Annotated in this window: 36 protein-coding genes (1 of these 36 only partly in view); 30 read left to right on the forward strand and 6 right to left on the reverse strand. The window is 71.9% G+C overall.

From position 1 onward, the window contains the following. On the reverse strand, positions 1-70 hold the beginning of the coding sequence (locus tag BCD48_RS33170; protein ID WP_071052331.1) for a PucR family transcriptional regulator. It extends 1,334 nt beyond the left edge of the window; the window shows 70 of its 1,404 coding nt (coding positions 1-70); the start codon lies at positions 68-70; its stop codon lies beyond the left edge, outside the window. 296 nt (positions 71-366) lie between these two features. Between BCD48_RS33170 and BCD48_RS33175 the strand changes: the two genes are divergently transcribed. Continuing rightward, complete coding sequence (locus tag BCD48_RS33175; protein WP_083419574.1) at positions 367-1,434, forward strand: TerC family protein; 1,068 nt, start codon at positions 367-369, stop codon at positions 1,432-1,434. A gap of 136 nt (positions 1,435-1,570) precedes the next feature. Here BCD48_RS33175 and BCD48_RS33180 read toward each other — a convergent pair whose 3' ends face one another. Next, positions 1,571-2,287, reverse strand: a complete 717-nt coding sequence (locus tag BCD48_RS33180) for a hypothetical protein (RefSeq protein WP_083419575.1) — start codon at positions 2,285-2,287, stop codon at positions 1,571-1,573. An 84-nt stretch (positions 2,288-2,371) separates the two neighbouring features. Between BCD48_RS33180 and coaE the strand changes: the two genes are divergently transcribed. From coaE to BCD48_RS33220, 8 genes are all read left to right on the forward strand, one after another. Continuing rightward, positions 2,372-2,965: a dephospho-CoA kinase gene (gene coaE, locus BCD48_RS33185; RefSeq protein WP_071052365.1), complete on the forward strand. Its 594-nt coding sequence runs from the start codon at positions 2,372-2,374 to the stop codon at positions 2,963-2,965. Between the two features lie 67 nt (positions 2,966-3,032). Continuing rightward, positions 3,033-3,785 carry a class I SAM-dependent methyltransferase gene (locus BCD48_RS33190; protein WP_071052332.1) on the forward strand — a complete coding sequence of 251 codons (753 nt, stop codon included), beginning with the start codon at positions 3,033-3,035 and terminating at the stop codon, positions 3,783-3,785. Between the two features lie 217 nt (positions 3,786-4,002). Then, on the forward strand, positions 4,003-5,082 hold the full coding sequence (locus tag BCD48_RS33195; protein WP_071052333.1) for a M4 family metallopeptidase: 1,080 nt from the start codon (positions 4,003-4,005) through the stop codon (positions 5,080-5,082). Positions 5,083-5,221: 139 nt separating this feature from the next. Continuing rightward, a complete protein-coding gene (locus BCD48_RS33200) occupies positions 5,222-5,533 on the forward strand; it encodes a protealysin inhibitor emfourin (RefSeq protein ID WP_071052334.1) in 312 nt (103 codons plus the stop codon). Positions 5,534-6,081: 548 nt separating this feature from the next. Beyond that, on the forward strand, positions 6,082-6,432 hold the full coding sequence (locus tag BCD48_RS33205) for a GlsB/YeaQ/YmgE family stress response membrane protein (protein WP_071052335.1): 351 nt from the start codon (positions 6,082-6,084) through the stop codon (positions 6,430-6,432). A 327-nt stretch (positions 6,433-6,759) separates the two neighbouring features. After that, positions 6,760-7,974, forward strand: coding sequence for an RtcB family protein (locus BCD48_RS33210; protein ID WP_071052336.1), 1,215 nt, complete (start codon positions 6,760-6,762; stop codon positions 7,972-7,974). 183 nt (positions 7,975-8,157) lie between these two features. Beyond that, a complete protein-coding gene (locus tag BCD48_RS33215; RefSeq protein WP_071052337.1) occupies positions 8,158-8,637 on the forward strand; it encodes an STAS domain-containing protein in 480 nt (159 codons plus the stop codon). A gap of 473 nt (positions 8,638-9,110) precedes the next feature. Further along, on the forward strand, positions 9,111-9,917 hold the full coding sequence (locus tag BCD48_RS33220) for an OmpA family protein (protein ID WP_083419576.1): 807 nt from the start codon (positions 9,111-9,113) through the stop codon (positions 9,915-9,917). Between the two features lie 199 nt (positions 9,918-10,116). On the opposite strand, the gene uvrA is transcribed toward BCD48_RS33220, so the two are convergent. Continuing rightward, positions 10,117-13,029, reverse strand: a complete 2,913-nt coding sequence (gene uvrA / locus BCD48_RS33225; RefSeq protein ID WP_071052338.1) for an excinuclease ABC subunit UvrA — start codon at positions 13,027-13,029, stop codon at positions 10,117-10,119. Positions 13,030-13,801: 772 nt separating this feature from the next. Between uvrA and BCD48_RS33230 the strand changes: the two genes are divergently transcribed. The 3 genes from BCD48_RS33230 (at position 13,802) to BCD48_RS33240 (ending at position 16,140) form a co-directional block, all read left to right on the forward strand. Beyond that, positions 13,802-14,809 carry a glycosyltransferase family 2 protein gene (locus BCD48_RS33230; protein ID WP_071052339.1) on the forward strand — a complete coding sequence of 336 codons (1,008 nt, stop codon included), beginning with the start codon at positions 13,802-13,804 and terminating at the stop codon, positions 14,807-14,809. A gap of 57 nt (positions 14,810-14,866) precedes the next feature. Beyond that, positions 14,867-15,532 carry an MBL fold metallo-hydrolase gene (locus tag BCD48_RS33235; RefSeq protein WP_071052340.1) on the forward strand — a complete coding sequence of 222 codons (666 nt, stop codon included), beginning with the start codon at positions 14,867-14,869 and terminating at the stop codon, positions 15,530-15,532. 71 nt (positions 15,533-15,603) lie between these two features. After that, the gene (locus tag BCD48_RS33240) at positions 15,604-16,140 is read left to right on the forward strand and encodes a helix-turn-helix transcriptional regulator (protein ID WP_241842187.1); all 537 of its coding nucleotides are present in this window, start codon (positions 15,604-15,606) and stop codon (positions 16,138-16,140) included. Positions 16,141-16,189: 49 nt separating this feature from the next. On the opposite strand, the gene BCD48_RS33245 is transcribed toward BCD48_RS33240, so the two are convergent. After that, a complete protein-coding gene (locus BCD48_RS33245; protein ID WP_071052341.1) occupies positions 16,190-17,545 on the reverse strand; it encodes a zinc metalloprotease in 1,356 nt (451 codons plus the stop codon). A 201-nt stretch (positions 17,546-17,746) separates the two neighbouring features. On the opposite strand from BCD48_RS33245, the gene uvrB reads away from it, so the two are divergent. Next, positions 17,747-19,876 (forward strand): excinuclease ABC subunit UvrB, encoded by a 2,130-nt coding sequence (gene uvrB / locus BCD48_RS33250; protein WP_071052342.1) that lies wholly within the window; start codon positions 17,747-17,749, stop codon positions 19,874-19,876. Positions 19,877-20,067: 191 nt separating this feature from the next. On the opposite strand, the gene BCD48_RS33255 is transcribed toward uvrB, so the two are convergent. Continuing rightward, positions 20,068-20,589: an NUDIX hydrolase gene (locus BCD48_RS33255; RefSeq protein ID WP_071052343.1), complete on the reverse strand. Its 522-nt coding sequence runs from the start codon at positions 20,587-20,589 to the stop codon at positions 20,068-20,070. A 101-nt stretch (positions 20,590-20,690) separates the two neighbouring features. Here BCD48_RS33255 and BCD48_RS33260 point away from each other — a divergent pair, with 101 nt between their 5' ends. Next, a complete protein-coding gene (locus BCD48_RS33260; RefSeq protein WP_071052367.1) occupies positions 20,691-21,167 on the forward strand; it encodes a Uma2 family endonuclease in 477 nt (158 codons plus the stop codon). Between the two features lie 118 nt (positions 21,168-21,285). Here BCD48_RS33260 and BCD48_RS33265 read toward each other — a convergent pair whose 3' ends face one another. Next, entirely contained in the window at positions 21,286-21,699 is a 414-nt protein-coding gene (locus BCD48_RS33265; RefSeq protein ID WP_071052344.1) for an SsgA family sporulation/cell division regulator, read from the reverse strand. 876 nt (positions 21,700-22,575) lie between these two features. Between BCD48_RS33265 and uvrC the strand changes: the two genes are divergently transcribed. The 16 genes from uvrC to BCD48_RS33345 all read left to right on the forward strand — a co-directional run. Beyond that, complete coding sequence (gene uvrC / locus BCD48_RS33270) at positions 22,576-24,858, forward strand: excinuclease ABC subunit UvrC (protein ID WP_071052345.1); 2,283 nt, start codon at positions 22,576-22,578, stop codon at positions 24,856-24,858. Then, entirely contained in the window at positions 24,855-25,736 is an 882-nt protein-coding gene (gene rapZ, locus BCD48_RS33275; protein WP_071052346.1) for an RNase adapter RapZ, read from the forward strand. Before uvrC ends, rapZ begins: the two co-directional genes overlap by 4 nt. Before the next feature lie 109 nt (positions 25,737-25,845). After that, complete coding sequence (locus tag BCD48_RS33280; protein WP_083419579.1) at positions 25,846-27,102, forward strand: gluconeogenesis factor YvcK family protein; 1,257 nt, start codon at positions 25,846-25,848, stop codon at positions 27,100-27,102. Positions 27,103-27,107: 5 nt separating this feature from the next. Then, on the forward strand, positions 27,108-28,094 hold the full coding sequence (gene whiA, locus BCD48_RS33285) for a DNA-binding protein WhiA (protein ID WP_071052368.1): 987 nt from the start codon (positions 27,108-27,110) through the stop codon (positions 28,092-28,094). Between the two features lie 129 nt (positions 28,095-28,223). Then, entirely contained in the window at positions 28,224-29,234 is a 1,011-nt protein-coding gene (gene gap / locus BCD48_RS33290) for a type I glyceraldehyde-3-phosphate dehydrogenase (RefSeq protein ID WP_071052348.1), read from the forward strand. A 281-nt stretch (positions 29,235-29,515) separates the two neighbouring features. Next, positions 29,516-30,721: a phosphoglycerate kinase gene (locus BCD48_RS33295; RefSeq protein ID WP_071052349.1), complete on the forward strand. Its 1,206-nt coding sequence runs from the start codon at positions 29,516-29,518 to the stop codon at positions 30,719-30,721. A gap of 5 nt (positions 30,722-30,726) precedes the next feature. Continuing rightward, positions 30,727-31,566: a triose-phosphate isomerase gene (gene tpiA / locus BCD48_RS33300; RefSeq protein WP_071052350.1), complete on the forward strand. Its 840-nt coding sequence runs from the start codon at positions 30,727-30,729 to the stop codon at positions 31,564-31,566. Positions 31,567-32,123: 557 nt separating this feature from the next. Continuing rightward, positions 32,124-33,104: an ABC transporter permease gene (locus tag BCD48_RS33305; protein WP_241842188.1), complete on the forward strand. Its 981-nt coding sequence runs from the start codon at positions 32,124-32,126 to the stop codon at positions 33,102-33,104. A gap of 184 nt (positions 33,105-33,288) precedes the next feature. Next, entirely contained in the window at positions 33,289-35,058 is a 1,770-nt protein-coding gene (locus BCD48_RS33310) for an ABC transporter substrate-binding protein (RefSeq protein ID WP_071052352.1), read from the forward strand. Between the two features lie 143 nt (positions 35,059-35,201). Next, positions 35,202-36,203, forward strand: a complete 1,002-nt coding sequence (locus tag BCD48_RS33315; protein WP_071052353.1) for an ABC transporter permease — start codon at positions 35,202-35,204, stop codon at positions 36,201-36,203. 58 nt (positions 36,204-36,261) lie between these two features. Next, positions 36,262-37,335 (forward strand): ABC transporter ATP-binding protein, encoded by a 1,074-nt coding sequence (locus BCD48_RS33320; protein WP_071052354.1) that lies wholly within the window; start codon positions 36,262-36,264, stop codon positions 37,333-37,335. Between the two features lie 47 nt (positions 37,336-37,382). After that, a complete protein-coding gene (locus BCD48_RS33325; RefSeq protein ID WP_274536606.1) occupies positions 37,383-38,504 on the forward strand; it encodes an ABC transporter ATP-binding protein in 1,122 nt (373 codons plus the stop codon). Further along, a complete protein-coding gene (secG, locus tag BCD48_RS33330) occupies positions 38,505-38,735 on the forward strand; it encodes a preprotein translocase subunit SecG (protein WP_071052355.1) in 231 nt (76 codons plus the stop codon). Beyond that, complete coding sequence (locus BCD48_RS33335) at positions 38,732-40,534, forward strand: ABC transporter substrate-binding protein (protein ID WP_241842190.1); 1,803 nt, start codon at positions 38,732-38,734, stop codon at positions 40,532-40,534. The genes secG and BCD48_RS33335 overlap by 4 nt, the downstream gene beginning before the upstream one ends. Before the next feature lie 222 nt (positions 40,535-40,756). After that, the gene (locus tag BCD48_RS33340; protein WP_083419580.1) at positions 40,757-41,101 is read left to right on the forward strand and encodes an RNA polymerase-binding protein RbpA; all 345 of its coding nucleotides are present in this window, start codon (positions 40,757-40,759) and stop codon (positions 41,099-41,101) included. A gap of 159 nt (positions 41,102-41,260) precedes the next feature. After that, positions 41,261-42,350 (forward strand): serine/threonine-protein kinase (locus BCD48_RS33345; protein ID WP_131804147.1); only part of this gene is annotated, 1,090 nt, incomplete at its 3' end.

A 42,350-nucleotide genomic window follows, 5' to 3' on the forward strand; every position in this document is an offset into this window, starting at 1 on the left:
CGCGCGGCAGCCGGGTCAGGCTGGTCCCGGGCAGGCCCGCCGACTCGATGAGCTCGTCGTCGACCGACACCCGTCGTCCTCCGCTCCCGGCCCGAAGGCCACGCGGGCGGGTGAGGCCCAGCGCCGCCCGCTCTTCTTCTTGCCGACTCTCGGCAACCTGGAACCAGCAAACCCCACCTTCTTCGGTCACGCGCTGCCGGGACCTCGAAGGCAACCAGACGTTCAACTAGAAGCAGGTCAGGTTGACGCCTCGACGGAGCCCGGCGCGGACCGGGATCGCGAGCCGGATCCGGCCCGACGGCCGGATCCGCCGTCCACTACCCGCATCCATCCGCCGACTACCCGGACTCTCTAGGAGACACAACCGTGCACGTCCCCTTCTGGGCCTGGGCAGCCTTCGTCGCCGCCCTTGTCGCCCTTCTCGCCATCGACCTGCTCGCGCACCGGCGGGCTCACGTGATCAGGCTCCGCGAGGCGGCGCTGTGGAGCGCCCTCTGGGTGAGCCTGGGAATCGGGTTCGCCTTCGTCATCTGGGCCTGGCAGGGGCCAGAGGCGGCCGGCGAGTACACCGCCGCCTGGCTGCTGGAGAAAAGCCTGTCGGTCGACAACCTCTTCGTGTTCGCCCTGATCTTCGGTTACTTCCGGGTGCCGCGGGAGTTCCAGCACCGGGTGCTGTTCTACGGGGTGCTCGGCGCGCTGGTGCTGCGGTTCGCCTTCATCGCGGGCGGGATGGCGCTGCTGAACGCCTTCCACGTCGTGATCTACCTGTTCGGCGCGTTCCTGGTCTACACCGCGGTGAAGATGGTCCGGGACTCCGGCGTCAACGTCGACCCGGGGCAGAGCCGAGCGGTGCGGCTGCTGCGCCGCGTCATCCCGGTGACCGACCAGTACGAGGGCCAGCACTTCCTGCTGCGCCGGGCCGGCCGGCTCGTCGCGACGCCGCTGCTCGCCGTCCTGGTCGCGGTCGAGACCGCTGACGTTCTGTTCGCGTTCGATTCGGTGCCGGCGGCGCTGGGCGTGACCGATCAGACCTTCCTCGTCTACACGGCGAACGCGCTGGCCATCCTCGGGCTGCGGTCCCTGTTCTTCCTGCTCTCCGGGGCGCTGGACCGGTTCCATCACCTCGGCACGGGCCTGGCGGTCATCCTCGCCTTCATCGGGACGAAGATGCTGCTTTCCGACCTCGTGCACATCCCGATCGCCGTCTCGCTCGGCGTCATCGGCGTGGTGCTGGTGGCCTCGGTCATCTGGTCGCTGGTGACGCCCCCGCCGGCCGACTCCGACGAGGAGGACCCGGGCGCCGCGGACCTGCCCCCCGTGGCCGCGGTGGGTGCGGCCACGGGGGGCGGCCAGGACGCCTCGGTTCCGTCGGAGGACCACGCCGCGCCGCGGGACGCCGACGCCATGAGCGGCCCGTCACGGCCCGACCGCTAGGAGACGCCGCCGGGACGAGACGACGACGAGGTCTCCCGCCCCGGCGTGGAACGCCCCGGTGCCCGGCACACGACGTGCCGGGCACCGAGGCGTACGGACACCCGTATCGCTGGGCCGGTGCCGACGGAGCCGCGTGTTATCCGGGCTCGCCGGGCGCCGCCCCGGGCCGGCCCGCACGCCGGCGAAGCCGGGACCGGACGGCCTGGGCGGCCAGGCGCAGCGCGCCGACGGCGAGCAGGAGCAGCAGGCCCTCGGTGGCGTGGCTGTCCAGCCAGGTGACCAGGCCGCGGGCCCAGGGGGCGACGGCGCGGGCCGCCAGCAGGTAGGCCGTCGTCGAGACGACCGTTCCCGGGATGAGGAAGCGCAGGAAGCGCCGCCAGGGGACGTCGCCGCCGCCCAGGGCCGCGTCGACGGCCGCATTGGTGTTGACCAGGCAGAAGTACAGCAGGGCCCGCTCGGTCGAGCGGCGCGACAGGGCGTTCGCGAGGCGCTGGCCGCCGGGACGCAGCGTCATCAGCGAGCGCAGGTTCGCCCTGGCGACGCCGAAGTAGGCGACGTCGACCAGCGCCCGCAGCGGTACCGCGATCAGCAGGGTCGGCAGGACCGGGGCGGAGCCACCGACCAGGAGCAGGATTGACGGCGTCGGACGCAGCGCGACGAGCAGCAGCGGCGCGCTCGACGCCAGCCGGGTGGACAGCGCCAGCCCCAGCACACCGCCGCCGATGAGCACGGCCAGCAGCACGGCCGGCCACACCCTGGCCGCCCACACCCTGGCCGCCCGCGGACCGGGCCGGGCCGCCGGTGCCGGCGGTGGGCCCGGCCGGGTCCTGATCGGTGCCGGCTGCTCCTCCACCGGTCCAGCATGCCCGTCCGGTGACCTCCGCCCGTCCCCGTGCTCCCCGCTGGTGGGTAGGGCAGACTCGGCGGCGTGCTGACGGTGGGACTTACCGGTGGAATCGGGTCGGGCAAGAGCGCCGTGTCGGCCCGGCTGGCGGAGCACGGCGCGGTGGTGGTCGACGCGGACAAGCTCGCGAGGGATGTGGTCGCGCCCGGCACCCCCGGGCTCACGGCCGTCGCCGAGGCGTTCGGGCCGGGTGTCCTGCGCCCGGACGGCAGCCTGGACCGCGCGGCGCTCGGGCAGATCGTCTTCGCCGACCCGGCGGCGCGCCGGCGGCTCGAGGGCATCACCCACCCGCTGATCCGGGATGAGACCGCCCGGCGGTTCGCTGCCCCGCCGCCGGACGCGGTCGTCGTGCACGACATCCCGCTGCTGGTCGAGGCCGGGATGGGGAAGGGCTACGACCTCGTGGTCGTCGTCGAGGCGCCGCGCGAGCTGCGGCTGGAGCGGCTGGCCGGCCGGGGGCTGCCCCGCGACCAGGCCGAGGCCAGGATGGCCACCCAGGCCGACGACGCGGCGCGACGAGCCGTCGCCGACGTCCTGCTCGACAACTCGGGCACCCTGGCTGGCCTGCATGCTCAGGTCGACGCCCTGTGGCACGACCTCGTCGCCCGCCGCGACGCCCAGCCGTGACCGAAGACCGAGTCATGAGTACATGAGGATCATGTATTTAGATTGGCTAAAGAAGTAGCGTCCGTATATGGCACGCGAATGGGACGCCACGACGTACGACAGCCTGCCCCTCCCGCACGAGCGGTGGGGACGGCGCACGCTGGCTCGGCTGGAGCTGAGCGGCACGGAGACCGTGCTGGACGCGGGTGCTGGTACTGGTCGGGACACCGTCGCGCTGCTGGAGGCGGTGCCGGATGGCCGCGTGATCGCGCTGGATGGGTCCGAGAAGATGCTGGCCGCGCTGCTCGCGCGGCTGGCCGACCGGCCGGACCTGCGTGACCGCCTGACGGTGCTGCGCGCCGATCTGACGACGCCGCTGCCACTGCATGAGCAGGTCGACGCCGTCTTCAGCGTCGCGACCTTCCACTGGATCCCCGACCACGACGCGCTGTTCAAGAACCTCGCCGCCGTCCTGCGCCCGGGCGGCCAGCTGGTCTTCGACTGCGGGGGCCACGGCAACATAGCCACCGTCGAACGGGTGCTCGGCGAGCTCGTCACCGACCGGCCGCCGGTGTGGCCCTTCGCGACCGCCGAGGAGACCGCGGCCCGGCTCACCACGGCGGGCTTCGTCGGCGTCAGGACCTCGCTCGACCCCGACCCGACCCGGCTCGACGACCCCGGCACGCTCCGCCGCTTCCTGGAGACGATCATCCTCGGGACGGACCTGGACCGGCTGCCTGTCGACGAACGCGCCGGGTTTGTCAACGCCGTCGCGGAACGGTTGCCCGAGCCGGTCATCGACTACGTCCGGCTGACCGGCACCGCCCGCCGCGCGGGCTGAGGCGGGCGCCGGGGCGGCCGCCTCAGGCGGCCAGGATGGCCCCGCGGCCGGGCGGACGCCGTGGCCCACGGGGGAGGGTGTGTCGTGACGGAGATGCGTGCCAAGGCTGGACAAGGCGCACCGGAGGCGGAAAGGTCGGTCACGTTGCGCACCATCCGGGGGGCTGGGCTGGCGCGTAGGTGTCGCCCGGCCCTGAGACCGCCACAAGGGAGCCGACGTGCACCTCGAGCCCCGCAGCACCGCGACCACTCGGCAGACGCCCTGCGCCCTCCCGCCGAACATCCTTGAGCGGATCATCCGCAACGGCACCGAGGAACAACGCGACTGGGCGCTGGGCACCCTCTCGCTGGACACGACCAACCGCATGGTCCGGGTACACAACGCGCAGGTGGCGGCCGCGCTGCCGCGGCGCCGGCCGCGTCCGGTGCCGGCGTCGCCCTCCGCGCGCCGTACGATCGCCGACACCCAGGGCACCGAGACACTGCCCGGCAAGACCGTGCGCACCGAGGGGCAGGCGTCGGTCGGCGACGTCGCCGTGAACGAGGCCTACGACGGGCTCGGCGCCACCTTCGACTTCTACTCGACGGTCTTCCACCGCGACTCGATCGACGACGAGGGCCTCGCGCTGCTCGCGACGGTCCACTACGGCGACCACTACGACAACGCCTTCTGGAACGGCGAGCAGATGGTCTTCGGCGACGGCGACGGCGAGCTGTTCAACCGGTTCACGATCTCGCTTGACGTCATCGGCCACGAGCTCACGCATGGCGTGACCGAGGACGAGGCGGGGCTCACCTACCTGAACCAGGCGGGCGCGCTCAACGAGTCGGTCAGCGACGTGTTCGGGTCCCTGGTGAAGCAGTACAAGCTGGGCCAGAAGGCCGGGGACGCCGACTGGCTGATCGGTGAGGGCCTGCTGGCCCCTGGCGTGCAAGGGGTGGCGCTGCGTTCGATGAAGGCGCCGGGAACCGCGTTCGACGACCCGGTCCTGGGCAAGGACGACCAGCCGGCGAACATGTCCGGCTACGTCCGCACCACCTCGGACAACGGCGGCGTGCACACCAACTCGGGTATCCCGAACAAGGCGTTCTACAACGCCGCGGTCACCTTCGGCGGCCACGCCTGGGAGAAGGCCGGCAAGATCTGGTACGAGACGCTGCGCTCGCCGCAGCTGCGCTCGAACGCCTCGTTCGTCGCGTTCGCGAACGTGACGGTCACCCAGGCCAGGACGCTCTTCGACGCCGACGCCGCCAAGGTCGTCGGGGACGCCTGGCGGGCGGTCGGCGTCAAGATCTGAGCCGGCGTCAGTATCTGACAGCCCGCATCCGGTTTCGCCGGGGCACGCGGGGCTGGCGACCCTTCCGGGTCGGGTACCTCGTCGGGCCTCCGGCGGCCGGAGGCTCAACCGTCGTGTGCGCGGGGAGGACAATCGCCGTATGGCTGGGGCCGAGCGGGTGCGAGTCGTGCTGGAACGATCCGGCGGGTTCGCCGGCCGGACGATCCGGCGCGGCCTGGACACCGATGACCTGCCGGCCGCGGAGGCGGACCGCCTGCGGGCGCTCGTCGCCGCGCTCCCGGCGGCCTCCGGGCCGGTCGGGGCCACCGGGCCCGACCGGTTCACCTACGCGGTCGAGGTCGACGCGGGTGGCCGCCGCGGGTTGCACCACTTCGCGGAGCCGGTTCCCGCCGAGGCCAGGGACCTCGTCCAGCTGCTCTCCCGGGCCCCGCTGCTGCCCGCCTCCCGTTAGTGATCCTGGGGACAACGGCCGCCGGGTGTGCGAAAGAAGATCATTTTCGCACACCCTTTGGCCCTCTAGGCCCTCTCCTGCCCCGCGGCGGTCACTGTCCGCCGCCCCCCGCGCCTGTTCCCAATACCCGACCCGCGATCACCGGCGCCCGGCGCGCGGAGCCCAGACCGTGATCGCTGCGTGGGTATGCGGGCCGGCGCTCCATGCCCTATTTTGTCCACTTTGTACATACCTGGCCCGCGATCAGTCTGGCATCTCGCCCGCGCGGCGCGTCGAAGATCGTCGACTGGGCATGCGATCGGACTCCCGTGACCTGGCGGGTGGAGCCCCGTCAAAAGCCGCCCGGTTCCTGCGCCGACCGGGTCTCGGTCCGCCATCAGGGACCAACTCATCCGTTTGACGATCGACGGCCTCGAGAAATGGCCCAGGGCGGGCGCGGCCGGTTCTCGCGAAGATTCCTTTTGGCTTTCGCGCCTCTCGCCCAGCGTTTCCGGGGCGAGGTCCCGGGTATTCCACTGGCCTTACCGTCGAGCACGTCGGAGGCTGCCGTGTTCCAAATCCTGTGGATCGTGATCGGCGGGGCGATCGTCGGCCTGCTCGCCCGCGCGCTGATGCGCCGGGGGAGCGTCCCGCTGTGGGCGACCGTCTGCCTGGGCATTATCGGCGCCCTTGTCGGTAATGTCATCGCCGGCGCGATCGGGGTACGCCACACCGGCGGAATTGACTGGATCCGCCATATTCTTCAGATCGGCGTCGCCTGTGGGCTCGTCGCGCTGGCCTCCCCGTTCTTCCTGCGCAGGCGCACCGGGGGCGGTGGCGTCGGCGGCGGGCCGTCACTGTTCGGCGGTGCTGGCCGCCGTTCCCACAGCCGCGACCGCTCGCACATCGACATGCGGTAGTCACCAGCCGGGTCCGACGCCCGGTTCTCCCCGCACGCCGGCCGAGGGCGCCCGAGCCCCGGCCGGCGGACGCATGCTCGCGGGTGCCCGGCGGTCGCCGGGGTCAACGTGGACTGGGCGGCTTGGGTCGCCTGAACGGCTTGAGCGGCCTGGGCGTTGGGGCAGGTCGGCCGCGGCCGGAAAACGATTTGTCCGTTGTCGGACGGTCCCGCATGCTGATCCGGCGCGCATACCTGAGCCGGGCAGGCTTCCCGGCGACGACAACGCGCGGACGGACGGCCCGCGAGCGGAACGCCTGCCCGCCGCATGGAAGCAGGAGCAACAGTCATGAGCCCCGTGGCCCGGCTCGGTGGTGGGCGGGCGCCGATCTGGATGTGGACCCGGCCGGAGGGCGTGGAGAGCGCCGCTCTGGACCAGCTGCGCGCGATCGCCTCACTTCCCTACATCCACCACCACGTAGCGGTCATGCCGGACGTGCACCTGGGCAAGGGCGCGACGGTCGGCTCGGTCGTGGCGATGCGGGAAGCCGTCTCCCCGGCCGCGGTCGGCGTCGACATCGGCTGCGGGATGGCCGCGCTTCGCACGAGCCTGACCGCGTCCGACCTGCCGGACGACCTGGGCGCGGTGCGGTCCGCCATTGAGGCCGCCATCCCGGTCGGGCACCGCCATCACGCCGCCGTGTCCACCAGGGTCCGCCGCAGCGCCGACCTCTGGGATGCCTTCCCAGGCCTGCACCCGAAGGTCTCGGGCCTGCTGGGCAAGGCGATGACGCAGCTCGGCACCCTAGGGTCGGGTAACCATTTCATCGAGCTGTGCCTCGATGCCGACGACGCGGTCTGGATGATGCTGCACTCCGGCTCCCGCAACATCGGCAAGGAGATCGCCGACGCGCACATCAGCGTCGCCAAGGGTCTGGCGCACAACACCGGCCTGCCCGACCGGGACCTCGCGGTGTTCCTCGCGGGCACGCCGGAGATGGCCGCCTACCGCCACGACCTGCGCTGGGCGCAGGAGTACGCGTGGCGCAACCGGCAGACCATGCTCGCGCTCTACGCCGACGCGCTGCGCGGTTTCTTCCCGTCGCTGCGGGTCCCGTGCCCGCCGGCCGAGGGCCCGCACACCGGCGAGGCGGCCTTCGCGAACGTCAACTGCCACCACAACTACGTCGCGGAGGAGCACCACTACGGCGCCGACGTGCTGGTAACCCGCAAGGGCGCGATCTCGGCGCGGGCCGGCGAGTACGGCATCATCCCGGGCTCCATGGGTACCGGCTCGTACATCGTCCGCGGTCTGGGCAACCCGGAGGCGTTCGCGTCCGCGCCGCACGGCGCCGGGCGGCGGATGAGCCGGTCCAAGGCGCGCAAGACGTTCACCGTCGACGACCTGCTCGCCCAGACGGCCGGCGTCGAATGCCGCACCGACCCCGGCGTGCTTGACGAGATCCCCGCCGCCTACAAGGACATCGACGAGGTCATCGGCTTCAGCGGCGATCTTGTCGAGGTGGTCGCGCGGCTGCGTGCCGTCCTCTGCGTCAAGGGCTGAACCGGGACGGGACCGCCGCGACCGTCATGGTCATGGCTCGTGGACGGAGGACGTTCACCGGAACGGACCTTACGGTGGGTCCTGTTCGTTGGACAATACGTTCCGGCACATGGCGGTTCCGGCCGGCCAGTGGCCGCGTGTCACTCCGTGGCCACTGGTCCCAGTGGAACAGGGAGGGCATGCGTGCCCGACGTCAGAGCGGTTCCAAACGACGACCTCACAGGCCTCGCGAGCCCGGCGGGACCCGTCGGCCCCGCCGAGCCGGCAGGCCCGGCAGATCCGGCGCAGTCCGCCTTCCACAGCTTCGACGCCGAGCGGCTGGAGATCCAGACCGGCGCGATGCGCGTCGCCGCCACCTTCGAGCCACCGATGCTCTCGATCGACGGCGACATCGACGTCTCGGTACTGCCGGCGCTCGTCGGCACGCTCGCGAAGGTCGCCCACCACGGCCGCGGCGACGTCCGCGTCGACCTGGCGCGGCTGCGCCGCGTCGACGTCGGCGGCCTGCGGGCGCTGGTGGCCTCCGCGGGCAACCTGAACCGCGATGGGCGGCGCCTCGTGCTGCACGCCGCCGCGCCCTGGCTGCTCGGCCTGCTCATCGTCACCGGCTGGGACGACGCCCCGGGCCTGCGCGTGCTCCCCGGCCCGGTGCCCGCCGGGTAGCCGGGACGGCGAGGCCGCCTGCGCCGCGACCGCGGCGACGGTCGGAGCCGGGCAGTGGCCGGCCATCGCCCCGGTGTCGTCGAGGCAGAAGTCCACATAGCTGTGCCCGTCGACGTCGGTGAGCCGGCACCCGGACGCGGACGACACCACCACCGGGTAGCTGCCGGGCCAGCGGGTCATCCAGTTCATCGGGACTCCGGCGAGCTGTGAGCCGCGGGCCCGCTCGTACGCCGCTCCGGCGGCCGGATGGGTTTCGACGAATCGGGCGGTCTCGGCCGCGAGCAGCCTTTCCAGCCTTTCCGGGTCAACCACCGACATGGGCACTCAGTTTACGGACAGTCGCTCGCCGCGGACAGTGCGGCGGCCGGGGGCCCGAAGGTGCGCTCCGCTCTGTCAGCTACCCGGCATGGCGATGCTCAGGGGACTGACTCCGCCTAACTTCTCCTCATCGTGCTGTTTGGGGGAGGAACGGGATGAAGCGAAAGATCGCAATACCGTTGCTGGCGACCGTCGCGACTGGACTGCTGTTCGCCGGTGGTTGCGGGGGTTCCTCGGGGTCGCCAGGGGAAACGTCCACCCCGAGCGCGCCGAGCACCGCCGCGACAGCCGCGCTGTCGCCGGCCCCGCCGTCCGAAGAACCGTCCGCGGACGCGTCGTTGCCGCCGGGAGCGCAACCGGGCGTGTTCGACCTCAACGATGACGGCACCCCCGACCCCACGTGCGGCACCCAGGACTTCGGCGGCGGGCTGGTGCTGCGCATCCCCTGCGGGGACTTCAGCGGGTACGCCCACACCCCGGAGGACGGGACCACGCTGGTGCCGGACTCGCTCTACCGCCTGCCCGGGCCCGACGACGTCGACCTCAGCGGCATCTCGGGCGAGAACCTCCAGGCCGTCGACGATGCCGGCCGCGAGGTCTTCATCCTGATCTTCAACAGTGACGGCCTGTTCGAGACCGGCAGTGACGTCATCGGCAGCACGGACACGATGGACGCGACCATCAGGCTGATCAACGCGCACTACGCCGGCGGCGACATCCAGGTGCGCGGCCACACCGACGCGACCGGCTCGGCGAGCGTCAACCAGCCCCTGTCGGAACGCCGGGCGGCGACCGTCCAGCGCTACTTCACCGACCACGGGGTCCAGGCCGCCTCGGTCACGTCGGTCGGGCTCGGCAGCACGCACCCGCTGGTCCTGGAGACCAACCCGGACGGCTCCCCCAACCCCGCGGCCCAGCGCTTCAACCGCCGCGTCGAACTCGTCGTCCACCTGCCCAAGTAGGGCGACGCTGGCTCGAAGGTCGCTGGCGCGACCGCTCGCCGCGTCGCCGGTCGGGCGCGGAGCGCCCTCCGGGCGTGGTACCGGATGCTGGCGTATAGCCGGGTCGGTGTGGTGCCGGGCCGAGGACGTGGCTGGGCTGACGCCGCGCTAGCGGCGCCGTCACCTGGCTTGGCCTGGGTCGCGCTGAATGGTTGCGGTGTTAAGCGGCGCTGGTGGCGCCGATGACGGCGGTGAGCTGGGCGGCGTCTGCGGTAGCGGATTTCTCGGCGCGGCCGGCGAAGATCTCGTTGAGGAAGACGCCGGTGTGGCTGGCCGCGTTCGCGGCGACCGTCTCCGGGGTGCCCTCGGCGACGACCCGGCCGCCGCCGGTGCCGCCCTCGGGACCCATGTCGATGATCCAGTCCGCCGTCTTGATGACGTCGAGGTTGTGCTCGATGACGATGACGGTGTTGCCGGCGTCGACGAGGCGGCCGAGCACGCCGAGCAGCTTGCGGATGTCCTCGAAGTGCAGGCCGGTGGTCGGCTCGTCGAGGACGTAGACGGTGCGCCCGGTGGAGCGGCGCTGCAGCTCGGAGGCGAGCTTGACCCGCTGCGCCTCGCCGCCGGACAGCGTCGGCGCCGACTGGCCGAGCCGGACATAGCCGAGGCCGACGTCGTTGAGCGTGCGCAGATGGCGGGCGATCGCCGGGACGGCGGCGAAGAACTCGGCGGCCTCCTCGATAGGCATGTCGAGGACCTCGGCGATGCTCCTGCCCTTGTAGTGGACCTCGAGGGTCTCCCGGTTGTACCGGGCGCCGGCGCACACCTCGCAGGGGACGTACACGTCCGGCAGGAAGTTCATCTCGATCTTGATCGTGCCGTCGCCGGAGCACGCCTCGCAGCGGCCGCCCTTGACGTTGAACGAGAACCGGCCGGGCAGGTAGCCGCGGACCTTCGCCTCGGTGGTCTCGGCGAACAGTCGCCGGATGTGGTCGAACACGCCGGTGTAGGTCGCCGGGTTGGAGCGCGGGGTCCGCCCGATCGGCGACTGGTCGACGCGGACGGCCTTGTCAAGGTGGTCGAGGCCGGACACGGTGCGGTGCCGGCCGGGGACCTCGCGGGCGCCGTTGAGCTTGTTCGCCAGCACCGCGGCCAGGATGTCGTTGACCAGGGTCGACTTGCCGGACCCGGAGACGCCGGTGACGGCGACCAGGCAGCCGAGCGGGAACGAGACGGTGACGTCGCGCAGGTTGTGCTCGCGGGCGCCGTGGACCGTGAGCGTCCGGCCCTTTGTCTGCGGGCGGCGCACCGCCGGGACGGCGATGGACCGCCGGCCGGCCAGGTACGCGCCGGTCAGCGACTCCTCGCTGGCGAGGAGGTCGGCGACGGTTCCCGACACGACGATCCGGCCGCCGTGCTCGCCGGCGCCCGGGCCGATGTCGACGACCCAGTCGGAGGCGAGGATGGTGTCCTCGTCGTGCTCGACGACGATCAGCGTGTTGCCCAGGTCGCGCAGCCGCACCAGCGTCCTGATGAGCCGGCGGTTGTCACGCTGGTGCAGCCCGATCGACGGCTCGTCCAGGACGTAGAGCACGCCGACGAGGCCGGAGCCGATCTGCGTCGCCAGCCGGATCCGCTGCGCCTCGCCGCCGGCGAGGGTGCCGGCCGCGCGGTCGAGGGAGAGGTAGTCGAGGCCGACGTCGAGCAGGAACGCGAGCCGCGCGTCGATCTCCTTCAGCACCCGGCCGCCGATCGAGCGCTCCCGCTCGGTCAGGTCGAGGTCCTTGAGGAACTCGGCGCACTCGCCGATTGACATCCCCGAGACCTCGGCGATCGAACGGCCGCCCACCGTGACCGCGAGCGACTCGGGCTTGAGCCGGGCACCGCGGCACGACGGGCACGGCACGTCGCGCATGTAGCCCTCGTAGCGCTCGCGGCTCGTGTCCGACTCGGCCTCGCGCAGGCGGCGTTCCAGGAACGGGATGACGCCCTCGAAGCTCGTGTAGTACGAGCGCTTGCGGCCGTAGCGGTTGGTGTAGCCGACGTGGATCTCGGTGTCGCCGCTGCCGTGTAGCACCGCCCGGCGGGCCCGGTCGGGCAGCGCCTCCCACGGGGTGTCCATCGAGAAGTGGAGGTCCTCGGCCAGCGCGGACAGCAGCCGTTCGAAGTACTCCTTGTTGTGCCCGCCGGCCCAGGGGCCGATCGCGCCGCCGGCGAGCGACAGCGTCGGGTCGGCGATGACGAGCTCCGGGTCGACCTCCTTGCGGGTGCCGAGGCCGGTGCACTCGGGGCAGGCCCCGTAGGGAGTGTTGAACGAGAACGAGCGCGGCTCGAGCTCCTCGAACGACAGGTCGTCGTAGAGGCAGGCCAGGTGCTCGGAGTACATCCGCTCGCGGTCCTCGTCCTGTGGGTCCCGGTCGACGAAGTCGAGCAGCACCAGGCCGTTGCCGAGGCGCAGCGCCGTCTCGACCGAGTCGGTGAGCCGTCGCTTGGCGGACTCCTTGATCGCGAGCCGGTCGACGACGACCTCGATCGTGTGCTTCTTCTGCTTCTCCAGCTTCGGCGGGTCGGTCAGCGGGATGACCTTGCCGTTCACCCGGGCGCGGGCGAAGCCGGAGCCTTGCAGCTCGGCGAACAGGTCGACGTACTCGCCCTTGCGCCCGCGGATCACGGGGGCGAGCACCTGGAAACGGGTGCCCTCGGGGAGCTCCATCAGCCGGTCGACGATCTGCTGCGGGGTCTGCCTCGCGATCGGCCGGCCGCACTTCGGGCAGTGCGGGCGGCCGGCCCGGGCGAACAGCAGCCGCAGGTAGTCATAGACCTCGGTGATGGTGCCGACCGTCGAGCGCGGGTTGCGGGAGGTCGACTTCTGGTCGATCGAGACGGCCGGCGACAGGCCCTCGATGAAGTCGACGTCCGGCTTGTCCATCTGCCCGAGGAACTGGCGGGCGTAGGCCGACAGCGACTCGACGTAGCGCCGCTGGCCCTCGGCGAAGATCGTGTCGAACGCCAGGCTGGACTTCCCCGAGCCGGACAGCCCGGTGAAGACGATCAGCCCTTCGCGGGGAAGATCGAGGTCGACGTCACGCAGGTTGTGTTCGCGCGCACCCCGCACGACGAGACGATCCGTCATCCGCGTTCCCTCACGTCTTCTCGGCTTCGTCGGCCCCACCCGCGCCAGACCCGGCATCGCGTCCTGAGGCCGAGGGACAGCACCACGGCACCCGGAACGCCGACCGCGGGTTCAGACCCGTGGTCCTGGCCCGGCGATGCTCCTTGCCCGGTGCTCACCTCGGTACGGACAACCCGGACCCGAGCAAAGGCACTCCCAGCGTACGGATGGGATACGACACTTCTCGGACGCGGGACGCCTTCCCGAACGTCCGTTCGATACTAGCGGCCGGTATGAGAGTGTCCGCGGAGGGGCCACGCCGGGGCCACCATCCGAGCCGGTGCGGACCGGTGCGGACCGGGTGCGAGCCCGGCGGGCGGCGGACGCGGAGCGGGACGGGCGGCGTTTCGACCCCCGCATGCCCTCGTCGCGCCGAGGACGGCCTCCGGCCGCGGTGGGTCGAGCTCCGCTCCACCACCCCGTCCGCGGCCCGGGTGGAGTGGGATCTCCGTGATCGGCTTAGCGATTCCAGGGTGGACACAATGAGTCTTTTCGCCCCTCCGGCCACGATTCGGATCCGTATGCTGCCTATGCTTCATCTGGTCGGAACGAAACTTGGGATGAGATAGCCAGTTGGTACGACGTGACCGGCGTCATACTGTTTCCCCGACTCGCCGGAAAGAATTTCCGCGCGTGCCCGTCCCGGGTGGTTACGGTGGGTCCGGTCGTCAGGAACGCTGGTCGCAGAAATCACGACGAATAGCGGCTGGCCCGCGCCCAGGAGGGCGGAATATTGCACAGCCTGCTCGCGGTCGTCGTCTCCTACGGCGGCTCGCCCCACCTGAATGGACTACTCAGCGCGCTCGCCGGCATGGCGGGCTGCCAGGTCGCGCTCGTCGAGAACAAGCTCGGCGGGCAGCACGGCACCGTGCCCGATGGCGTGCGGGTGTACGCCGAGCACGGCAACATCGGCTACGGCGCGGCGGTGAACCTCGCCGTCAAGCGTGCCCTGGCGGCCCCGCCGCCGGGCGACGGCTCATCCGGCGGCATTCCGGACTGGCTGCTGGTCGTCAACAGCGACGTCACCATTCCCCCTGACACCCAGGAGATGCTGCCGAAGCTCCTGGCCCAGGCGCCCGCCGACGTCGACGTCCTCGGGTTCGCGATCCGCACGGACGACGGCGGCCCGGGGCGGTCGACCGCGGTGCTGCCGACCATCGGCACCAGCGCCTTCACCGCGCTGCGCGGGGAGGCCGCAGCGGTGGTGCGCTGGCCGGCGCTGCGGTACCCGGTCGGGGCGTTCTTCGCGATTCGCGGGTCCGCGTTCCTGCGGATCGGCGGCTTCGACCCATCCTTCTGGCTGTACTACGAGGAGACGGACCTGTTCGCCCGGCTGCTCGCAACCGGCGGGCGGATCGACTGGTGCGGCGATGCCTGGCCGGTACTCCACACCGGCGGTGGCACCGCGGGCCGGGACGCGGAGCTCCAGCGCGAGCTCGGCCGGGCGGCCGTGGCCTACGCCCTGCGCCACCGCGAGACCATCGGCCGCGGCTGGCTGCCCGTCCACGCGGCGCAGCTCGCCCTGTTGACCGGCCGCAAGGCGGTCCTAGGCCGGTGGCCCGACGCCAGAAGGTCCGCCTGGATCCTCGCCGGCCTGCTCCAGGCGGCCACGCTGCCCGGGCGGGAGCCCGCCGCCCGGTCGCGCTGGCACGCGGTTCCTACCAGGACCCGGATCGCGCTCGCCGGCCTCGACGACATCCCGCCGCGCCCGGCGGGCTTTGGCGGCCCTCGGAGAGAATGACGACGCCGGAAACATCGGGCGCGGCCGCGGGCCGCCGGTGGCAGTGCTGGAGGAACGATGAGCGTGCGCGGGTACACGGGCGATGTCACGGTGGGCGGGCCGGCGGACGTCCGGGAGCTGCCCGGCCTGACGGTCACCAAGGTCGCGGTCGGCCCGTTCGACAACAACTGCTACCTGCTGCGCTGCACCGCGACCGGCGAGCAGCTGCTCATCGACGCGGCCAACGAGCCGGACACCCTGCTGCGCGTGATTGGCGACGAGGGCCTGGCCACCGTGGTGACCACGCACCGCCACGCCGACCACATCCAGGCGCTCTCCGACATCGTCGCGGCCACCGGCGCGACCACCGTCGCCCACCCGGACGACGCGCCCGCGATCCCGGTGCCCACCGCGGCGCTGCTGCGCGACGGCGAGGCGGTCCGGGTCGGCGAGGTCACCCTGCGGGCGATCCACCTGGTCGGCCACACCCCTGGCTCGATCGCCCTGCTCCACGACGCCGACCCGGCCGCCCCGCACCTCTTCACGGGCGACTGCCTCTTCCCGGGCGGGCCGGGGAACACGCGCAACGACGCGGCCGCCTTCACCTCCCTGATGGACGGCCTGGAGACGAAGGTCTTCGGCCCACTGCCGGACACCACCTGGATCTACCCGGGCCACGGCAAGGACAGCACCCTTGGCCGCGAGCGCCCCCACCTGGCCGAATGGCGCACCCGCGGCTGGTAGGGCGGTCGGCAGGTCGGGTGAAGTCGGGAGCCCTGGGCTTGCGACGTGCGCAAACGTGGCAGGCTGACAATGTGAGCAAGGAGAAGTCGAAGGAGCGAGCGGCCGCCGTCGCCGCGCCGTCGGCGGCCGGTGCTGAGCCGCTTCCGGTCGTGCTGACCGAGGACGAGGCCGCCGCCGCCGCGGTGGCGCTGGTCGCGCTGCCGCAGGGCCCGGCGAGCGACGCCGCCCGGGAGGCGCTGCACAAGGTGCTCACCGCGCTCGGCCCCGCGGGCCACGACAAGGTCACGGAGCTTGCCTCCCGGACGTGGAACCGGCCCGACGGGCTGCCGCGCACGCCGGCCACCCCGGTCATAGAGGACGCCATGCGCGACGGGGTCGCCGTCAGCATCGACTACGTCGACGCGGCCGGGAAACCGAGCCACCGGCGGATCGAGCCGCACGCCTTCGCCTATGCCCGCGGCAACTGGTACCTGATGACGTGGTGCCTGGACAAGAACGCGCCGCGCTGGTTCCGCTGGGACCGCATCGAGCGCGCCGAACTCACCACCACGCCCATCCAGCCCCGCGTGGCCTTCTCCGTCTACCCGGCCCCCAGCCCCCGCGCCTGAGCCCCGGGCGGGCGCCCCGGCGGCCCGGCTGCGTGGCCGGGCGCCGGGCTCAGCGGCCAGGGTGGTGGTTGGGGCGGCCGAAGCTGGAGGGGATCACGGTGCGGCCGCGCAGTGGGGCCGTCTCGATCGCGCGGCGGATCTCCGCCGGCCCGACCAGCCCGACCACCCGGGGACGTCCCCGCTCGTCGGGCTGCTCCTCGTCGAGGACCAGGACGTAGCCGGCGGCGGGCCGGCTGGCGAGCCGGGGGGCGACGATCGTCAGCGGCTCGTCGGGACGCGCCGTGGGGACCGAGGACAGGGGGATCGTCACCCGGCTCACCCTGGCGAGGCCGCGGTCGTCGAGCGGCACGGCGGCCAGGGCACGCGCCAGCGCGACCCCGGCCAGCGACTCGTCGAAGTCATGCACGGTGAACACGCTGGACACCGCACTCCCCGGCGCCGCGACGGAGCGCAGGGCCTCGTCCACGGTCTGCCACGACGACAGCCGGGGTGGCGGCGGGAGCATGACATCGCGGACGAACACGCCCTCGAGCGCGGTGCCGGCGCGCTGGCGCGCCTGCGCCAGCCGGGAGGTGCCCAGCGCCATCCAGCCCAGCAGCACCGCCCACAGCCCGATCAGCCCGACGAGGAAGCAGGCGGCGACACCCGCGGCGATCATCGCCCACCCGATGAAGACGCCGGTCCGCGCGACGACCGCCTCCGCCCGGCGGGGGTCTCCGGTACGGCGCAGCACGAACGCGGCCAGGATCCGCCCGCCGGGGGTGCGGGGCGACGGCAGCAGGTCGACCAGGGTGATGAGCAGGATGAACGTCCCCACCCACAGCGCCACCTGCGCGGCGAGGGCGAGCGTCCCCCCGGGCGCGAGCGCGCCGAGCGTCACGAGGACCGCGCCGAGCAGGCCCGTCGTCAGCAGGCCCGCGCGGGCGATGGCCGCGTCCGCCCGCGGGTCGAGCCCGCCCGGCCAGGGCTGGCTCCCGCCGGCCGCCTCGCGAGGCTCGGCCGGCGTGCCCGGCCGCTGCGCGCCGCTGGAGGGCTCCGCCGGGTAGGGCTCCGCGGGGACTCCCCAGACGATCTCGTCGTCGGGGCGGTGCCAGCCGCCCGGCGCTGACGGCCGGGCGAGCACGAGCCGGCTGCCGAACGCGCCGAGCACGATCGCGTGGACGTCGAGCCCGGCCCGCCGGGCCGCGACGGACCGCAGCAGGTCAGCGGCGACCAGGATCGCCAGCAGCAGGAGAGCGCCCAGCAGGCCGGCACTGAAGTACGCGGACCCCGTCCGGTTCGGGACGGTGACCGGCAGCGTCAGCCAGCCGAGCAGCGCGGTGACGACCGCGACCGAGACAGCCAGCCCCGGACGCACGGTGATCCGGGGCAGCCGCCCGCCCCGGCCCGCGTCATGGGTGGTCATTGCGCCTGCGGCTCCTTTCGAGGTTGCCTGCGCAGATTTGCCCTGCGCTGTTGCCCTACGCTCACTCAACGTCTGTCGTGCCCCTAGCCCTCCCGCCCGAACCGGCGATCTCGCCTCCAGTACCAGGGATCATGTGGTCCTCCAACGGATCCGGCCACTCGCCTCGGAAACTTGTCGGAGCCTTGTGGTGTTCTGGAAGACATGAGCACGACGTTCGAACGCCCCACCCTGAGCGTGGAGCGCTCCAGCGCGCCCTTCACGGTCGTCTCCGACTACCAGCCGTCCGGCGACCAGCCGGCGGCGATCAAGGAGCTGGCGCGGCGCATCAGAGCCGACGAGAAGAACGTCGTCCTGCTCGGCGCGACCGGCACCGGCAAGTCCGCGACGACGGCGTGGCTCATCGAGGAGCTACAGCGCCCGACGTTGGTGATGGCGCCGAACAAGACGCTCGCGGCCCAGCTGGCCAACGAGTTCCGCGAGCTGCTGCCCAACAACGCGGTCGAGTACTTCGTCTCTTACTACGACTACTACCAGCCTGAGGCGTATATCGCCCAGACCGACACCTACATCGAGAAGGACTCCTCGATCAACGAGGAGGTCGAGCGGCTACGCCACTCGGCGACGATGAGCCTGCTCACCCGCCGGGACACGGTCGTCGTCGCCTCCGTGAGCTGCATCTACGGCCTCGGGACTCCGCAGGAGTACATCGACCGGATGGTCCGGCTGACCGTCGGCGAGGAGATCGACCGCGACATCCTGCTGCGCCGGCTCGTCGACGTCCAGTACGCCCGCAACGACCTGGCGTTCACCCGCGGCACGTTCCGGGTGCGCGGCGACACGGTCGAGGTGTTCCCCGTGTACGAAGAGCTGGCGGTGCGCATCGAGTTGTTCGGCGACGAGATCGAACGGCTCTCGTACCTGCACCCGCTGACCGGCGAGATCGTCCGCGAGGTGCAGCAGGTCCACGTCTTCCCGGCGACCCACTACGTCGCGGGCCCCGAGCGGATGGAACGGGCGATCGCCGGCATCGAGGAGGAGCTGGCCGCCCGGCTGGAGACGCTGGAGGGGCAGGGCAAGCTGCTGGAGGCGCAGCGGATGCGGATGCGGACCACCTACGACATCGAGATGATGCGCCAGGTCGGGTTCTGCTCCGGCATCGAGAACTACTCGCGCCACATCGACGGCCGCGCCGCCGGCACCGCGCCGCACACGCTGCTCGACTACTTCCCCGACGACTTCCTGCTGGTCATCGACGAGTCGCACAACACGGTGCCGCAGATCGGCGGCATGTACGAGGGCGACATGTCCCGGAAGCGCAACCTGGTCGACCACGGCTTCCGGCTGCCGTCGGCGATGGACAACCGGCCGCTGCGCTGGGAGGAGTTCCTGGAGCGCATCGGCCAGACCGTCTATCTGTCGGCGACACCCGGCCCGTACGAACTGGGGTGCGCGGACGGTGTCGTCGAGCAGATCATCCGGCCGACCGGGCTGATCGACCCGGAGATCGTCCTCAAGCCGACGAAGGGCCAGATCGACGACCTCGTCCACGAGATCCGGCAGCGGGCGGAGCGTGACGAACGGGTCCTCGTCACCACGCTCACCAAGAAGATGTCCGAGGACCTCACCGACTACCTGCTGGAGCTCGGCATCCGGGTGCGCTACCTGCACAGCGAGGTGGACACGCTGCGCCGGGTGGAGCTGCTCACCGAGCTGCGCCGCGGCGACTACGACGTGCTGGTCGGCATCAACCTGCTGCGCGAGGGCCTCGACCTGCCCGAGGTGTCGCTCGTGTCGATCCTGGACGCCGACAAGGAGGGCTTCCTGCGTTCCGAGCGGTCACTGATCCAGACGATCGGCCGCGCGGCCCGCAACGTCGCCGGCCAGGTGCACATGTACGCCGACAAGATCACCCCGTCGATGCGTACGGCCATCGAGGAGACGAACCGCCGCCGCGCGCTGCAGATCGCCTTCAACGAGAAGATGGGCGTCGACCCACAGCCGCTGCGCAAGAAGGTCATCGACATCCTCGACGACATGGTCCGGGAGAACTCCGAGGGCGAGCTGTACGGCGGCGGCCGGGCGCAGTCGCGGGGCAAGGCCCCGGTGCCCGGCATGAAGTCGCGCACCGGCAGGCAGGACGCCGTCGGCCGCTACGCCGCGGAGCTCGCCGGCATGCCCCGCCACGACCTGGCCAACCTGATCCGCCAGCTCGACGACCAGATGCACGAGGCCGCCAAGGAGCTCCAGTTCGAGCTCGCCGCCCGCCTGCGCGACGAGATCGCCGAACTCAAGAAGGAGCTCCGCGGCATGACCGCCGCCGGCGTCGACTGACGGCGGCCCAGAACCGGCAGCGCTGTCGACCCGGCCGGCACCTTCCGTGCCGAGCCGGCCGAGAGCGGCCGGTATGGGCCCGGCGACAGTCGTGGCCGCCGGGAGTCTCCTGATCCGGTCTGTTAGTGATCCTGGGGACAACGGCCGCCGGGTGTGCGAAGGAAGATCATTTTCGCACACCCTTTGGCCCTCTAGCCGGCGGACAGCGCGGCGAGGGCGGACGTGACGAGGTGGCGCATCAGGCCGGGCCGGGTGCCGCGGTATCCGGCCAGGAACTCGGCGGGCGGCAGGAGGACCCGGCCCGCCGACTCGTGACCGTCCGTCCAGGGGAGCAGGCGGTGGACCCGGGCGACATAGATGATCATATAGGTCAGGTCGTCCGGGCCGAAGTAGTCCGACTCGATGACCTCGACCAGCGTCAGCTCGCCCAGCTCGGCCCTGATCTCCTCGAGCGCCTCGCGGCGGGCCGTCTCCTCGGGCGACGTGTCGCGCCACTGGACGTGCCCGCCGGGCAGGTCGAGCCCGCGCGCGAGCTCCGCGAGCACCAACCGGCCGTCGTCGTCGACGGCGACCACCGAGGCGCTCGTCACGGCCTCGAACGCCGGCCGGGCCTCCCGCCCGAGACAGGTCAGCCGGGTCGGGCCCCGACCCGGTCGCGACCGCACCGTCGGGCGCCGATCCTCATCCGCCGCCGGGCTGCCCGCCGCCGTCATCTGCCCTCACCCTCCGTGCCCGGCCCGGCCAGGCCGCCTCTACGATCATGCACTACCGCGTCCTGGTGGCGATCGAGGACGTGAGCGGGGACAATCGGCGCATGACCATGATCAGTGTTCCCGCTGAGATCACGCTTGGCGATGTGGCCGCCATGGGAGAGGCCGACGAACTGCATCGCTACGAGCTCAGTGACGAGGGGGAGCTGCGGGTCATGATGACGCCGACACCGGAGCACTCCCGCATCGTCATGCGGCTGACCGCCTGGTTCCTGCGGAACGGGTCCGACGAGGAGCGGCTGCGGACCGACCTTGGCATCTACACGGGCGGCGGTCGCCAGCCCGACCTGACGGTGTGGTCGGACGCCGCGCCCGACGTCGGTGTCGCCTCGGTCTACGTCCCGGTGGACGGGCTTCAGGTCGTCATCGAGGTCGTCTCTCGCGGGTCGCGGCAGAACGACCTCGTGGACAAGGCCAGTGAGTACGCCCGGGCGGGCATCGAGCGGTACTGGACGGTCGAGCAGGGCGGCACCCAGCCGGTCACGTTTCGAACCCTGGCGACGGGCCGTTACTCCGCATAGGGACCGCGCCCGCTTGAGTGGGTGCTCAAGCGGCACCCTGGCGACTTCGGACTGAGCTAAGCGGCGGCGCCAGCCGGGCGGACGTCGCCTGTGGGCTGCTTGTGGGCTGACCGCCCGCTCAGGCGCGGAGAAGCTCGTCGAGGACGGCGTCGAGCTCGCGCTCGGGGTGCTCCTGGCCGGCCGGGACGACCCGCTCGGTGCGCTCCAGGAAGTCGCGCAGCGGTTCGGCGCCGAGGATGACGGTTGAGCGCGAGGCGCCGTCGGTGAGCTCCAGCTGCACCTCGGCGCGGCGCGGGTCGGGGGTGAAGCGCACGTCGCCGTCGCCAGTGGGCTTCTCCAGCCCGGCGCGCAGCGCGTCCCGCGGGGCCACCCAGTTGCCCTGGGGCAGCGCCGGGTGGTCGGGCCGGGAGACCAGGGTGATGCTGACGGCCAGCGGGTCGCAGGCACGCCAGGTGACCACGAGGACAGTGACCCGCCCGCTCGTCGACGCGTCGTCGACGACGAACTCGGTGCTGACGTCCAGACCCTGCACGGGTGGGTCCCTCCCTTGATGCGCCTGCCAGGCCGACGACGACGCTTTCTCCCAGCAGCCAAGTTTCCCAGTTGCTGATTTGAGGGTCGCAGCGTCGCGTCCCAGGTGCCAGCCGGATGCGGACGGCTTGCCGACAGGCAGCCGCGCCCCGCGGCGTCATCGCCGCTGTGCTGTCTTCCTGGTGGCGCTCTCGCGGGAGGTCCCCGACAGCGGATGCGCCCCTATAGCCGTGCACCCTTACGGTGATGCGCCCTTGCTGCCGTACGCGGTATGGCAATACCGACGCGCGCCTTCCGGCCCCACTGCCATAGGCCTTGCGGCGACATCACCATCCGCCCGGCGGCAACGCCGGCCACGCTGCGCGCCGCCACCCCCCAGCGGCGGCGCGCACTCGCGCAAGCACGCTACGTCCACGATACGTGGTGCTCCTCGCCCGCGCCTGGACGGGTAGGGAAAGGGCGGTAAAGAAAAGAGGCCCGTGCGGGCGGGCCTGTCCCACGGGGCGGCGGCCCCGCCCCGCCCGATCGGCGGCCACACACCTGTAGCTGTCTTTCGGCGCTGGCGCGCCGCTCGCCGGGCTGACCTGGCTCTCGCGGGCGGTGGCCGCTCACCCGTGCGCGCGCCGCGCCGACCGCCGCGCCCGGGAACGGCGGCGCGGCGGACGGGCGCCGCGACGCGCGTGGGCCGCCAGGAACGCGGCGCGCGAGGGACTTCATAAGGCTGTGGGGGCCCGGTACGCCGTGCGCGAGACACGGTAAGGACACGGAGCGGTCGGGTTCGCGGGGCACCCCTAGGCGGGTATCGACGCTCTGCGTGATGAAATGGTTACGTGGAGGCGCTGTCTGATCGTGACCCGGGCCGCCGTAGGCTCGACCTATGGCTGATCCGGCGTCTTACCGACCCGCGCCGGGCTCGATCCCCGAGACCCCGGGCGTGTACCGCTTCCGGGACCCTCATGGCCGCGTCCTCTACGTCGGCAAGGCCAAGAACCTGCGCGCCCGGCTCGCCAACTACTTCACCGACGTCTATGCGCTGCATCCTCGCACCCGCACGATGGTCACCACCGCGAGCTCCGTCGAGTGGACCGTCGTGTCCACCGAGGTCGAGGCGCTCGCGCTGGAGTACACCTGGATCAAGGAGTATGACCCGCGGTTCAACGTCCGCTACCGCGACGACAAGAGCTACCCGAGTCTCGCCGTGACGCTGCAGGAGGAGTTCCCGCGACTCCAGGTCATGCGCGGGCCGAAGCGCAAGGGTGTCCGCTACTTCGGCCCCTATGCGCACGCCTGGGCCATCAGGGAGACGCTGGACCTGCTGCTGCGGGTGTTCCCGGCGCGTACCTGCTCCGCCGGCGTCTTCAAGCGCGCCGGGCAGGTCGGCCGGCCGTGCCTGCTCGGCTACATCGACCGCTGCAGCGCGCCCTGCGTCGGACGGGTCACAGCGAGCGAGCACCGCCAGATCGTCGATGACTTCTGTGACTTCATGGGCGGCCAGACCGGCAGGTTCCTGCGCCGGCTGGAGAAGGAGATGCGGGACGCCGCCGACGCCCAGGACTACGAGCGGGCCGCCCGGCTGCGCGACGACGCCGGCGCGCTGCGCCGCGCGATGGAGAAGCAGGCTGTCGTGCTGCCCGATGGCACCGACGCCGACGTCGTCGCGTTCGCCGACGACGAGCTGGAGGCGGCGGTCCAGGTCTTCTACGTGCGCGACGGCCGGGTGCGCGGCCAGCGCGGCTGGGTCGTCGACAAGCTGGCGGACGTTGGCACCCCCGACCTCGTCGAGCAGTTCCTCACCCAGGAGTACCTGGGGGACAAGGACGTGGGCGACGGTGCCCCTTCGGGCGGCGAGGGGCAGGCCGACATCCCGCGGGAGGTCCTCGTCCCGGAGCTGCCGACCGACGCCGAGGCCGTGGCCGAGCTGCTCGGCCGCTACCGCGGCGGGCGGGTCGAGGTGCGCGTCCCGCGCCGCGGCGACAAGCGGACGCTGTTCGAGACCGTGGAGCGCAACGCCAAGCAGGCGCTCATGCTGCACCGCACCCGGCGCGCGAGTGACCTGACGGCGCGTAGCCAGGCGCTCGCCGAACTGCAGGAGGCGCTCGGCCTCGCCGACGCGCCGCTGCGGATCGAGTGCTTCGACATCTCGAACATCCAGGGCACCAACGTCGTGGCGAGCATGGTCGTCTTCGAGGACGGCCTGCCCCGCAAGTCCGAGTACCGGCGCTTCTCCATCCGGGGAGTGGCCGGCCAGGACGACGTCGCGAGCATGTACGAGACGGTTGGCCGGCGGTTCAGCCGGTACCTGGCCGAACGGTCGCGTACAGGCGAGCTGCCCGGCACGGAGGAGGACGCCCGGAGCGAGGCCGGGCCAGCCGGCCTGACCGTCGAGGACGGCGGGGGCGCGCTGACCTCCCGGATCACGACCTCCCAGATCGCCGACCTCCCAGATCGGCTCCGCCGATCGGGCAGGGACCCTGTCGCCGATCCGGCAGGGACCCCGTCCGCCGATCCGGCAGGGACCCTGGGGTCGAGCGAGCTCCCCGCCGGCGAGCCGCTGGTGGTCGACGGGCGGCCCCGCAGGTTCGCCTACCCGCCGAACCTGGTCGTCGTCGACGGCGGGCCCCCGCAGGTCGCCGCGGCGGCGCGGGCGCTGGCGGACCTGGGGATCGAATCGGGGCCTGGCGGGGTGGCCCTGTGCGGGCTCGCCAAGCGCCTGGAGGAGGTCTGGCTGCCGGACGACCCAGACCCGGTCATCCTGCCGCGCACCAGCGAGGCGCTCTACCTGCTGCAGCGGGTGCGGGACGAGGCTCATCGGTTCGCGATCACCTACCACCGGCAGAAGCGGTCCGCGTCGATGACGGCGTCGCTGCTGGACGGCGTGCCGGGACTGGGCGAGACCAGGCGCAAGGCGCTGCTGCGCACGTTCGGCTCGGTCGCGAAGCTGCGGGCGGCGAGCGTCGAGGAGATCGCCGGCGTGCCCGGGATCGGCCCGCGCACCGCCGCCGCCGTCGTCGCGGCGCTCGCCCAGAGCGCCCCCGGGGCGCCCGCCGCACCCGCGCCGGCAGTCGACCCGCTCACGGGCGAGGTCCTGACGGAGAACTCGACGACAGAGAACTCGACGACAGAGGGAGAGCACGCCGTGACAGGGGGGAATACGCCGTGACCGCCGCCGCACCCAGCGGGCCGCTGGATCTCGCGATAATCACTGGGCTGTCCGGCGCCGGCCGCAGCACCGCGGCCAAGTGCCTGGAGGACCTGGGCTGGTTCGTCGTCGACAACCTGCCACCGGCGCTGTTGTCGACGATGGCCGAGCTGGGCCGGCGCTCCGGCGGCGGCGTCAGCCGGATCGCGGTCGTCGTCGACGTGCGCGGCCGCGCGTTCTTCGCCGACCTGCGGGCGGCGCTCGACGCGCTCGACGCCGCCGGCACCCGGCCGCGGGTGCTGTTCCTGGAAGCCAGCGACGACGCGCTGATCCGCCGGTTCGACCACGTCCGCCGCCCGCACCCGCTGCAGGGCGACGGCCGGGTCGTCGACGGCATCAGCCGGGAGCGGGCGCTGCTCGCCGAGCTGCGCGGAGAGGCCGACCTGGTGCTCGACACCACCGACCTCAACGTCCACGAGCTGCGCTCGAAGATCGACGCCGCCTTCGGGCAGCCGGGTGGCAACCGGCTCAACGCCACGGTCATCTCGTTCGGCTACCGCTATGGGCTGCCGCTGGACGCGGACCTGGTCGCCGACTGCCGCTTCCTGGCCAACCCGCACTGGGTGGAGGCGCTGCGGCCGTTCACCGGCCGCGACCCCCAGGTGCGCGACTACGTCCTCGATCAGCCGGGCGCCAAGGAGTTCGTCGACCGGTACGCCGAGCTGCTGCGCCTCGTCGGCGAGGGGTACCTGCGCGAGGGCAAGCGGTACCTGACCCTCGCCGTCGGCTGCACCGGCGGGCGGCACCGCAGCGTCGCCGTCGCCGAGGAGCTCGCCGCGCGGCTCGCCGCGACCGGCGTCGGCGTCCAGATCGTGCACCGCGACCTGGGCCGGGAGTGACGCCCGTGCCCCACCACCCCCACGACGTGGAAGGCCAAAGGGCGTGCGAAAATGATCTTCCTTCGCACGCCCGGCGGCCGCTGTCCCAGGACTACTGCCCGGAGATCCCATGACCCAGGTTCGGGCGGCCCAGCTCCCGGCGCCCGGGGCGCCGGCCGTCGTCGCCTTCGGCGGCGGGCACGGCCTCGCCGCGTCGCTGTCCGCGCTGCGCCGCATCACCGACCGGGTGACAGCCGTTGTCACGGTCGGTGACGACGGCGGGTCGTCCGGGCGGCTGCGCCACGAGCTCGGCGCGCTCCCGCCCGGCGACCTGCGGATGGCGCTGGCGGCGCTCGCCGGCTCGGACCAGTGGTCACGGACCTGGACCGACGTGTTCCAGCGCCGGTTTGTCGGCGGTGGGCCGCTGGCCGGGCATGCGCTGGGCAACCTGGTGCTGGCCGCGCTCACCGAGCATGTCGGCTCGCCGGTGGCGGCGCTCGAGCTGGCCGCCGAACTGCTCGGGGCGTGCGGCCGGGTGCTGCCGCTGTCCGAGGACGGGATCGACATCGTCGCCGAGGTCACGGGCCTCGACCCGGACGACCCGGCGGCGACTCACCAGGTGCGCGGCCAGGTGGCCGTGGCGACCACCCGGGGCTCGGTCCGCGAGGTCTGGGTGGAGCCGGCGGAGCCGCGGGTCTGCGCTCCGGCCTGTGCCGCCGTCGAGGAGGCGGACTGGCTGGTGCTGGGCCCCGGCTCGCTCTACACCAGCATGCTGCCGCACCTGCTGGTGCCCGAGATGCACAAGGTGATCACCGGCGCGGCGGCGCGCCGGCTGGTCGTGCTGAACCTGGTCGCGCAGCCGGGGGAGACCGAGGGCTTCACCCCCGAGGCGCATCTGCGCGTGCTCGCCCAGCACGCCCCGGGGTTCGCCGTGGACGTGGTGCTCGCCGACCCGGCGGCCGTCCCCGACCCCTCGGCGCTGGCTGCGGCGGCCGCCGACCTCGGCGCCGCGCTGCACCTCGCGCCGGTCCGCTCGGCCGACGCCGCGGGGGTCCACGATCCCCTGCTGCTCGCGGCCGCCTTCGACGCCGTCTTCTCGGCGTCCGGCCCCGTGGCCGGCGGCATCCCAGGTCCGCCGGCCGGCGCGGAAGCACGGACGGCACGCGCGACCCTGACCACAGAGTCACCAGTGGCCCACCGTGGGCCGGGCTCGGCCGGTGAGCAGACCTCCTGGAGCGACGACCTCCCGGATCGACGACGCGCTGGATCGGCGAGGCCGATCCAGCAGGGACCTCGTCGCCGATCCGGCGGGAGCCCCGTCGCCGACCCAGTGGGAACCCCTGGCCCTCCCGACCCGCGGGCAACGGCCCGCGACCTCAAGGAGTGATCGGTGTGGCGGCGATGACGGCCACCGTGAAGGACGAACTCAGCCGGCTGCGGGTGGCGAAGCCCTGCTGCCGGCGCGCCGAGATGGCGGCATTGCTGCGTTTCGGCGGCGGCCTGCACATCGTCGGGGGCCGCATCGTCGTCGAGGCGGAGCTCGACACCGGGGCAACCGCGCGCCGGCTGCGCCGGGAGATCGCCGAGGTGTTCAGCTTCCCGTCGACGATCGCGGTGCTCGCGGCCGGCGGCCTGCGCCGCTCGGTCCGCTACATTGTGCGGGTCGAGCGCGACGGTGAGCAGCTCGCCCGGTCGACCGGGCTGCTCGACCAGCGCGGCCGCCCCGTCCGCGGGCTTCCGCCGCAGGTCGTCACCGGCTCGGCCTGTGACGCGGCGGCGGCCTGGCGGGGCGCGTTCCTCGCGCACGGCTCGCTCACCGAGCCGGGACGGTCCTGCTCGCTGGAGGTCACCTCGCCCGGCCCGGAGGCGGCGCTGGCGCTCGTCGGCGCGGCCCGCCGGCTCGGGGTGCAGGCCAAGAGCCGGGACGTGCGCGGCGTCGACCGCGTGGTGATCCGCGACGGCGACGCGATCAGCGCGCTGCTGACCAGGATCGGCGCGCACGACAGCCTGCTGGCCTGGGAGGAGCGGCGGATGCGCCGCGAGGTCCGCGCGACCGCCAACCGGCTGGCGAACTTCGACGACGCGAACCTGCGCCGCTCGGCTCGGGCGGCCGTCGCCGCGGGCGCGCGGGTGCAGGCCGCGATGCGCATCCTCGGCGACGACGCTCCCGAGCACCTGCTGGCGGCCGGCCGGCTGCGGCTCCAGCACGCCCAGGCGTCGCTGGAGGAGCTCGGCGCGCTCGCCGACCCGCCGCTGACCAAGGACGCCGTCGCCGGCAGGATCCGCCGCCTCCTCGCCCTCGCCGACAAGCGCGCGAGCGTCCTCGGCATCCCCAACACAGAGGCGAGTGTGTCGCCCGAGTTGCTGGAGAATGCGTGATGTGCGTGGTCGCCGGGGGGTGATCCGGCCCCCGTTGGGCCTCGGATACCAACCCGGCGGCGCAAAGTCGTTAGGCTCTGTGGCGGCAACGGAACATGACGGCGGCACGACGGTAGGGAGTCCGCGGACGTGGCTACGCGAGTAGGGGTCAACGGTTTCGGTCGGATCGGCCGGAACTTCTGGCGAGCGCTGGCGGCGAGCAAGCAGGGTGGGCTCGAGGTCGTCGCGGTCAACGACCTCACCGACAGCAAGACCCTGGCCCACCTGCTGAAGTACGACACAACCCTGGGCACGCTGTCCGAGACGGTCAGGGCAGTCGACGGCGGCATCGAGGTCGGCGACGCCACCATCAAGGTGCTGGCCGAGCGGGACCCGGCGGCGCTGCCCTGGGGCGAGCTGGGCGTCGACATCGTCATCGAGTCGACCGGCCGGTTCACCGACCGCGCGTCGGCCGCGAAGCACCTCGAGGCGGGCGCGAAGAAGGTCATCATCTCCGCCCCGGCCAAGGGCGAGGACCTGACTGTCGTCATGGGCGTGAACGACGACGCCTACGACCCGGCCAGCCACCACGTGCTGTCGAACGCGAGCTGCACGACGAACTGCGTGGCGCCGCTGGCAAAGGTCCTCGACGAGGCGTTCGGCATCGAGAACGGCCTGATGACCACGATCCACGCCTACACGAACGACCAGGTGATCCTGGACTTCCCGCACAGCGACCTGCGCCGGGCCCGCGCGGCCGCGCAGAACATCATCCCGACCACCACCGGCGCGGCCAAGGCGACGGCGCTGGCGTTGCCGAAGCTCAAGGGCAAGCTGGACGGCATCGCGATGCGGGTGCCGGTGCTGGACGGCTCGGTCACCGACCTGGTGGTCAACCTGGCGAGGCCGGCCAGCAAGGACGAGATCAACGCGGCCTACCAGGCGGCGGCCGACGGCCCGCTGAAGGGCTACCTCGTCTACACCGAGGACCCGATCGTGTCGTCGGACATCGTCGGCACGCCGGCGTCGTGCACCTTCGACTCGCTGCTGACCATGTCCACGGGCACCTTCGTGAAGGTCGTCGGCTGGTACGACAACGAGTGGGGCTACTCGAACCGCCTCGTCGACCTCACCGCCCTGGTCGCCAGCCGCCTGGGCTAGCCCCGCCAGTCGAAGGCAGAGAACCGCTGTGACGAGCCGCCCGGTGCCCCCGGCACCGGGCGGCTCGTCCTTTGGGCCGTTCTTGTCGCCGGCCGTGCGACGGGGCCGGCAGGCAGACCCCCGTTGGGCCGGGCCTGTCAGACAAGGCCAAGCCAGTGCGGCAGCAAACGCAACAGGCAGCGCGACGCGACGTGGAAGCAGGACCTAGCCACAAGAGGCGACCGGCGGCGCGACGTGACGTCGAAGCGGGACCTAGCCACAAGCAATAGGAGACGCCAAGCGTGAGGACGATCGACGACCTGCAGGTCGCCGGGCACCGGGTGCTGGTCCGCAGCGACCTGAACGTGCCGCTCGACAGGTCCGGCGACACCCCGCGGATCACCGACGACGGCCGGGTGCTGGCCAGCGTGCCCACCATCAGGACGCTCGCCGAGCGCGGCGCCCGCGTGGTGGTCTGCTCCCACCTGGGCCGGCCCAAGGGTGAGTACGACGAGAGGTACTCGCTCGCCCCGGTCGCGGCCCGGCTCGCCGAGGCGCTCGGCCGGCCGGTCGCCTTCACCGGCGACGGCACCGCCGACATCGCGGGCTCGGCGGCCGCGGAGGTCGTCGCCGGGCTCGGGGACGGCGAGGTGGCCCTGCTGGACAACCTGCGCTTCAGCCCGGGGGAGACCAGCAAGGACGCCGCCGCGCGCGCCGCGTTCGCCGACGAGCTGGCCGCGCTCGCCGAGTTCTACGTCGGCGACGCGTTCGGCGCCGTGCACCGGGCCCACGCGAGCGTCGCCGACGTGCCGAAGCGGCTGCCGCACGCGGCCGGCGGGCTGGTGCTCGCCGAGCTGTCGGTGCTGCGCGGGCTGGCCGGCGGCGACGCCGGCCGGCCGTACGTGGTGGTGCTCGGCGGGTCGAAGGTGTCCGACAAGCTGGGCGTGATCCGGGCGCTGCTGCCGAAGGTCGACGCCCTGCTCATCGGGGGCGGCATGTGCTTCACGTTCCTGGCGGCCCAGGGCCACGGTGTCGGCGCGTCGCTGCTCGAGGCCGAGATGATCGACACCTGCAAGAACCTGCTCGCCGAGGGCGGCGAGCGGATCGTGCTGCCGCGGGACGTCGTCATCGCCGACCGGTTCGCCGCGGACGCCGCGACCGACGTGGTGCCGGTGACCGGCATCCGCGACGGCTGGCTGGGGCTCGACATCGGCCCCGAGTCGACGGAGCTGTTCGCCGGCAGGCTCGAGGGCGCACAGACGATCTTCTGGAACGGGCCGATGGGTGTCTTCGAGCTGGCGCCGTTCGCCGCCGGCACGAAGGGCGTCGCCGAGGCCATCGCCGCGCGGGACGGCTTCACGGTCGTCGGCGGCGGCGACTCCGCCGCGGCGGTGCGCACGCTCGGTATCCCCGAGGCGTCGTTCAGCCACATCTCGACCGGTGGCGGCGCGAGCCTGGAGTTCCTGGAGGGCAAGTCCCTGCCCGGCCTCGCGGCCCTGGAGGTCTGAGCCCCATGACTCCTCCTCCGTTGGGACGCTCGGGTGGCAAGCCGGCCGGTAGCCCGAAGCCGAAGGGCACCGGCCGCCGCACGCTCGTCGCGGGCAACTGGAAGATGAACCTGAACCACCTCGAGGCGATCGCGCTCGTCCAGAAGGTCGCCTACGACCTCAAGCCCGACGAGCTGGACCGGGTCGAGACGGTCCTCTTCCCGCCGTTCATCGACCTGCGCAGCGTGCAGACCACGATCGACGGGGACAAGCTGGCGGTCGGCTACGGCGCCCAGGACCTCTCACCGTTCGACTCCGGCGCGCACACCGGCGACGTCAGCGGGCCGATGCTGGCCAAGATCGGCTGCACGTATGTGATCGTCGGGCACTCGGAGCGCCGCACCGACCACCACGAGACGGACGCGGTGGTCGCCGCGAAGGCCGGCGCCGCCTACCGGAACGGGCTGACGCCGATCGTGTGCATCGGTGAGCACGAGGACGTCCGGGTGGCCGGCGCCCACGTCGAGCACTGCCTGGCGCAGCTGGACGGGTCGCTCGCCGGCGTGACGCCGAAGCAGGCGGAGACGATCGTCATCGCCTACGAGCCGGTATGGGCGATCGGCACCGGCCGGACGGCCTCGGCGCAGGACGCGCAGGACATGTGCGCTGCCATCCGCGGGCGGCTCGCCGAGCTGTTCACGCCGGTGATCGCCGCCGGGATCCGGGTGCTCTACGGCGGCTCGGTCAAGGCGGCGAACGCCGCCGAGCTGTTCACCATGCCGGACGTCGACGGCGGTCTGGTCGGCGGCGCGAGCCTGGTGGCCGAGGAGTTCACCGCAATTGTCCGCAGCGGGCCGCCGGCCTAGGCCGACGGCCAGACGAACCAACCCAGCACCGACGCCACAGGGCCCGGGCCGCGACCAGCGGCCCGGGCCCTGTGCTGTCTAGCTGCCGGGCCCCGTGCTGTGTAGCTGTGCGGCGGCTTCTGCTCCTGGACGGCCGCTGAGGCGGCCGGGCTCGGTCGTCGGCGCGCCGCCGGTGTGACGTTGGTCTTCCGTTGTGTATTGGGCTGGTGGGCTGCTGAGGCCGTGCTCCGCGGCGGCTGGTCCCGGTCGCCGTGGCAATTTCGCTCGCCGTGGCGGGCCGGTGGCCGTGGCGGGTCGTCGCGGTTGCGATCCGTCGCGGTGTGTTCTGTTACGGCTGTGCTGGTCGGGGGGTTGCGCCGACACGTCGGCGGCGCCAGCAGTTCTCCCCTTCGTAACGCAGACGTTACATAAAGGTCATCGTATGGCAAATGGGAAACGTTTCCTCAGCACTTCATAACATCCGCTATCCAGCGCGCCCCGGCAACGCTACCGTGCGTTGACTTTCTTGCTTTGGGCGGAAACGTTTATTTCGCCTGCTCCGGAGGTGGTTTGTGGCGGTGCCGGTGCAACTGGAGCCGACGAATCTGACGCCCGGACCGCCGGCGGTCAAGCCGGTCGCTGGCCGGTCGCTCTGGCGGATCGCGTGGTCGCGGCTGCGCAAGGACAAGGTCGCCCTGGCCAGCGCCGCCTTCGTCATCCTCGTCGTGCTCGTCGCCATCTTCGCGCCCGTGCTGACGTCGATCGTCGGAGTGAATCCGGACGAGCCGAACTACGGCCTGCTCGACCCGAACACGGCCCTTCCCGCGGGGTCGTTCGGCGGCATGAGCTCCCATCACCCCTTTGGTGTCGAGCCGCTCAGCGGGCGCGACGTCTTCGCCCGGGTCGTCTACGGCGCTCGCATCTCGCTGCTGGTCGCGTCGCTGGCGACCCTGCTCTCCGTCGTCCTCGGCACCGTGATGGGCCTGATCTCCGGCTACGTGGGCGGCTGGATCGGCGGCCTGATTGCCCGGCTGATGGACCTGCTGCTCGCCTTCCCGCTGCTGCTGTTCGCGATAGCCATCGTCGCGGTGATTCCGGACAGTGCCTTCGGACTGAACGGCAACACGCTGCGCCTGTTCATCCTGGTGTTCATCATCGGGTTCTTCAGCTGGCCGTACATCGGCCGGATCGTCCGGGGCCAGGTGCTCTCGCTCAAGGAGAAGGACTTCGTCGCGGCCGCGCGTGGGACCGGCGCCGGGTCGATCCGGATCATGATGCAGGAGCTGCTGCCGAACCTGGTCGCGCCGATCCTCGTCTACACCACCCTGCTGATCCCCACGAACATCCTCTTCGAGGCCGCGCTGTCCTACCTGGGCGTGGGCGTGAAGCCGCCGACCTCGTCCTGGGGCGACATGCTCTCGACCGCCGCGGGCGGGCTGTTCAGGGTCGACCCGACCTTCATGGTCGTGCCGGGCGTGGCGATTTTCCTCACCGTGCTGGCTTTCAACCTGCTCGGTGACGCGCTGCGGGACGCCTTCGACCCCCGAGGCGGCGGCTGACAGCCCGCCTGCAGTGACCAACCTCGTGCCGGAGTCGACCACACCACCACACCTGGCGTGGCGGCGAGACCCGCCGCACCGCCGTTCGGCCGGATCCGCCCGCAACGACGCGGGCCGGGCTTGGCACGCACGGGCAGTCCTCGGCCCATCCCGGGGCAGCACCGCACAAGAAGAGGGGAACCGGATGAGGAAACACTCGGTCTGGATCAGGACCGGCGTGCTCGTCGCGGCCGCCGGCCTGGTCCTCGCTGCCTGCGGCAGCGGCGGCGACGACAACGGCACCACCGGTGGGAGCAGCGCCCCCGCCGCCGCCGGCCTGCCGACGACGACGGACCAGTTGTTCTACGCGTCGGACAAGAAGGGCGGCACGCTGAACGCGCTGTCGGCCGGTGACTGCGACTCGTGGGACCCGGCGCGGACCTACTACGCGTCCTGCTGGGACCAGCAGCGCTGGATCGCCCGTACGCTGCTGACCTACGAGACCAAGCCGAACTCGGCCAAGCTCGTGCCGGACCTCGCGACCGAGGTCCCGACGTCACCCGACGGCGGGAAGACCTGGACCTACAAGCTCAAGAGCGGCATCAAGTTCGAGGACGGGACCCCGATCACGTCCAAGGACATCAAGTACGGCATCGAGCGTTTCTTCGCCCAGGACATCATCAACGGCGGCCCGACGTTCCTGATCGACTACCTGCAGACCGACCCCGCGTACGAGGGCCCATACAAGGACACCACCCCCGACAAGCTCGGCCTGACCTCCGTTGAGACGCCGGACGACAGCACTCTGGTCTTCCACCTGACGAAGGCGTTCACGGACTGGAACTACATCATGGCCCAGCCCGGGGCCTCGCCGGTGCCGCAGGCGAAGGACACCGGTGACAAGTACACGTCGCACCCGGTGGCGTCCGGCCCGTACAAGTTCGACAAGTACGTGCCGAACCAGTCGCTGACCCTGGTCCGCAACGACCAGTGGGACCAGTCGACCGACGACATCAACAAGGCGCTGCCGGACAAGATCGTGATCACCATGGGTCTTGAGTCGGCCGAGATCGACAACCGGCTGATGTCCGGTGACGCCGACATCTTCCTCGACCAGACGGGCGTGGACACCGCGGCGCGGACCCAGCTCCTGGCCGACCCCACGCTGCGCAAGGCCCGCACGACGGTCGACCTCACCGGCTTCCTGCGTTACCTGAGCGTCGCCACCACGGTGAAGCCGTTCGACAACGTCCACTGCCGCCTCGCGGTCGCGTACGCGGTCAACAAGCAGGGCCAGGTCGCCGCGCGCGGTGGCCCGACGGCCGGTCAGCCCGCGACGACGATGCTCCCGCCAACCGTCGCCTACTACGCGCCGTTCGACATCCTCCCGACGCCGAACAACGCGGGTGACCTCACCAAGGCCAAGGACGAGCTGAAGGCCTGCGGCCAGCCGAACGGGTTCTCCACGAAGATCACCGTCCGGAGCAACCGGCCGCTCGAGGTCAACCAGGCGACCGCGCTCCAGGCGGACCTGAAGAAGATCGGCATCAACGCCTCGGTGGAGAAGTTCGACTCCTCGCAGTACTTCTCGGCCGTGATCGGCATCCCGAAGAACGTGCAGGAGAAGGGCTACGGCCTGCACATCACCGGGTGGGGCCCGGACTGGCCCTCGGCCTACGGCTTCTTCAGCTCCATCGTTGACGGCCGGAAGATCCTTCCCCAGGGCAACAGCAACTACGCCGAGCTCAACGACCCGACCGTGAACAAGGGCATCGACGACGGCCTCGCCGCCACCGATGACGGCGCCGCGCAGGCCGCGTGGACCTCGGTCGACAAGGCTGTCGTGCAGTCCGGCGCCTACGTCCCGCTGATCTACGACAAGGCGATGAACCTGTACAGCGACCGGATCACGAACATCCAGTTCTCGCCCGGTTACAACATGGCCAACTTCGCCGCGCTGGGCGTGGTGCGGTAACCAAAGGCCGGCGGTCGCTGGTCCGAGAGAAGAGAAACACGCCGTAGACCCGGCCGCCGGGTGGGCTCACGTCCACCCGGCGGCCGGGCCCACGCGGCGACGCAAGGCCCCCGAGACGCTGACAGAAGCGGAGACCACCAGACATGGCCGGATTCGTCATCCGCCGGGTGCTCGGCGGGATCGTGATCCTCTGGCTCATCAGCGTCATCACGTTCCTGCTGTTCTTCCTGGTACCGAAGGTGCTGGGCTCGAATCCAGCGATCCTGTTCGCGGGCCGGTCCCCGAGCGAGGCGGCCGTCGCCGGTGTGACGAAGAAGCTGGGCCTCGACCAGCCGATCGTCGTGCAGTACTGGCACTTCCTCGCGGGGATCTTCACCGGCCGGCACTTCGACGCCGGGCCGGACAAGACCTGGTGCCCGCCGCCCTGCTTCGGCTACTCGTTCAAGAACAGCGAGCCGGTCTGGCAGGAGATCACCAGGGCGCTGCCGGTCACCATCTCCCTGGCGCTGGGTGCCGCCGTGCTGTTCCTGCTCATCGGCGTCGGCATCGGCATCCTCTCGGCGCTTCGCCGCGGCTCGGTCGTCGACCGGGCGGCGATGACCGTCGCGCTCGGCGCCGTCTCGTTGCCGGTCTACTTCACCGGCCTTGTCCTGTTGCTACTGGTCAGCTACCAGTGGCGGATTTTCCCGAACATCCACTATGTGGCGTTCCTGGACAATCCCTTGCTCTGGGCGCGCAACCTGCTGCCCGCGTGGATCGTGCTCGCCTTCCTGTACTCCGCGATGTACGCCCGGCTGACCCGGGCGAGCATGCTGGACGTACTCGGCGAGGACTACATCCGGACCGCCCGGGCCAAGGGCCTTCCGGAGCGCACGGTCGTCGGCAAGCACGCCCTGCGCTCCGCGCTGACCCCCGTGGTCACCATCTTCGGCCTCGACCTCGGCTCGCTGCTCGGCGGCGCGGTGCTGACGGAGACCACCTTCGGCTTCCGGGGGCTCGGGAAGACATCCATCGAGGCGATCTCGACCGGGGACCTGCCGACGATCCTCGGGGTCACCATCTTCGCGGCGGGTTTCGTGGTCCTGGCCAACATCCTCGTCGATGTCTTCTACGCGGTCGTCGACCCGCGGGTACGCCCAACATGATCGTCGAGCTCGCACGAGTCACGGCCCGGAGCAACCCACGACTGAACGGGGGAGTGAGATGACCGCGCGGCCCGAGCCGTCGGCCGCCGCGGGCACCGCGGCCGCCCTGGTGGACCGGCACTACCTCGACGTACGCGACCTGCGGGTGACGTTCGGCACCGACGACGGCGACGTGCGCGCCGTCAACGGCCTGTCGTTCGGCCTGGAGCGTGGCCGGACCCTGGGCATCGTCGGGGAGTCCGGCTCGGGCAAGAGCGCGGCCAGCCTCGCCCTCATGGGCCTGCAGCGCGGCCGGCGTACCACCGTGGCCGGTGAGATCTGGCTCGACGGCGAGAACCTGGTGACCGCGTCGCCCGAGCGGGTCCGGTCGCTGCGCGGCCGGCAGATGGCGATGATCTTCCAGGACCCGCTGTCGGCCATGCACCCGTACTTCAAGATCGGTGACCAGATCATCGAGGCGTACCGGGTGCATCACGACGTCTCCAAGAAGGTGGCGAAGAAGAGAGCCATCGAGCTGCTGGACCGGGTCGGCATCCCGTCCGCGGCCCGCCGGGTCGACAGCTACCCGCACGAGTTCTCCGGCGGCATGCGCCAGCGCGCCATGATCGCGATGGCCCTGTCCTGCGACCCGTCGCTGCTCATCGCCGACGAACCGACGACGGCGCTCGACGTCACGGTCCAGGCCCAGATCCTCGACCTGCTGAACGACCTGCAGAAGGAGTTCAACTCGGCGATCATCATCATCACCCACGACCTCGGCGTGGTCGCCGAGATCGCCGACGAGGTGCTGGTGATGTACGCCGGCAACGCCGTCGAGCACGGCCCGGTACAGGAGATCTTCAGCGCGCCGCAGCACCCCTACACCTGGGGCCTGCTCTCGTCGATCACCCGGCTCGACCGGACCCGTTCCGACCGGCTGCGCGCTGTGCCGGGCAACCCGCCGAGCCTCATCGCCGTGCCGGACGGCTGCCCGTTCCACCCCCGCTGCCAGTACGCCAACCTCGCCGGCCCTGCGACGCGCACCGAGCGGCCTACGCTGGAGACGGTGGCGCCTGGCCACCGGGTGGCCTGTCACCTGCCGGTCGAGGCCCGTGTCCGGATCTTCCGTGAGGAGGTGGCACCGAGCCTGTGAACAGCCACGACTCGACAGGCCCCGCGTCCACGGGCGGAGCCGCGCCGGTGGGCGCCGATGCCTTCCTGAAGGGCGCCGCGCCGCCCGCGCCGTCCACGTCGCCGGCGGCGCCGGTGGTCATGGACAAGCCCGATCCGGTCCCGATGGAGAAGCTCGCGGCGGTCACCACCGCGGCGTCCGGCGACGCGCTGCTGCGGGTCACCGATCTCCAGGTCCACTTCCCGGTCACCCAGGGCGCGCTGGTCGCGCGCAAGATCGGTGCGGTGCGCGCCGTCGACGGGCTGAACTTCGCGATCCGCCGCGGCGAGACGCTGGGGCTGGTGGGGGAGAGCGGCAGCGGCAAGAGCACCACCGGCCGGGCGATCGCCCGGCTGCTGGAGCCGACCGGCGGCAAGGTCGAGTTCGACGGGCGGGACATCACCCACCTGTCCGCCAGAACGATGCGGCCGCTGCGACGCGACATCCAGATGATCTTCCAGGACCCGTACACGTCGCTGAACCCGCGGCACACCGTCGGGTCGATCGTCTCCGCGCCGCTGAAGATCGTCGGCGACCTGTCCGGGGACGCCCTCAAGGCCCGCGTCCGGGACCTGCTGGAGCTCGTCGGCCTGTCCCCCGAGCACCTCAACCGCTACCCACACGAGTTCTCCGGCGGACAACGGCAGCGCATCGGCATCGCGCGGGCGCTCGCCACCCATCCCAAGCTCGTGATCGCCGACGAGCCGGTCTCCGCGCTCGACGTCTCGGTGCGTGCCCAGGTCGTCAACCTGTTGGGCGACCTGCAGTCCGAGCTCGGTCTGACGTACATGTTCATCGCCCACGACCTGTCGGTGGTGCGCCACATCAGTGACCGGGTCGCCGTGATGTACCTTGGCACGATCGTCGAGATGGCCGATCGGGCCGGTATGTACGAGCATCCGTTGCACCCGTACACCCATGCCCTGCTGTCGGCCGTCCCGGTGCCGGACCCGGCGAAGCAACACCGGCGGGAGCGGATCCTGCTGCGGGGTGACCCACCGACCCCGCTCAACCCGCCCGCCGCGTGCCGGTTCAACCCACGTTGCTGGAAGGCCGAGGAGGTGTGCAGGACCGTGGAGCCACCTCTGGTGGAGATCCAGCCGGGTCACCAGGTCGCCTGCCACTTCCCCGAGGAGCGGGAGCTGGTCTAGATGGAGATCGGGCTGTCCATCGTCGTGATCATCACGAGTGTGATGCTCGTGATGCTGGTGCTGTTGCACCGGGCGAAGGGCGGCGGTCTGTCGACGCTGTTCGGCGGTGGGGTCTCGTCGTCGCTCGGTGGCTCGTCGGTGGTCGAGAAGAACCTCGACCGGCTGACGATCGCCGTCGGGACGGTGTGGATCATCGCGATCATCGGGCTCGGCCTGCTGCTGAAGAGTTGAGCCCGCGTCGCGCCGCCGGCCACGCGCTGCGTCGGCCGGCGCTTCGTCTCGTCTCCGGACTGGCCGCGGCGCTAGCCGTCGTCACTGTGCTCGCCGGCTGCGCGGGCTCGTCCGACGGGCCGGTCCCCACGGCTTCGGCGAGCCCGTCCGCCGTCGCCCAGGCGACCGGCAAACCGGGCGGCACCCTGGAGCTGGTGACGTCCGCCATGCCCAGCGGCGACCCAGGCTGGGCCGTGACGACCGCCGACCAGGTGCTCGCCCGGCTGGTGAGCCGCACGCTGTATGCCTACCCTCCCGACCCGGACATCGACAAGACCGTCATACCGCGTCCTGACCTGGCGGCCGGCGCGCCGCAGGTCAGCGACAACGGCAAGGTGATCCGGGTGCGGCTGAGTTCGGCGGCCCGCTGGGACACCCCGGTGCCGCGCCGGGTCATAGCGCCCGACGTGGCCCGCGGGATCAAGCGGCTGTGTGCTCCGCCGACCCCGTCACCGCTGCGCGGCTACTTCGCGGCGACCATCGTCGGGTTCACCGACTACTGCACGGCGCTGTTCACCAAGCCGATTGACCAGGTGAAGGACTTCATCGAAGGCGAGTCGCCGGCCGGCATCCAGGTGATCAACGACACGGACATCGCGTTCCACCTGATCGAGCCCGTCAACGACTTCGTCGAGGTGCTCGCGCTGCCGGCGGCGGCGCCGGTGCCCTACGAGGCGCTCGACTACCTGCCGAACTCGCCCGACTACCTGGCCAACCTGGTGTCCGACGGCCCGTACCGGATCACCGGCAGCACCGGCGGAACGTACATGCTCTCGCGCAACGAGGAATGGAACTCCCACAGCGACTTCATCCGCCGGGCGACGGAGGGGCCGGACCACATCAGGATCCACACCGGGGTGGACCCGGCGACCGCGCAGGCGCAGATCGAGGCCGGCGACGCGGACATGACGCTGGATGCCGCCGTCCCGCTGGACAGGGCCGCGGCCCTGCTCCAGGCGGGCGACCCTCGGCTGTCGGTCCCGACGACCGGGTCGACGATGCTGCTCGCCGTCGCCCGGCACGGACCCGCCGCCGCCCTCGACGACCTGACCGTCCGGGAGACGCTCGCGACGTGCATCGACCGGATCTCGGTCGTCAAGGCCCTCGGCGGCCCGCCGTTCGCCACGGCCGCGACGCAGCTGCTGCAGCCGACGATGACCGGCTACAGCCCGCTGGACCCTTTCCCGACCCCGTCCGGCGCCGGCGACGCCACCCGGTGCGGGCAGGGGCTCGCCAACGCGCCGGGTGCGCCCGTGAGCACGCTGACACTGCTCACCTCCGACAGCCCGCGGGACGCCGCCGTCGCCTCCGCCCTGGCCGAGACGTTCGCCAAGGCGGGCGTGAAGCTGGACGTCCAGGCGCGCGCCGCGGCGGACTTCGCGGCCGCCGCGGTCAGCCCGCTGGCCCAGACCTGGGACCTGGCGCTGACGACCCTCACCCCGCTGTGGTTCGGCGACGCCGGGCGGACCGTGTTCCAGCCGCTGCTCGACCCGAACTGGGTCGGCCAGCGCCCCGTCGACGGCGGCTACGACACCAGGGATGTCCTCGCGACCATGGGCGTGGCCCTGCGGGCCGGCACCGAGACGCTGCGCGCCGGGGCGTGGGCCGACCTGGAGGCGACGGTGCTGCGCGACGTCGCCGTCATCCCGCTGGCCGTGGTAGCCGAGCCGCGGATGCACAGCTCCTCGGTGCTGTCGTTCACCCTCGTCCCGTCGCTCGGCACCGGCGACCCGACAGGTGTCTCTCTGGGGCCGGCATAAGGCGGTCTCTTGGGCGTCCGTGGGGCGCGGAATCCCCCGGTGCGTCACGTGGTGGTCCCCGCGTCCTACACTCGCCCCATAGCGAACCGGGTTATACCTGGTCCGACGTCTAACGTGGCTGGTGCCGGTTCGCCGGGCCGGCGCCGGGACCGGCCCGGCTGGTACTGACCACCTTGGCTGGCGCTGACGTGACTGGCACTGAACAGAAGGAGTACGCGGGCCGTGGCAGGTGGCAACGCCATCCGGGGGAGCCGGGTCGGGGCGGGACCAATGGGAGAGGCCGAGCGGGGAGAGACGGCTGCGCGGCAGCGGGTGTCCTTCTGGTGCGCGAACCAGCACGAGACACGCCCGTCGTTCGCCGCGGACGCCGCGGTCCCCGACACGTGGGACTGCCCGAGCTGTGGCTATCCGGCGGGCCAGGACCGGGACAACACCCCCGCGCCGCCCAAGATCGAGCCGTACAAGACCCACCTGGCCTACGTCCGGGAGCGGCGTAACGAGAAGGACGGCGAGGCGATCCTCGCGGAGGCCCTCGCCAAGCTCCGGGGGTCCTCCACCGCGTCCTGACCGCTCTCGCGGGCGGTACCGGCGATGGCTACGGGCGCCGGCCGTCAGCGGCGCCGGGATTCGGCGTTGTCCCAGAACCGGCCGGTCTGAGCCGCTACGCTTCGCTCAACCTGGGCCACGGCCCGTGCGTTGCGTGCGAGCGGATCGACGGGCGGAGGGATGGGGAGCGAGGCCGAGGCCAGCGCCGGGCGCATCCGGCCTGTCGGCCCGCCGGAGGGCGCCGGTTCGGCGGGGGCCGCCGGGCGGCTGATCGCCGGTCGGTACCGGCTGGTGGAGCTCATCGGCGTCGGCGCGATGGGGGCCGTGTGGCTCGCCCGCGACGCGCTGCTCGACGTGGACGTCGCGGTCAAGGAGATCCGGCCGCCGTTCGCGTTCGCCGATCCCGACGGTGCCAGGGCCGGCGACGGCGAGGGCGCCGGCCCAGACAGCGCTGACGGCGGGAGCGCGGACGGCTGGGAGGCCTCGACCGGCGCCTGGGTGGCGCAGGCGTTGCGTGAGGCACGCAGCGCCGCGCAGCTGCGGGCGAACCCGCACGTGGTCACCGTCCACGACGCTGTCGTCGATGACGGCGCGCCGTGGATCGTCATGGAGGCCGTGGCGGCCAGCTCCCTGCAGGAGGCGGTCGCGCGTGACGGGCCGCGCCCGCTCGCCCAGGTCGCCCAGATCGGGCTCGCCGTGCTGGACGCGCTGGTCGCCGGGCAGCGGCTCGGCGTGGTCCACCGCGACGTCAAGCCGTCCAACATCCTGCTCGCGCATGACGGCCGGGTGCTGCTCACCGACTTCGGGATCGCGGCCTCGGCCGCCGACTCGACCCTGACCCACCAGCCGGGCGAGGGCGGCCTGCCCAGCGGCACACCCGCCTACATGGCCCCCGAACGGCTGCGCGGCGGCCCGGCGACGCTCACCGCCGACCTGTTCGCCCTTGGCGCGACCCTGTTCTACGCGGCGGACGGCGCCGCCCCGTTCCACCGGGACTCCCTGCTCGCCTCGCTGCACGCGGTCCTGTACGACCTGCCGGAGCCGACCCGCGACGTGGGCCCGCTCGCCCCGGTGATCGCGGGCCTGCTCACCAAGGACCCCGCTGCCCGCCTGCGCGCCGACGGCGCCGCCGCCCTGCTCACCCGCGCCCTGCGCCTTCTCGCCGGCACGGCCGCCCTGTCGCCGCCGCCTCCACCCCCGTCTGGCGAATCCGAGCCCGTCTCGCCCCTGACCAGCGCATCGATTCCCCTCGCGCGGCCACCCGCGACCG

The sequence above is a fragment of the Pseudofrankia coriaricola genome, from assembly GCF_001854805.1.
In the GTDB taxonomy this organism is placed as follows: Bacteria; Actinomycetota; Actinomycetes; order Frankiales; family Frankiaceae; genus Pseudofrankia.

Excerpts from the sequence above, each read along its gene's own strand:
- BCD48_RS33190 (WP_071052332.1), top strand. The coding sequence starts at position 3,033 with ATGGCACGCGAATGGGACGCCACGACGTACGACAGCCTGCCCCTCCCG.
- BCD48_RS33200 (WP_071052334.1), top strand. The coding sequence starts at position 5,222 with ATGGCTGGGGCCGAGCGGGTGCGAGTCGTGCTGGAACGATCCGGCGGG.
- BCD48_RS33210 (WP_071052336.1), top strand. The coding sequence starts at position 6,760 with ATGAGCCCCGTGGCCCGGCTCGGTGGTGGGCGGGCGCCGATCTGGATG.
- BCD48_RS33220 (WP_083419576.1), top strand. The coding sequence starts at position 9,111 with ATGAAGCGAAAGATCGCAATACCGTTGCTGGCGACCGTCGCGACTGGA.
- uvrA (WP_071052338.1), bottom strand. The coding sequence starts at position 13,029 with ATGACGGATCGTCTCGTCGTGCGGGGTGCGCGCGAACACAACCTGCGT.
- BCD48_RS33235 (WP_071052340.1), top strand. The coding sequence starts at position 14,867 with ATGAGCGTGCGCGGGTACACGGGCGATGTCACGGTGGGCGGGCCGGCG.
- BCD48_RS33245 (WP_071052341.1), bottom strand. The coding sequence starts at position 17,545 with ATGACCACCCATGACGCGGGCCGGGGCGGGCGGCTGCCCCGGATCACC.
- uvrB (WP_071052342.1), top strand. The coding sequence starts at position 17,747 with ATGAGCACGACGTTCGAACGCCCCACCCTGAGCGTGGAGCGCTCCAGC.
- BCD48_RS33255 (WP_071052343.1), bottom strand. The coding sequence starts at position 20,589 with ATGACGGCGGCGGGCAGCCCGGCGGCGGATGAGGATCGGCGCCCGACG.
- BCD48_RS33260 (WP_071052367.1), top strand. The coding sequence starts at position 20,691 with ATGACCATGATCAGTGTTCCCGCTGAGATCACGCTTGGCGATGTGGCC.
- uvrC (WP_071052345.1), top strand. The coding sequence starts at position 22,576 with ATGGCTGATCCGGCGTCTTACCGACCCGCGCCGGGCTCGATCCCCGAG.
- BCD48_RS33280 (WP_083419579.1), top strand. The coding sequence starts at position 25,846 with ATGACCCAGGTTCGGGCGGCCCAGCTCCCGGCGCCCGGGGCGCCGGCC.
- tpiA (WP_071052350.1), top strand. The coding sequence starts at position 30,727 with ATGACTCCTCCTCCGTTGGGACGCTCGGGTGGCAAGCCGGCCGGTAGC.
- BCD48_RS33310 (WP_071052352.1), top strand. The coding sequence starts at position 33,289 with ATGAGGAAACACTCGGTCTGGATCAGGACCGGCGTGCTCGTCGCGGCC.
- BCD48_RS33315 (WP_071052353.1), top strand. The coding sequence starts at position 35,202 with ATGGCCGGATTCGTCATCCGCCGGGTGCTCGGCGGGATCGTGATCCTC.
- BCD48_RS33320 (WP_071052354.1), top strand. The coding sequence starts at position 36,262 with ATGACCGCGCGGCCCGAGCCGTCGGCCGCCGCGGGCACCGCGGCCGCC.
- secG (WP_071052355.1), top strand. The coding sequence starts at position 38,505 with ATGGAGATCGGGCTGTCCATCGTCGTGATCATCACGAGTGTGATGCTC.